The following is a 57,671-nucleotide window of genomic DNA, read 5'->3' as shown; positions in this document are numbered from 1 at the left end:
TTTCGACTTCAAAATCAAACTCCGCTTTTTTAAGACGTTCGGTAAAGAATTTCTCTTTAAAAACATCAAAGTCTCTAACATCTGGATAAACATTAGTTCCTCCATCGTCTATAAGTCTATTGGCCGGAATATTAAAATACGCAAGATTGGCTACAAAAACAGGCTCTATCTTAAAATCGTTTACCTGATCAAAATTCAAATCGCTTGAACAGGAAAATAATAAAAAGGTACAAAATAATAGGCTCGAAATTTTATTTAATGGGCTTGACCTCATGACAATAGTTATAGCTATAATAAATGTAACGCATTATGCAAACAATCATTATCTAAGGTAAGAAAATATAACTATTTTTTAATGAAACTTTCCAAACAATTTTGAAGCTTCATTGTATGCGCTTTCAAAACTAAGAGAATTAAGTCCGGTTATTTTTTTATTGGCAGTAAAATAAGAAACCAGTTTTTCTGTTGGCATATTTCCTGTTAGTTTATCGGTTGCCATTGGGCAGCCTCCGAAACCTTGAATAGCTCCGTCAAAACGAATACAGCCTGCTTTTGCCGCAGCGTCTATTTTTTCGAACCAGCTTTCTGGCGTGGTATGAAGATGGGCTCCAAACTCAATTTCAGGATATTTCGGAATTAAATCTGAAAACAAATATGTAATTACTTCTGGCGTAGAAGTTCCAACAGTATCAGAAAGTGATAAAATTTTCACACCCATTGCTGCCAATTTTTCGGTTGATTCTGCAACAATTTCAACATTCCACGGATCTCCATAAGGATTTCCGAAACCCATGGAAAGATAGGTCACAACTTCTTTATTTTTCTTATCAGCAACTTCCAGAATTTCTTCTAAGGTAACCAAAGATTCTGCAATAGTTTTATGCGTATTACGCATCTGAAAGTTCTCAGAAATAGAAAATGGAAAACCTAGATATTGAATCTGCTCATAATTTGCAGCTGTTATAGCGCCTTGTGTATTGGCAATAATAGAAAGCAATTTACTTGTTGTTTGAGACAAATCTAACTGCTCTAGAACCTCAGCAGTATCTTGCATTTGTGGAATAGCTTTTGGAGAAACAAAACTTCCAAAATCGATTGTATCAAAGCCAACTCTTAACAAAGCTTGTATGTAAGTAACTTTATTTTTTGTCGGAATAAAAGCCTTAATGCCTTGCATGGCATCTCTAGGGCATTCGATAATTTTGATTTCTTTACTCAAAGCGTATTCTTTTGTAAAGGCTAAGTTAGTTTCTTTTTTGATGATATAAAAGAGATTTTTGCTTGAAGTCTATTATTACAAAATAGCATCATATTATAAAATATTACCAAAAAGCGTGATATTACAAATTATTACCCAAAAACGTAATAATAAATCTTATTACGTATATTTGTAATAGAAAATTTATAATTTTTTACTTATATTTGAGTTATGACTAGTGTAATTACAGGCGACATAATTGGTTCAAGACAACAAGAATCTCAGCATTGGGTTGAGGATTTAAAGAAGATCTTGGCTCCATTTGGCAAAACTCCAAATGAGTGGGAAGTATATCGAGGAGACGAATTTCAAATTGAAGTCAGTAATCCCGAAGACGCTTTGTTAACCGCTATTTTGGTAAAAGCGCATTTAAGAGCCATAAAATCTGATGCCCGAATGAGTATTGGTTTTGGAGATAAAACACACAATGCCGAAAGAATATCTGAAAGCAACGGTTCTGCGTTTATTAATTCTGGAGAACTTTTTGAAACCTTAAAAAAACAGAAAGTAAATCTAGCCCTGCGAACAGGAGATTTAGATTTCGATGAAAAACTGAATTTAATGCTGCAACTGGCTTTGACTTTTATGGACAGCTGGCTGGTACAATCGGCAGAATTTGTTGCCGCTGCTATTGAAAACCCAACTTTATCGCAAGAAGAATTAGGACAAAAATTAGGCATCAACCAAGCAGCTGTAAGCCGTAGACAAAAAAGAGCTCAGTTTGATTTGGTTATGAATTTAGATCGCTATTTTAGAAAACAAATAAAACAACTTACAGCCTCATGATTTTATTTATAAAACTGTTTCTTGCTCATTTATTAGGAGATTTTATTTGGCAGCCCAATTCTTGGGTAGCCGACAAAGAACTCAAAAAACATAAAAGTGTTTATTTGTATATTCATATTTTACTGCACGGAGTTTTAGCAGCGGTTTTAGTGGGCGAAATCAGTTTTATACCTTATGCTGTTTTAATAGCTGTTACACATGGCATTATCGATTTAATCAAACTGAATTTTCAGAAAAAGAAAACCAAACGAACTTGGTTTGTGTTTGATCAAATGGCGCATATTCTCATTTTAATTGGTGTTGCTCTTTTGTATGAAAACAAAACGATAATCCATTTTTGGCAAAATAATGAATTCTGGATTCTGCTTACAGGAATTTTATTGCTAACCAAACCTACCTCAATTTTTATAAAAACCATCATTTCAATATGGGCTCCAGAAAGCAGAAACAGCCATCAGGATAATTCTCTGATAGCTGCTGGAAATTATATTGGTATTTTAGAACGCTTATTTGTTTTCGGATTTATCTTAACCGGACATTTTGAAGCGATCGGTTTTCTGCTTGCTGCTAAATCTATTTTTAGATTCGGTGATTTAAAAGAAGCCAAAGACCGAAAACTTACAGAATACGTAATGATCGGAACTTTAATCAGTTTTGGTATTGCAATAATAGCTGGCCTTTTAGTCCAAGCACTACTTTTACAACTGCCTTAAAACCTTTTTATTGATTGCTTTTATCAAAGCTGAACCTTCGTAAATAAAGCCAGTGTACAACTGCACTAAACTTGCACCTGCATTTAGTTTTTCAATTGCATCATCTGCAGAATGAATTCCTCCTACTCCAATAATTGGAAATGCTTTATTGCTTTTTTCCGAAAGAAAACGAATGACTTCTGTTGAACGTTTCGTTAAAGGTTTTCCAGACAAACCTCCTGTTTCCGTTTGATTGGCAGATTGTAATCCTTCTCTTGAAATTGTAGTATTTGTAGCAATTACACCTGCAATCTGAGTTGTTTTTACAATATCAATAATATCCAATAATTGCTCGTCTGTTAAGTCTGGAGCAATTTTTAAAAGAATTGGTTTTATTTTTTGAGTGCTTGTTTTTTGCTTTTCAACATTTCTGTTCTGCAAAGTTTGCAGTAAAGCCGTTAACGGTTCTTTATCTTGTAGAGCTCTCAAATTTGGTGTATTTGGCGAACTTACATTCACTACAAAATAATCTACATGATTAAACAAAGCGTCGAAACAAATGATATAATCTTTTACTGCATCCTCATTATCGGTTACTTTATTTTTTCCGATATTTCCTCCAATCAAAACACCCGAATTCTTTTTCAAACGTTCTACCGCTTCCAGAACACCGCCATTATTAAATCCCATTCGGTTAATAATCGCTTGATCTTCTTTTAAACGGAACAAACGTTTCTTCGGATTTCCTTCTTGTCCAACTGGCGTTACAGTTCCAATTTCGATAAAACCAAAACCAAAATCACCAAGTTCTTTATACAGTTTTGCATCTTTATCAAAACCAGCCGCAAGTCCAACTGGATTTTTAAATTTAATTCCGAAAACCTCTCTTTCTAATCGAACATCTTTCACTTCATAAATTGATCTTATAATTGCCGAAACTCCTGGGATTTTTGAAATGAATTTTACAAAAGAAAAAGTAAAATAATGCACTTTTTCGGGATCAAAACAAAAAAGTATCGGGCGAATTATCAATTTATACATAAGAGTTGTGTTGTTGTTATTTTGGCTGCAAATTTAAATATTATAGTTTAAAAAGGTGTCTTTTTGCGAAAACAAATCATTTTCTTTTTGTTTGATTATTCTACTTATAAATAAAACCATTCTTAAATTTTATGTCATGTACTGTTTAAAAACATGTTTTTTATGTTGCAAATTATAAAATGAAACAAGTTCACTTCTTTTAAAACTTCCTTTTGGGTTAAGAATCTCTAATTTTGAGATATTCATTCCAAATAAAAACCTATACACCAGTAAAATATTCAAATCCGAAAAAAACTTATTTTTTTTCAGATTGTCATTATACCCACGTTCAAAAAATCCTTCACAATAATTATTAATTAATCAAGTTCAATTATGAAAGTCAGTAAACAATTAATTCTAAAAAGTATCTTCGTACTTCTATTTTGTCTTTCTTTCGGTTTATCAAGTAAATTATTTGCGCAAGCAGATCCTCAGCAGGTAACCAAAGAAACTTTTAAAGGAAAAATGGCCTTAGACATTAGAGACTCCAAAAGTGATTGGGCTCCATACTTACCTAAAAAAGCACCAGCAGGAGCTCCAAATATTCTATTTATCTTATATGATGACACTGGTATGGCTGCATGGTCAACATACGGAGGAGCGATTAATATGCCAACGATGCAAAAATTAGCCGATAACGGAATTACTTACTCGCAATGGCATACAACAGCTTTATGTTCTCCAACTCGCTCTACACTTTTAACAGGTCGCAACCATCACCTTAACGGAATGGCTGCAATCACAGAAACAGCAGATGGATATCCTGGAGCAAGCGGAAGAATTCCTAAACAAGCCGCAACAATTGGCCAGATTCTTCAAGATAATGGTTGGAGTACTTTTTGGGTTGGAAAAAATCATAATGTACCCGAACAAGATATTGCCTCTGGCGAGCCTAGAGCGACTTGGCCACTTCAAATGGGATTTGATCGCTTTTATGGTTTTCTTGGCGGAGAAACCAATCAATGGTATCCTGATTTAGTTGAAGACAATCATTTTATTGAACCACCTGCAACTCCAGAAGAAGGATATCATTTATCTAAGGATTTAGCCGATCATGCATTAGAATTTATCAAAGACCAACAGGCAACAAATCCTTCCAAACCATGGTACATGTGGTATTGTCCAGGCGCCAATCATGCTCCACATCAAGCTCCTGAAGAATACATTGCAAAATATAAAGGCAAATTTGACGAAGGTTATGATGCGTATCGTAAATGGGTTCTTCCTAGAATGATTGCAAAAGGAGTTTTACCTCCGGGAACAAACTTTGACAAATTTAACCCTATGCCTCCGGGAGTAGCAAATCCTGCAGATAATGTACTAGATTGGAATAAATTGAAACCAGAAGAAAAGAAATTATTTTCAAGATTGGCCGAAGTATATGCAGGTTTCTCAGAATATACAGATACGCAGGTTGGAAGAATTATTGATTATCTAGAAAAAACAGGACAGCTTGAAAATACACTTGTAATTTATGCTGCTGATAATGGTGCTTCAGGCGAAGGTTCTGAATCAGGTTCTGTTAACGAAAACAAATTCTTTAACGGCTATCCTGACGAATTAAAAGAAAACCTAAAATATATTGATAAATTAGGAAGCCCTGACACTTACGAACACTACCCAACAGGCTGGGCTGCTGCATTTTCTACACCATTTAAAATGTTTAAAAGATATAGCCAATATGCAGGAGGAACTTGTGATCCGTTGGTAATGTCATGGCCTAAAGGAATAAAAGCAAAAGGTGTTGTTCGTGATCAATTCCATCATTCTACAGATATTGTTCCGACAATATTAGATGTATGCGGATTAGAAATGCCTAAAGAATACCGAGGCGTTCCACAATATCCATTATCTGGAGTTTCAATGCGCTATACTTTTGACGCTGCTCCAAATACTAAAACTCAAAAACACATTCAGTATTTTGCCATGTTAGGAAGCCGCGCCTTATGGAAAGACGGATGGAAAGCTGTAGCATTACATTCTCCATTGTCTGGAAAAGGAAATTTTGACAAAGATGTATGGGAATTATACAACACCGATGTAGATAGATCTGAATCTAAAAATTTAGCTGCAAAATATCCAGACAAATTAAAAGAATTGATTAAAGACTGGAACGATGAAGCTGCCAAAAACTTGGTATTGCCACTTGACGACCGCTCTGCAATTGAAATTCTAGGAACCGAAAGACCTTCTTCTGAAGCCCCTCGCGATCTTTACAAATACTACCCTGGAACTTCAGCAGTACCAGAAGGTGTAGCAGTTAATGTACGTGGACGCTCTTATAAAATTGTTGCCGATGTTGATGTGAAAGATGCAAATGCTTCGGGTGTAATTTTTGCACATGGATCACGTTTTGGAGGACATACTTTATTTCTAAAAGACAAAAAATTAAATTATGTATACAACTTCTTAGGGATTGCACCAGAGCAAAGATTTACTTCGAATGTTGCTATAACTCCAGGAAAACACGTTTTTGGAATGGAATTTAATCGTGAAAAAGCAGGTTCCAAATGGTGAATCTATTGGAACAATGAAATTGTACATAGACGGTAAAGAGGTAGCATCTGGAACCTATGAGAACACAATCTGGTAAATTTACACTTTCTGGAGACGGGCTTTGTGTTGGTTTTGACAGCGGTGATGCCGTTAGCCAAGAATACAAAACGCCTGGAACTTTTAAAGGCGGTGAAATTTATGGTGTTGGTGTAAATGTTGGAAAAATCGAATATAGCGACTTAAACAGCGAAGCAAAAAGAGCTATGAAAAGAGATTAATTAAAACATTTAATTCTAAGAGGTATTTGACATTAGCAGGTAACTGTGCAGCAAATACCTCTTTTTCTTCAAAATCACTATCATTCATTTTGAAAATTAAAAAGTTAATAAAATGTTGTACTTAAAACGTTATTTCAAAAAATCATCTTTAATTTCACTCCTTTTTTGTTTAACATGTATTTATTCAAGCCAAATTACAGCTCAAGAAAACGAGGAAAAAAAAACATTTAGTACCCATCATCAAATTGGAATTTCAATTAATCATGTTCATGTTTTTGAAGGTCGTGATGAAGAAGGAAACCGCGAAGTTTTAAGTCTTCCGGCTTGGGGAGTTGATTATACTTTTCAATTCCATGAAAAATGGGCTATTGGACTTCACACTGATTTTATTATTGAGAAATTTAAAGTAGAAAAAGTTTACGGAAGCCAAAAAGATAAAGAAACCATAGAAAGAAGCTACCCTATAGCTCCTGCTTTAATAGGAATTTATAAACCTAATGAGCATTGGAGTTTTCTCTTAGGCTTTGGAGGTGAATTTGCCAAAGAAGAAGATTTTTTCCTGACCCGTGCCGGAGTTGAATATGGATATGAACTTCCTAAGGGATGGGAAATTTTTGGCACTGTGAGTTATGACTTTAAATGGAATGCTTATGACAGCTGGGGAATTGGTTTAGGAATTGCAAAAAACTTTGGAGGAAAATAATCATACAAACCCATTGATCTTATGTATAGCGCAAATAAATTCAATCTTATCTCTAAAAATAGATTCTTAGTTTTCCTTTTAATAATTGGTTTTAAAGGACTTTCGCAACAAGAAAAAGATACCACAAAGCTGATGAATGTTCGGTATGGCAGTAAAGGAATTGAATTGGAAACTCGAGACAAAAAGTTCCTTTTTCAACTACAAAGCCGATTTCAATTTCGTTTCTCCACTCCTTACGATACAGATCCTTTAACTTATGACGATTACAGCCAAGATGCTAAAACGACTTTTAAAATAAATCGTGCCAGATTAAAAATTGGCGGTCATGCTTTTGAACCTTGGCTGAAATATTATTGGGAATATGAATTGAGTCAGTCCAACTTACTTGATTTCAGGATTATGATTGAAAAATGGGATTGGCTGAGCTTTAAAGTAGGGCAATGGAAAACTGAATTTACCCGCGAACGTTTCATAAGCAGTGGCGAGCAGCAAATGGTTGAGCAATCCCTAATTAATCGTCCTTTTACCGTAGACAGACAATTGGGAGTTGAAGTCTACGGACACTTAAAAGGAGCTGGAATCGCCGATTTTAATTATTGGGCCGCAGCTTTGACAGGAACAGGACGTGGAAGCACCTCAAATGACGATAATCATTTAATGTATTTTGGAAGAGCACAATGGAATTTTTTAGGAAGATTTCTTGATTTTGAAGGCTGTGATTTAGAATTTCACGAAAAACTCACTCCGATAATAGCCTTTTCAGCCATAACCAACCGAAGCCCTTATACCCGTTTCTCTCAAGCGGGAGGAGGTTCTCTAGACGGATTTGAAAATGGTTTACCGGGCCAATACAGAGTCAATCAATGGAATTTTGAAACTGCTTTTATGTATCGTGGTTTTTCTTGGCAAAGCGAATTACATACCAAAGAAATTATTGATAAAATAAATAATGATGACACAACCATAATGAAAGGCTATTACGTTCAGGCAGGGTATTTTTTTCATAATGTTTTCGAATGGTGGCCAAAACATTTAGAAATGGCTGGACGACATGCCGCTTATAGACCTGACAATTCTATAAGAGAAAATAGACAAGACGAATCTACATTGGCTTTTAACTGGTTTTTTAAAGGACACAAAAACAAGTTGACCTCAGAGGTGAGTTATTTTACTTTTCAAGACAAAACGCTTTCCCTACAGCAAGGATGGCGATTTAGAATACAATGGGATATCTCATTATAAATCAAACTTTTAATCCATTAATTCAAAACGGACATTTTTTTTTCATAACTTTAAATCACATAAATTACTGAATATGAAAAGTATATCGAAAACAGTAAAAAAACTGGCACTTTTAATGTGTTTGACCGGAGCTTTTTTGTTTATTTCTGTTGACAGTTTAGCACAGCGCCATCGTGGCGGTGGCGGCGGATTCAACAGAGGCGGCGGTGCAGTACAAAGTCGTCCGGCAAGACCTGCTACGCAATCTAGACCAAATGTCACAAGACCTAGCACAACAAGGCCAGCGGCAACAACTAGACCAGCAACGGTTAGACCTGGAGCAAACAATTCTGGAACTAAAATAAACAGACCTACAAACAATTCCAACAGAAACAATACGGTAAATAGAAACAATACTGTAAACATAAATAATGTTGGCAACAGAAACACCAACATAAGTGGCAATACAGTCAATAGAAACAGAAATAATGTCAATATTAATGTTAACAATAGCGTTCATGTTCGCAATAATCGAAATACAGTAGTTCGTCCAGGATATAGACCATATACACGCCCGCCTTATGTGTATGGCGGTTATAGATACAACTGTTATCATCCGTATTATCCGCGTCCCTATGTGCCTTTTTATTGGGGACCTGTTTGGCATCCGTGGGGATTTTTTGTCGCCACTCTAGCAACTACAGCGATTATTGTTAGTGTGGAAAATCAGAAATACCATTACGATCAAGGAGTTTGGTATACCTCAACAAATGGCGGTTATACTGCTGTACCTGCACCAGTCGGCGGTACTGTAAATAACATTCCAAGCGGAGCAGAAACGGTTAATACCGGAACGGTGAATAATTATTATTACGGCGGAACGTATTATGAAAAAGATGGAGAAAAATATACTGTCGTTGCTCCTACAGCAGGAACAATAGTAGAAAAACTGCCCGAAGGTGGAGAAGAAGTCACTATAGGTGATGTAAAATATGTAAAATTTGGAGAAACCTACTATCAACCCGTACAAGTTGATGGTAAAGACAAATACGAAGTCGTTCAAGTTGAAAAAGATAGTTAATTTTATTAATTCTATAAAATTAATATACTATAAAAGTAATTTTACCTAATTTTATGCCCACTATTGATAACCATTATAAGCTCAAAAATAAATAAACCATGAAAAACAAAACCTTTTGGATTTTTGCGTTACTCACATTGTCCATTATTTCAATCGCTTACAGTTATACCAGATTTACAACTAAAGTTGAAACAACAGCAGCAGAATGTCATGAAATTCCAAGTAATGTTGAATCTGAATTTAAACCAACTGTCGAAAATAAATTTAAACCTGCAGAAAAAGCACCAAAAGGTATGGTTTGGATTCCTGGTGGCGAATTTTCTATGGGAACTAATGTTGAAGACGAAAGTCTGTGCAGCATTAAAGGCGTAACGAAAGATGCAGCTCCAATTCATAGAGTGTATCTTGATGGCTATTATATGGATGAAACTGAAGTAACTAATGAAGAATTCGAAAAATTTGTAAAAGCCACAGGATATGTAACTGTTGCCGAACAAAAACCAACAAAAGAAGAATTTCCATCCGCAAGCGAAGAAGATTTAGTGACAGGTTCTGTGGTCTTTACTCCTACACCATCTGCAGTTAATTTGAATAATTTCTTGCAATGGTGGCGTTATGAACCTGGTGCAGATTGGAGACATCCTGAAGGCCCGCAAAGCAACATTATAGGAAAAGAAAAATATCCTGTTGTTCATGTGGTTTATGAAGATGCTCAAGCTTACGCAAAATGGCCGGAAAAAGACTTCCAACAGAGGCTGAATGGGAATTTGCGGCAAGAGGCGGTAAAACTGGAAATTTATATGCGTGGGGAAATGATTTAAAACCTAAAGGAAAATTTCAAGCTAATATTTATCAAGGACATTTTCCAATAAAAGATGGCGATACAGGAGAAGATGGTTTCAAAGGAATTGCTCCAACAAAACAATATGCTCCAAATGCATATGGTTTGTATGATATCGCTGGAAATGTTTGGGAATGGGTACACGATTGGTATAGTGTAGATTATTACAAATCATTAGCCGAAAGCGGGAAAGTAACAAAAAATCCGCAAGGTTCAGACGCTTATTATGATCCAAACGATCCTACTGAAATAAAACGCGTTCACCGTGGCGGTTCGTTCTTATGTACAGATCAATATTGCACGCGATACATGGTTGGAACAAGAGGAAAAGGCGAAATCAGATCTGCTGCAAACCACGTAGGTTTTAGATGCGTAAAAAGTAAATAACAAACTCAAAATACCAAAAAGGGATTCTAAATTGAATCCCTTTTTTATTAATTCAGATATTGAAAGCTAAATTTTCGCGGAGAAAAATTTTTCTATATTTGCTAAAAATTCAAAAAAATGCAACATATCATAGATCGCTTTATCAGTTATGTAACGATTGATACGGAATCGGATCCAAATTCACAAACAACACCAAGTACGCAAAAACAATGGAATCTTGCTAATAAATTAGTTGACGAACTAAAAGCAATCGGCCTTGAAGACGTAACAATTGATGACAAAGCGTATATCATGGCAACGCTTCCAAGTAATGTTGATCATGAAGTACCAACTATTGGTTTTGTTTCTCACTTTGACACTTCCCCAGATTTTAGCGGAGCAAATGTAAAACCTCAGATTGTTGAAAATTACGAGGGAAAAGATATCGTATTGAATGCGGAAAAAAACATTATTTTATCTCCAGACTACTTTAAAGATTTATTATTATATAAAGGACAAACGATCATTACAACTGACGGAACAACTTTATTAGGAGCTGATGATAAAGCTGGAATTACAGAAATTGTTTCGGCAATGGAATATCTTATTCAGCATCCAGAAATCAAACACGGAAAAATCAGAATCGGATTTACTCCTGATGAAGAAATTGGCCGTGGCGCACATCATTTTGATGTAGAAAAATTCGGAGCACAATGGGCTTACACAATGGACGGAAGTCAGATTGGGGAATTAGAATACGAAAATTTCAACGCTGCTGGAGCTAAAATCACTTTTAAAGGAAAAAGCGTTCACCCAGGTTACGCTAAAGGAAAAATGATCAATTCTATGCTTTTAGCAAATGATTTCATTAACGAACTTCCAAAAGGTGAAACGCCGCAGGAAACCAGAGGTTATGAAGGTTTTTTCCATGTTCATCACATCAAAGGAAACATTGAAGAGACAGTTTTAGAATTGATTATTCGTGATCACAACAGAAAGAAATTTGAAAAAAGAAAAGAATTGATTCATAAATTGGCGAAACAATTCAATAAAAAATTCGCGAAGAAATTTGGCGAAGATATTGTAATTGCCGAAGTAAAAGATCAATATTACAATATGAAAGAAAAGGTTCTTCCTGTAAAACATATTGTAGATATTGCTGAAAAGGCAATGAGAGAATTAAACATCAAGCCGATCATTAAACCAATTCGTGGCGGAACAGACGGATCTCAATTGTCTTTTATGGGACTACCTTGTCCGAACATTTTTGCTGGTGGGCATAACTTTCACGGAAAATACGAATATGTTCCTGCAGAAAGCATTCAGAAAGCAACTGATGTAATCGTAAAAATTGCACAGCTGACTGCTATACCAGGAATTTTTGATGCAACAGAAAAATCTAAAAGAAAAAGATAAAGTGGAACCGAATTCTGATAAAAAACACGTTTGGGATAAAGTCAATCAATGGGAAGAAGAACTTCTTTTTCTGAAATCGATTATTGATAAAACTGAGCTGGTTGAAACCATAAAATGGGGAGGACTTATTTATGTTTACAACAAAAAAAATGTTATCGGAATTGGAGGTTTTAAAAATTATTTTGCAATTTGGTTTTTAAATGGCGTATTTCTGAAAGATGAGAAAAAGAGATTAATCAACGCTCAAGAAGACAAAACAAAATCGATGCGCCAATGGCGTTTTACTTCTAAAGATGAAGTAAACGAAAAAGAAGTCTTAGAATACATTCAAGAAGCAATTGAAAACGAAAAGCAAGGAAAAGTAATAAAACCTTCTAAAAAAGAAGCTATAATCTCTGAACTTTTAGAAAACGAAATGACTCAAAATCCAACTTTAAAGGAGGCATTTGCAAAATTTTCTCCATACAAACAGTATGAGTTTTTAGAATATATTGAAACTGCAAAACAGGAAAAAACAAGGCTTTCGAGAATTGAAAAAGTGATTCCGATGATTTTGGCGAATGTTGGATTGAATGATAAATATCGATAAATAAATTTCAATTTACAAAATTCCAAATTCCAAACTATACGAGGCTAAACCTTTGTCAAAGTTTAAAACTTTGACAAAGGTTTTTTCATAATAGAAAACACATCATCTTGCAAACATAGCCCGTGGTTTTAACCACGGGACGCAATCATTATCACAATCCGTTTCCCGTGGTTAAAACCACGGGCTATTTTTGCATACAATGAATTAAAATCTTTGCGGAGCTACTTGCGAAGATTTCTCCCTTCGGTCGAAATGACAAAAATGGGTACAAAAAAATCCCAAACTCCTTATTTGGAATTTGGGATTTTAAATATTGTAATTTTTAAAAAAAATTATGCTTTTTTATTCAAAGCAGCGCTCAATTCAAGAGAAATTGCAGAACGCTCTAATTTTAATTTTCCAGACATAGTTTCGATTACAACAGTAGTTTCTGCTAATTCAGCGATTTTACCGTGGAAACCACTTTTTGTTACTATTTTGTCACCTACTTTTAGGCTGCTTTCAAATTCTTTTTCGTTTTTAGCTCTTTTTTGTTGTGGTCTGATCATGAAGAAATAGATTACCACGAACATCAAAAGGAATGGCGCAAATTGAGTTAATTGTCCCATAATTTAAATTTATTTTTGATTTATATTTAATACTCTTTTTTAACTTCTCCCGAAGCCTCGGGACGCTCAGAGAGACAAAGCAGTTGGAATTTGGTATTTAAAAAATTGAAAATTTAATTTTTACATTAACCCTCTTCCCGCTTTTATCATCTTTTTATTGGCAGTAAGCTCTTTAACAAGATTATCTAAAATTCCGTTGATAAAAATACTACTTTTTGGTGTAGAATACTCTTTCGCAATTTCTAAATATTCGTTAAGAGTTACTTTTACTGGAATTGACGGAAATTTAATAAACTCGCAAATTGCCATTTTCAAGATAATAGTATCGATTTCGGCAATACGATCACTGTCCCAATTTGGTGTTTTATCTTCATATTCTTTTGCAAATGCCGTTTCGTTTAGAATTGTTCTTCTAAATAAATCTTTTGCAAAATCTTTATCCTCAACATCTTTATACAATTTAGGCACTCTAAAATCGTCTGGATCTTCCGTTTTAATTGCTTTCAACTGTTTCACAATATGAGTATTTACAACAGGAATATCATCAACCCAAGTCAATTTATCGTCTTCTAAGTACTCGTATAATTTTTCATTCGGAACAATAACATTTTCAAACAAATCAATAATAAATTGTCTGTCTTCTTCAAACGTATTTACGTTATTGCTCATGTATTTTTGGTAGATATCGCTTGCTTTAACATCATTTAAAAGCAAAATAATATAATCATCGTTTAATGACCAGTTATTGATTTTACGATTTTCTAAAGCGATACTAAGAGAATTGCTTTCAGCAAGAAGTTGAAAAATTTTATTCTTTACAAATTTTTCATTCGGATTACGTTCTGCGGCAGTTGCCAGGTGTTTTTTGCTTGACAGATGCAAATAGACAGCTTCTTTTTTGCAAATTTCTATCAATGAAGAAAGCATTATAAGATATAAGTCCTGAATATTATCAATGCTGTAGAAAAGAAATTTCTCTTCTTTTTCCATGTTATCAGAACCGCTTTGGTGCATTGCATAAATGGATTGCATTACTTTAACGCGTATGTGTCTTCTATTTACCACCTTGTAAGAACATTTAAAAATTAGTCTGCAAAAGTATAACTTTTGATACGTATTTTAAAATTAATTCGTAAAAAAGTAGTTGTTTTAGTGGTCTTTTTTATTTAGTTTTCAGTCGCAGTCGCAGTTTTCAGTATTTAGCAAAAACAAAAAATCTCAGTTTCCAGTAGATCTGAAAACTGAGACTGAGACTGTAAACTTAAAAAATTACTTAGAAGCGTTCTCGATTCTTCTTTGATCGATACGATTTTGAGCAATTGTAAGAGCAGCTTTATGAGTTGTAATATTGTTTTTAGCAGCAAAATCTATAATTTCTAAAGTTGTGTTATAGATATTTTCTGTTTTGCTCATGATTTCAGCTTTACCGTAGTTGGCTAATTCAGCATAAACATTGATGATTCCACCAGCGTTGATCAAGAAATCTGGAGCGTATAAAATTCCTCTTTCTTGTAATCTTGCTCCATGAACATTCTCATCTGCCAATTGGTTGTTTGCTGCACCAGCAATAACTTTAGCTTTAATTTTATCTGCAGTATTATCGTTAATTGTTGCTCCCATTGCACATGGTGCATAGATATCAACATCTGCAGTATATAAATCTTCGCCAGTATAAATTGTTGCATTGTATTTTGAAGCAACTTGGTATAATTTTTCTTCGTTGATATCAGTAATCGTTACTTGTGCTCCTTCCTTAGTTAAATAATCAACCAAAGTTTCTCCCACGTGTCCAATTCCTTGCACCAAAACTTTTTTACCGTCTAAAACATCAGTACCAAACTGACTTTTAGCAGCAGCTTTCATACCTAAATAAACTCCGTAAGCAGTAACTGGCGAAGGGTTTCCAGAACCACCTCTTTCTTCAGAAATTCCAGTAACATAAGGCGTAACATCTCTTACAGTATCCATGTCTTTAGTTTCCATTCCGACATCTTCCGCAGTGATATATCTTCCGCTAAGTGAGTGAACGAATTCACCAAACTTACGCATTAATTCAGGTGTTTTTTGAGTTTTAGCGTCGCCGATAATAACAGCTTTACCTCCACCAATATTAAGTCCAGTAATGGCAGATTTAAACGTCATACCTCTAGAAAGGCGTAAAACATCGTTTAAAGCTTCCCATTCTGTGTTATAATTCCACATTCTGGTTCCTCCCAAAGCTGGCCCCATAACCGAATTATGAATACCAATAATTGCTTTTAAACCTGTATCTTTGTCATTGCAAAATACAATTTGTTCGTGATCGTCAAAAGATAATTGACCAAAAACAGGATCCATTTTTTGAAGTTCCTTTCCAGTTGCGAAAGTTGCATCCATAGCGCTAGTATTAATTAGGTTAAAATTATGAATTTGTCAAAAAGACATCTCAAACATAATTAAAAAATACACATGCGCTAATTTTTTGTCTTTAAAATAACAATTTTACAATATAATTGTTTTGAATAAATCGCAAATTATTATAATTTTATTTAATAATAATTCTTAAATACAAAACAATTCAATATCATATTTCTTAAAAAAATGAAAGAATTAAGCTATTTAAACAAATATTTCATCAAATATAAATATAGTTTCTCGTTAGGAATTTTAATCACCATAATCGCACAAATATTTTCTCTGTTTACCCCAAAGCTCATCAGCAAGTCTTTAAACGCTATTGAAAACTTTGATAAACTTTCTGCTGTAGAGCAAAAATCAGAAATTGTAATCGCTACTTTTCGTCAGGATCTCATTCATAATGTGCTACTTATCATCGGAACTACGATTGTTGCAGGCTTTTTAACCTTTTTAATGCGCCAGACTTTAATTGTAATGTCGCGTCATATCGAGTTTGATTTAAAAAATGAAGTTTTTAGACAATATGAGAATCTTTCGCAGAATTTCTACAAACAAAACAGAACTGGAGATTTAATGAACCGTATTAGCGAAGATGTTTCAAAAGTACGCATGTATGTCGGGCCAGCAGTAATGTATACTATAAATACAGCTATCCGTTTTGCTATCGTTATATTATATATGTATAATGTATCTCCACTTCTTACCTTATATACTATACTGCCTTTGCCAATTCTTTCGTATTGTATTTTTAAGTTAAGCTCAGAAATCAATAAACGAAGTACCACATTCCAGCAATACCTCTCTAAAGTTTCAAGTTTTACTCAAGAAATCTTTTCTGGAATTCGAGTAATAAAAGCTTATTCTTTAGAAAATCAGCATCAAAATAATATGGTTGATCTTGCTGAAGAAAGCAAACGTAAGAGTTTAAGTCTTGCAAGGGTTCAATCTTTATTTGGCAGCTTTAATGATTGCGCTTATCGGAATCAGTAATCTAGTTGTGATTTATTTTGGAGGTGTAATGTACATCAACGGAAGCATTCCAAACATCGGAACAATTGCCGAGTTTATATTATATGTAAACATGCTAACTTGGCCAGTTGCTTCTTTAGGATGGGTTTCTTCTATGGTTCAGGAAGCAGAAGCCTCTCAAAAACGTTTGAATGAATTTTTGAAAATTGAACCAGAAATCAAAAACAACAACGAAAACGAATCAGAAATTCACGGAAATATTACTTTCGAAAATGTTTCTTTTACTTATCAGGACACTAATATTGAAGCATTGAAAAATGTTTCTTTTACAGTAAAAAAAGGAGAAACATTGGCAATCCTCGGAAAAACAGGTTCTGGAAAATCGACTATTCTTTCTTTGATTTCGAGATTGTATGATGTAACTGAAGGTGAAGTTAAAATTGATGAAAACGAAATCAGCACTTTAAACTTAAATGATCTTCGCAACAACATCGGAATCGTGCCTCAAGATGCTTTCTTATTTTCTGATACGATTAAAAACAATATCAAATTCGGAAATCAAAATGCAACTGATAACGAAGTAATCGAAGCTGCTAAAAATGCTGTCGTTCACGACAACATTATCGCCTTTAACAAACAGTACGACACCGTTTTAGGCGAAAGAGGAATCACGCTTTCGGGCGGACAAAAACAGCGTGTTTCTATTGCTAGAGCAATTATTAAAAACCCTGCAATCTTACTTTTTGACGATTGTTTGTCTGCTGTCGATACCGAAACTGAAGAAATGATTTTGAACAATTTATTTGAAATTTCTAAAGATAAAACCACTATAATTGTGAGTCATCGTGTATCATCTGCAAAGAATGCAGACAAAATTATCATATTAGAAAATGGTAGGATAATTCAACAAGGCTCTCATAATCAATTAATAAATCAAGAAGGATATTATTCGGCGTTATATTTAAAACAACTTTCGGAAAAAGAATTACTTTAATTGTTGCGTAATAGATAAATTTTTATGATTTTTGAGTACTATTAATTCCAAAAATGATAGAACGTATTATGAGAGAAAATGACATGTTAGAAAAAGAAGAGATTTTTTCTAAAGTATTACGAGCAGGAAGAAGAACTTATTTCTTTGATGTGAGAGCTACCAAAGCTGATGATTATTACATTACTATTACCGAAAGCAAAAAATTTACTGAGGAAGATGGTTCTTTTCACTTCAAAAAACACAAAATTTACTTATACAAAGAAGATTTTAGTGCTTTTGCCGAAATATTAGAGGAAATGACTTCTTATGTTTTGAACCACAAAGGCGAAGAAGTAATTTCTGAAAGACACCAAAAAGACTTTAAAAAAGAATACAGTTCTGAAAAAACTGAAAGTCAAAGATCTAGTTTTACAGATATCGATTTTGACGATATTTAATCAAAATCATCTACATAAAGTAGAAGTCCAATTTGTTCTGCATTTTGGACTTTTTTTATATATTTAGTTTTCTTATAAAGTTAAAAGTTATTAGGTTAAGAGTTAAACGTCATAACTTACACCTCATAACTTATAACTTATAACATTCAACTTCCATAAAAATGAAAAAATTAATTCTTCTTTTAAGTTTCATCTTCTTCGGAATTTCTCTTTCTGCACAGAATATAGAATATGAAACGAAAAACAACATTCAATATTATAATGCATCGGTAAATAAATCAGACAAATATATCAACGAAAGATGTGTGCTAGATATTTACTATCCAAAAAATAAAACCGGATTTGCTACAATCGTTTGGTTTCACGGGGGCGGATTAACTGGCGGAAACAAAGAAATTCCTGAAGCTTTAAAAAATAAAGGCTTTGCTATTATTGGAGTTAATTATAGGCTTTCGCCAAAAGCAAAAGCTGCAAAAGCCATTGAAGATGCAGCTGCAGCAGTTGCATGGGCTTTTAACAATATTGCTAATTATGGAGGCGACAAAACAAAGATTTTTGTCTCTGGACATTCTGCTGGAGCTTATCTCGGTTTGATGATTGGGTTAGATAAAAAATGGCTTGAAAAGGAAAAAATTGATGCAAATCAAATCGCCGGTCTTATTCCGTTTAGCAGCCAATGCATTACTCATTTCGAAATAAGAAGAGAAAAAGGAATCCCAGAAAAACAACCAACAATTGATGAATTTGCTCCTTTATATCATGTTCGTGCAGATGCGCCGCCAATATTATTAATTACTGGAGATCGTGAATTAGAAATGCTTGGCCGCTATGAAGAAAACGCCTACTTGGCAAGAATGATGAAATTGGTCGGACATACACAAACTAAACTTTACGAATTAGACGGTTACAACCACGGCATGACAGAACCTGCTTTTCCTCTTTTGGTAAATGAAGTAAACCGAATTTTGAAAGAAACTAAAAAATAATCACTAAATAAAATTCCACGGCAATGGAGACACAACTATTAATTATACCAGGACTTGGAGATTCTGGAGAGAAACACTGGCAAACCTTTTGGCACGAAAAATTCCAAAACTCAATTCGCGTTGTACAAGACAATTGGGACGAACCTATTCTAGAAGAATGGCTTGACCGATTAAACGAGAATATCTCTAAACTTAATAAACCAACTATTTTAGTGGCGCATAGTTTAGCCGTATCATTGGTTTTGCATTGGGCAGAAAAATACAATAATCAGAATGTTATCGGTGCTTTTTTAGTTGCTCCTGCAGATGTCGATTCGCTAGAACACACGCCAGAATGCACAAGAAATTTTTCGCCGATTCCGCTTTATAAATTGCCTTTTCCTTCGGTAGTTGTGGCAAGCGAAAATGATCCTTACGCTTCTTTCGAAAGAAAAAAATACTTCGCTGAAAAATGGGGAAGCGATTTTGTAAATATTGGCCAGCAAGGACACATCAACTCCGATTCTGATTTAAAATATTGGGAAGAGGGACAGGAGATTTTAGAAAATCTGATCAAGAATATAATCCGAAAACAAACCTAGAGCACTTTTATGAAAAAATTCTTTTTAATCGCGTTATTAATTACAAATTTTTGTTTCTGCCAAAACAATGAAGACAATTCGTTTGAAACCAATTATAAACTTTTACTAGAGAATCTTACAAAACAAAATTGGGGAAAATCTCAGGATTTAGCAAAAAAACTTCTTGACCTTACTGAATCTGTCGATTCTATGCAGATACAAAAAGAAGTTGTGAGGCATATGTACATTTATTCAACAGCTGGTCTTTTAAATGAAAAAAAATTAACCCAAAAAGAAGCTCTGAAAAAAGTACTTTTTCTAAAATCAAAACAAATGATTATGCCTTCGCATCCATTTAACAGTAACTGTTATGTCAATTGCACAAATTTAAAAGATGATGAACCCGACACATTTTTCACTGGAGTAAATAATACGCAAGGAACTCAAATTTTCTCATTTGAATATGTAAAAATCAAAAATGGCATCAAAGAATCTGTAAATGAATTAGAAGGAAAATATATTCAATTAAGAGGAGAACTAAAAGAAATTACCGTTGAAGGCAATATGCTTCCCCGATTTAAATTAAAATTTATAAATGGAGATTATAAAATAAAAAGCCGGTAAAATTTTATCGGCTTTTTTCAATCTAAAAGCTTATAATATGTAAGCTAACCAATCCTTAGTCCATTTGATATTTTAAAATCCGGAGCTAACAAAATCACGTCTCCCTCTTCACCTACAGCTCCAAGAACCAAACATTCACTCATAAATTTTCCGATTTGTTTTTTCGGGAAATTTACAACCGCTACAATCTGGCGATTAATTAAATCTTCTTTCTGATATCTTTTGGTAATTTGTGCAGATGATTTCCTAATTCCGATTTCCGAGCCAAAATCGATCGTTAATTGATAGGCAGGTTTTCTTGCTTCAGGAAAATCATTGACTTCAATAATAGTTCCTACGCGCATATCTGTGCGCTCAAATTCATTCCAGGTTAAATCCATTTTTAAATTGTATTATTTACAAACCTATAAATTTTGTAATTAATGCGCCTAATTCTATAACCTATTTCTTTTACTTACGAGCTAATTTTACTTGAAGAAAAACGAAAATACTCACGTAAAAAGATATAACATGGAACATACTGAACCAAATGCATGCATGTCAATTAAGGATTTTGAATCTAATTTAAAACAGATTCATACCGATAAATATATAGAAACTGCTCAAAATGTAAGACTTTATGTAAAGGATTACGGTCAAGGAAAACCTGTTATCCTAATTCACGGCTGGCCGCTTTCTAATGAAATGTGGGAATATCAAATTGATCATTTAGTACAAAATAATTATCGTGTAATTGCCTACGACCGACGCGGATTTGGAAAATCTTCTCAACCGTGGGATGGCTACGATTACGATACTTTGACTGATGATCTAAAGGAAATTATTGAGCAATTAGAATTAGAAAACGTAACTCTTGTTGGTTTCTCTATGGGCGGTGGCGAAGTGGTTCGTTATTTCAGCCGTCATGGGGGAAAAGGAGTTATAAAAGCGGCTTTGATTTCTTCAATTATTCCGTTTCTGTTAAAAACGCATGATAATCCAGACGGACATCCAAAAGAAAAAAGTGAAAATACGGCAGCAGCAATAAAAGAAGATCGAATTGCCTTTATTGACAATTTCGGAAAAACATTTTTCGGTGTCAATATTATCAACAAACCTTTAAGCACGCCTTTATTAGAATACTACAGAGCTTTATGTTCAGTGGCTTCTCCACGCGCTACTTTAAAATGCGCTGAATCTTTTTCATTCACTGATTTTAGAGATGAAGTAGACTTCATAAAAGTTCCAACTTTAATCATTCACGGAGACGACGATAAAATTGTGCCGATTGACCTTACCTCCAGAAAAGCAGCAAAATCTATAGCCAACAATACTTATATCGAATATGAAGGTGCACCTCACGGACTTTTTTATACCGATAGAGAAAAGCTAAATGAAGATTTACTGGCTTTTTTGAATTCATAAAAACTTAAAAAAGTATCCAAAGAAGCAAGCTGGATCAGCTAACTGCTTTCTTTGGGTATTTTTTATTATTGTGCTCTTTTATTTACAGATTTTTAAAGCTACTTTTGAAAATCAAATTTCGAATAAAATGGCACGAACTGAATCAACAATGCTTCCAGTAGGAACAGTTGCACCTGATTTTTACTTAAAAGACACCAACTCGAACAATACTTTTTCTTTTGAAGATTTAAAAGGTTCGAAAGGTACTTTGGTAATGTTCATTTGTAACCATTGCCCATTTGTGCATCATGTAATAAGCGAAATTGTAATGATTGCAAATGATTATCGCGTTCAAGGACTTGGAGTAATTGCCATTTCTAGCAATGATGTTGTCAAGTATCCTGAAGACAGTCCAGAATTAATGACGGACTTTGCCATGGAAAATAAAATTGATTTTCCTTATTTGTACGATGAAAGTCAGGAAACAGCAAAAGCTTATCAAGCGGCTTGCACCCCAGACTTCTATTTATTTGATAATCAAGACAAATTATTCTATCGCGGACAACTTGACGATTCAAGACCCGGCAACGGAATTCCTCTTAGCGGAAGTGACCTTAGAGGGGCGATCGATGCATTAATTTACAACAGAAGTTTGAAAGAACCACAGAAACCAAGTTTAGGCTGTGGCATTAAATGGAAGTAAAAACTCACTAAATTCAAAAAGATTAACTATCTTTGCAAATCAATTTAATCCTCCTTATGGGAAATAAAACATCATTTACAGCTTCTATAAAGTCGTTTTGCTTAGCAAAACCGCTACGTGCTGTAATTATTTCACATAATAAGGCCTTTATTTTTTAGGCCTCCGTCTACTTCACTTTTCTTCTTTTTGACGGAGGATTTACATCAGCTTAAACATTTTATTATTTGACAAAAATCAATTTTTGATCAGATATTTTTTTGTTTTTCAAATTAAACATTTCGATTCTGTCTTTTAAAGTCAGAGAAATTTTTACTTGTAGATTATTCTAAGAAGAAAACATTATTTAAAATTTTATAACAATAAATTCAATATAGATATGAAACCAACACCCACTTTCTGTAAATCAGATTATCAATTTTTAAGAGAATTGATTTTAAAAAGTAAAAACTCGACAAATACTAAAGAAGCCAATCAGCTTTCGCAAGAATTAGATCGCGCTGTAATTAGTAAAGAAAGCGAATTGGATAGTTCGGTAATCCGAATCAATTCATTTGTAACGATAGAAGATGTAAAAGCCAAGAAACAAATGAAAATTCAAATCGTTTTACCTTCTGCAGCAGACGTAAAACAATCTAAAATATCAATTCTAGCGCCTTTAAGTGTTGCTATTATTGGTTTTAAAGAAAATGACGAAGTTGATTGGGAATTACCGGCTGGCATCAAAACTTTAAAAGTAATAGCTGTAGATAACTCTGCAGTACATCATTCTTAAATTTAAAAACACCTCATTTTGTGACGGTGTTTTTTTTATATCTATTTGAAAACAAAAAACCGATTCAATAATGAATCGGTTTTTTGTTTTTTATATAACAAGTGCTACAATTGAGAATCTATAAAATTGGTTATCGATGCCATCTTTATATCATCAAGTTTAGCCTTTTTCTGCATTCTTACCAAAATTGGTTTCCACTCCTCTTTGCTAAATTGTTTTGGTTCATACCATTTATGGCATTTCGCACAATTATTATCATACAATTGTTTTCCTTCCGCTAACGCTGGATCACCAAATATAAGATCCTTAGCAGATACGTCTTTTGATGGCGGTGGCGGAGGTATCTCTCCTTTTGATTGTTTAGCACCGCAGGCAGCAAGAATCAAGACTGCTCCCGCTAGAATTATAGTTTTTTTCATTCCTTATGTTTTTAGTAAATATAAAAAAATCCCATACGCTACGGCGCATGGGATTATTATTTAAAACAATACTAAATTGCTTTTAAAGTCTTATTTTACGTCCATTAATTCAACGTCGAAAATCAAAGTTGCGTTTGGCGGAATAACTCCTCCAGCACCAGCTGGTCCGTATCCTAAATCAGATGGAATTACAAAACGAGCTTTGTCTCCAACTTGCAATAGAGCAATACCTTCGTCCCATCCTTCAATAACTTGTCCAATTCCTAATTTGAATTCGATTGGTTTTTTACGTGGGTAAGAAGAATCAAATACTTTTCCATTTTCTAGAGAACCTTCGTAGTGAACAGAAACTGTTTTTCCTGCTTCAGCTCTTTTTCCTTCTCCTTTTTGAATCATTTTATAACGTAAACCGCTTTCTGTTCTATCAAAACCAGCAGCTAATTGTTCCATTTTTGCTTCAGATTCTGCTTTTAAAGCTGCTTCTCTTTTTAGACGAGCACCTTTTAAACCAATGAAAGCTTCAATTGCATTCCATTTTTGAGCTTCTTCTCCAACTCTGATAATCTCAACTGACTCTAAATTGTCTCCTTGAGCAACAGCATCAACAACATCTTGTCCTTCAACAACGTTTCCAAAAACAGTATGTTTATTATCTAACCAAGGAGTTGCAACGTGAGTAATGAAAAATTGAGAACCGTTACTTCCTGGTCCTGAATTTGCCATAGATAAAACTCCTGGACGATCGTGTTTTAAACTTGGGTGAAATTCGTCGTCAAATTTGTAACCTGGATCTCCAGTTCCAGTTCCTTTTGGACAACCGCCTTGAATCATGAAATCTGCAATTACTCTATGAAAAGTTAATCCGTCATAGAATTTTTGTCCTTGAGGCTTCACTTTATTTTCCATATTTCCTTCTGCAAGAGCAACAAAGTTACCTACAGTTCCCGGTGTCAAATCGTGTGTCAATTTTACTAAAATTGAACCTTTGCTAGTATTGAATTTAGCGTATATTCCGTTTTCCATGTTGTTATTTTTAATTTGAACGCAAATTTACAAATTAATTTTTTAATCAATTTGTGCTTTTGCCTTTTTAGATTTTGATTTATAAGTAAGTCCATAAACTGTTAATGACAAGGCAGATAAAACCATACAACCAATGGTTACAGCGTGCCATCCGCCCCATTTCCACAACATTAAACCATAAGCAGATCCTGCAGCAGTACCTAGAAAAGTAAGCGACATAAAGACTGTATTTAATCTGTTTCTAGCTTCTGGCAATAATGAATACACACGTGTTTGGTTTGAAATGTGAACGCCTTGAATTCCGATATCAATAAACACAATTCCGATTGCAATACCGATTACACTTTCAATAGCAAAATAGAAAACCATAAAGCTTATTAAAACTAATAAACAGCCATAACCTACTGCAATTCTAGAGTTTCCTTTATCTCCCAATTTCCCAACCAAAGGCGCAGCCAAAGCTCCAGAAGCTCCAACAATTCCGAACAGACCAATTGTAGCACTATTAAAATTAAAAGGTTCGCCAGAAAGCAATAAAACCATTGTAGTCCAGAATGCTCCAAACTGAGCAAAACTAAAAACATTAATTGCCGTTGCTTCGCGCAAAACGGGCTGTGTTTTAATTAAGGTAAATAAAGATTGAATCAATTGTCCGTAAGTTCCTTGAAACTGTGGTTTATTCTGCGGAAATTTATTTTGAATGACAAAAAAGATCAAAAGACAAATTCCTGCCGCGATATAAAACATCGATCTCCAGCCTAAAACTTGACCGATAAATCCGCTTAAAGTTCGCGAAAGCAAAATCCCAACTAAAAGTCCGCTCATAATAGTTCCAACCACTTTCCCTCGTTCTTCGGGCGCGCTTAAAGAAGCTGCAAGAGGAAGAATAAGCTGTGGTACAATCGACGTGATTCCAATTAGCAATGAAGCAATTTGCAAAACAAGAAAACTTTTGGCTGTTGCTGCAATTAATAAAGCAATTACAGTAGCAAAAGTGGTCATTAAAATTTGCCTTTTTCGTTCTATTTTATCGCCAAGCGGAACCATAAAAAACAGTCCGATCGCGTAACCTGCTTGAGTTAGATAGGTTATCGTTCCGGCGCTGGCTTCAGGAATTTTAAATTCGTTGGCAATTAAAACAATCAAAGGCTGGCAGTAATAAAGATTTGCAACTATAAGACCAGTGCAAACTGCCATAAAAAGTACATTTGTTTTAGATAAATTCATGCTGCAAAAATACCGATCTAATCTTAATTGAATCTTTAAAAAAGTTATAAAATTTTTAAATTTAAGATTAGATCAGGATTTTAAACCTAAAAATCAACTGATTTTAAACCTGTTATGATTTTAAAAAATCTTCTCTCGCAGGGCCAAAAACATCCGTTAGCATTCCTGTTTCCAAACACACAACTCCATGAATTGCATGAGGCGGAATGTAAAAACTATCGCCTTCCTTTAACGTTTCGGTCACACCGTTTATCGTAACATCGAATTTTCCGCTTGCTACATAAGTAACTTGTGTATGATAATGTTCGTGTAAAACACCTATTCCGCCTTTCTCAAAATGCACATTTACCAGCATCACTCTTTCGTCAAAAGCTAAAATTTTGCGTTTTATTCCTTCTCCGACTACTTCCCACTCGATTTCGTCTCCTTTTATAAATTCTTTGCTTGTTCCTAAACTCATGATCTTTTTATTTTTGTTGAATGCTTTTAAGGTCTTTTTCCATCAATTCTAAACCTTCTTTTAATTTATTTTCCTTGAAGTACTTTTCTAACTCAAGTAATCTTTTTTTATTATCGTATTTTAATCCCGAATTTAGTTTTCTTTGACAAAGAGAACACAATCTAAGGGAATGTCTATCTGTTTCTACCATGCTATTTGTTCCGTTCATAACACAATTCGCTTCAATGCAATGATGCAAACCGAACATATGCCCTATTTCGTGTGAACAAATCTTCAATAATCGATCTAAACTCAAATTAAAGTCTGCTTCTTTTTGCATTCTGTACATCGAACTTACCGCAATTTTATCCCTATAAGATGCTAATCCAAACACATAATTCCATTCTGGCTTTGGGTACAAATCTTTTTCTGTTATGGCCATTAAAGCAACACCTTTATTGGGCTTTTCTTTTTTTAACACATCGGTTAAAATATAACCTGCTAAAAATTGCTCCTGCCCAACATCTCCAATTCTTCTAGCATTATTCGGAATAATAGCATTTGAAACATCTTTTAAAACTTTGGTTTCTAGCTGAAAAAATATTTGCAAATATTGACGAACCAATTCAATTTGTTTGACCTGCAACGAATTAAATGTTCCTATAGGCTGCAGATAAATAATATTTTCTTCTTTAGTCGGAACAACATGTTTTGTTTTAATAAACTGCTCAAAAGTCTGCCCTTTTCTTTACGAGAATACAGCCAATCACCAAAAACTGGCTCAGCAAGCTTAACATCATTAGTTTTGATCGCTACAAAATAGGGATCTACCTTTAAATTAAGCTCCTGCTTTGGCTCGTGATTTGATTTTGATTTTTCTTTCTTATTTGATTCACAAGAACAAAGAATAACTAATAACACCAAAAGAAGTTTCTTCATAAATCAATTTACTAGATTAAATTTTTCGAAATAAAATCACAACTCGTTTTAATTGATTCAAAAGAATTGGAAGCAAAATTATTCTCCTGTTCTACAAAAAAATGAACCATTCCCGATTGTTTTACTTCTTTAAAAATAGGTTTAAAATCGATTGTTCCAGAACCAACTTCGGTATTTAGATCATTATTTATTTTGTCTTTATCTTTTACGTGCCACATTTTAAAGCGGCCGGGATTTTCTTTGAATAATTTTAAAGGATCATTTCCAGAATGAATTACCCAATACAAATCCAATTCAAAAAAGACTAAATCTTTGTCGGTTTCCTTTAATAAAATTTCATAACCCGTTACGCCATCGTGCTTTTGAAATTCAAAATCATGATTATGATAGGCCAGTTTCAAACCTGCACTTTTACACATTTTTGCAGCTTCATTTACACGAGTGGCTATCTTTTTATAATCTTCAATATTTCTTCTGAAAGGTTCATCAACCCATGGAACAGTTAGAAATTCGCTTTTTAGAATTTTTGCAGCTTTAATTGACGCAATTAATTCTTCGGTATTGCCATCATACAAAAAGCTTCCTAAATTATAATGTCCGCTAACGGCTTTCAATCCATTATCATCTAAAATCTTTTTAAGTTCTTTTGGCGTTAATCCCCAAAACTGATCTTTTATCGAAAAACCGTATGTTTCGACATTGGTAAAACCTGCTTGGGCAACTTTTTCTAAAGTTCCTTTTACATCTTTCGGAAGTTCTTCACGAAGCGTATACAGCTGTAAGCCTATTTCTTTTTTATTCATAGAAAATGCAAATGATGGTGAAGCCAAAACAGCTGTTGCAGCAAGACCTGTGGTTACGATAAAATTTCTTCTGCTAATCATTTTATGATATAAATTTCAGAAAGTAAATATATCACAAAAATTGATTCTTAAAGTTTTCTGCAAAATTTTGAAGTGCTTCTGCGGTTTGTTCTGATGTGATTTCGCCTTCAGCACTAACTTTTCCGCGAACTCCCTGAATTAAAAGCTGTGTTGCATCATCAAATTTAGCTTCGAGTGTTTTCATTACCAGCAAAAGCTGTTCGTGTCCCATTTCTCCAGAAGCTGAAGCTGTAATTAGTCCTGTTTTCTTGTTTGAAAAAATCGTGGTTGAAACACACCATTCTAAAGCATTTTTTAAACTTCCCGGAAGGCTAAACACATATTCGGGCGTGCAAATAATAACGCCATCAGCATCTCTTATTTTATTTCTAAATGAAGTGATTTCTTGCGGAGGATTATCTGTATCTAAATCGGGATTAAAATGAGGAAGGCTTTCTAAATCTTCGAAAATTTCTATTTCAAAATTAGGTTTTAAATAATTTGAAATGTATTTCAGAATTTTGAAATTACTGGAATTACTTCTCGTACTTCCAGATATGGCAAGGATTTTTATTTTTGGTGAAGTCATTAAATAAACAATTCGTATTTCTAAATGAATCTAAAAATACGAATTGTTCAAAAATATTTGTGATAAACTTATTTAGATGTCAATAAATTTAATCCTTCCATTTTTGCAGAATCAATTGCTTGAGGCGGATAATTCTGTTTCTCTTGTCGTGTTGATGTAACTTTACCTTCTTTACTTATGTACACATAATTGTAGCGCCAGTAGTTTGATCCGGCCAATGAAGTTGTTCCATCTTCAGTAAAAACTTGATCTGCGTAAACAAGAATTTCACCATTTTGATTATTATCTAAAGTTCTTACCGGATTCCCTAAGGTTTTTAGCACTTTCGATTTAGCTTCTCCCACATCGACCGTAGCTGAGCTCGTACTTGCACAAGAGAACACAAAGAGTGCAAGCAGTGGGAACATTAATATTGTTTTTTTCATAATAAGTATTTGAATTTACGTTTGGATTTGGTCGCTATACCATTGATAATTAAGAATGTAATGATAAATAAAGTTACAACATTAACTTTTACACAATTTAATAAGTATGTTATATAATTATTACCAAAAGACTCCATGCAATATTTGTATCTTTGCCGGGAAGAAATTATCGATTAAAGATGCGAATTGACATTATTACACTCTTACCTGAATTATTAAGAAGTCCGTTTGAGGCCTCAATTATGAAACGCGCCATTGATAAAGGTTTGGTCGAAGTTCATTTTCACAATCTTCGTGATTACAGCACAAATAGACAGAAAAGTGTAGATGATTATCCTTTTGGCGGCGGAGCGGGTATGGTAATGACAATTCAGCCTATTGATGATTGCATTACGCATTTGAAAAGTCAGCGAGAATATGACGAAATAATCTATATGTCTCCTGACGGCGAAACTTTAGACCAAAAAATGGCAAATAAAATGTCAATGTATGAAAACATTATCATTTTGTGCGGACATTACAAAGGTGTTGATCAAAGAGTTAGAGATCATTTTATTACAAAAGAAATCTCAATTGGCGATTATGTTTTGTCTGGAGGAGAATTGGGCGCTATAGTTTTATCTGATGCTTTAATTCGATTAATTCCTGGTGTTTTAAGTGACGAAACCTCAGCCTTGACAGATAGTTTTCAGGACAATTTGCTTTCAGGACCAATATATACAAGACCTGCAGATTATAAAGGATGGAAAGTTCCAGAAGTTTTAACCAGCGGACACGCAGCCAAAATCGATAAATGGCGAGAAGACATGGCGTATGAACATACTAAAAATAGACGACCAGATTTGCTTGAGTAAATTCCAAATTTTAAAAATTACAAATCCCAATTAACCAAGCAGTTAAGAAATTGGAATTTGTAATTTAATTTATTGGAATTTAATTTTTTTTATCTACATTTGCACCCGAATTTGACCAACCTCTGGCGAGATCCGTGAATGTTGCTCTAATATAAAAACCATAATTTAAATTATCATGGCAGATTTATTAAAATTCGTTCAAGACGAATTCGTTGCTAAAAAAGATTTCCCAGATTTCGGAGCTGGAGACACAATTACTGTTTTCTACGAAATTAAAGAGGGTGAAAAAACAAGAACTCAGTTTTTTAAAGGAGTTGTAATTCAAAGAAGAGGTTCTGGTAACACAGAAACTTTTACTATCCGTAAAATGTCTGGATCTGTTGGTGTTGAGCGTATCTTCCCAGTAAACTTACCAGCTTTACAAAAAATCGAAGTTAACAAGAAAGGTGCTGTACGTAGAGCTAGAATTTTCTACTTCAGACAACTTACTGGTAAAAAAGCTAAGATTAAAGATAAAAGAAGATAATCATTTATCAAAATGTTATAAAAAACTCGTTTCATATTCTTTGAAACGAGTTTTTTTTATGTTCTATTTCTACCACTAACAAAACCGTAATTTTTTAATACCAAAATCATCGATTTAGCAATTTAACGAGCTCGAAATAACAATCTGTTAATTTCGTCTTTTCTCATCAAAACTCAACCGTTTTCGTTGTGATTTTATTATATTTGCTCCGCTCATTTTGAGCCGAATATATCTTTTACATCGTTAACTCCTGACGATACGATTATAAAAAAAAAGAAAATGAATAAATCAAAAATTTTTTACACCTTAACTGATGAGGCGCCGTTATTGGCAACTTACTCTTTGTTACCAATTGTTCAAGCTTTTACAGCAACAGCTGGAATTGAAATCGAAACCAGAGATATTTCGCTGGCAGGAAGAATTTTATCAAACTTCCCAGATTCTTTGACAGATGCTCAAAAAACTGGAGATGCATTGGCAGAATTAGGTCAATTAGCAACTCAGCCAGAAGCAAACATTATCAAATTACCAAACATTTCAGCATCTGTACCGCAATTAAAAGCGGCTATTGCTGAATTACAATCGCACGGATACAACGTACCAAATTTCCCAGAAGATCCACAAAACGATGCTGAAAAGGAAATTAAAGCTAAATATGCAAAAGTTTTAGGTTCTGCTGTAAACCCAGTTTTACGTGAAGGAAACTCTGATCGTAGAGCTCCAAGAGCAGTTAAAAACTTTGCAAAAGCAAACCCGCACTCTATGGGTGCTTGGTCTGCTGACTCAAAAACTAAAGTGGCTTCTATGTCAGGCGGTGATTTTTACGGAAGTGAAAAATCATTAACTGTAAATGAAGCTAATGATGTAAAAATCGAATTTGTTGCTAAAGACGGAACTGCAACTGTTCTTAAAGCAAGTACTCCATTAAAAGCTGGAGAAATTATTGACAGCTCTGTTTTAAGCGTAAGCAAATTAAAAGCTTTTGCTGCTGATGTTATCGCTGAAGCTAAAGCTGCAGGAGTTTTACTTTCTGTACACTTAAAAGCTACAATGATGAAAGTTTCTGATCCAATTATCTTTGGCGCTATCGTTGAAGTATATTTTGCAGATGTTTTCGAAAAATACGCTTCTTTATTTGCTGAATTAAACGTTGACACTAGAAATGGTTTAGGCGATATCTACGCTAAAATTGCTGGAAGACCTGAGCAAGCAGAAGTTGAAGCTGCTATCGATCAGGCAATTGCAAACCGAACCAGCTTTGGCAATGGTAAATTCTGATAAAGGAATTACAAACTTACACGTTCCATCTGACGTAATTGTTGATGCTTCTATGCCAGCAATGATCCGTACTTCTGGACAAATGTGGAACAAAGAAGGTAAAGCACAAGATACATTTGCTGTTATTCCAGATAGATCTTATGCTGGAGTTTATACTGCAACTATCGATTTCTGTAAAAAACATGGTGCTTTTGACCCGAAAACAATGGGAAGTGTTCCTAACGTTGGATTAATGGCTCAAAAAGCTGAAGAATACGGATCTCACGACAAAACTTTCCAAATTAAAGGTGACGGTGTTGTACGTGTGGTTGACCAAAACGGAAATGTTTTAATGGAGCAAAATGTTGAAGCTAATGACATTTTTAGAATGTGTCAGGCAAAAGACGCTCCTATTCAAGACTGGGTTAAATTGGCTGTAAACAGAGCTCGTTTATCTAGTACTCCTGCTGTTTTCTGGTTAGACGAAAACAGAGCACACGATAGAGAATTGATCGTAAAAGTTCAAAAATACCTTAAAGACTACGATACTACAAACTTAGATATTCGTATTTTAAACCCAATTGCTGCTACAGAATTTACTTTAGACAGAATCATCAAAGGTTTAGATACGATCTCTGTAACTGGAAACGTTTTACGTGACTACTTAACAGATTTATTCCCAATTTTAGAATTAGGAACTTCTGCTAAAATGCTTTCTATCGTTCCGTTAATGAACGGTGGTGGATTGTTTGAAACGGGTGCTGGAGGTTCTGCTCCTAAACACGTTGAGCAATTTACAGAAGAAGGATACTTACGTTGGGATTCATTAGGAGAATTTTTAGCTCTTGGCGCTTCTTTAGAACATTTAGGACAAACTTTAGACAACTCTAAAGCTATTGTTTTATCTGAAACTTTAGATCAAGCTAACGATAAATTCTTAGCAAATGATAAATCTCCAGCTCGTAAAGTGGGTCAGATTGACAACCGTGGTTCTCACTTCTATTTAGCATTCTATTGGGCTCAAGCTTTGGCTGCTCAAACTAAAGATGCTGAATTGCAAGCTATCTTTACTCCAATTGCTGCTGAATTTGAAGCTAACGAAGCTAAAATCGATGCAGAATTAATTGGTGCTCAAGGAAAAGCGCAGAACATTGGAGGTTACTACCAACCAACTCCTGAGTTAATAAGCAAAGCAATGCGTCCTAGTGAAACTTTCAACGCTATTGTTGCTAAAATCAAATAATTCAGAATACATCTGTATTTCGAAATAAACAAAAAGGACAACCCACAAGGTTGTCCTTTTTTTATCTTAACTTATGTTTAACAAAAGTTCCGTAAGAATATTTAGTAAGAATTCATTATCTATGTAAATCAAAATCAATATAATGATTACAAAAAATACCTGCACATTTCTTCTTTTCATTTTAACGATCTTCACCTCATTTGCGCAGGAAAAATTTACTTTAAGCGGAACTATCAGCGACAGTAAAAACAACGAAACTTTAATTGGAGTTAATATCTTTATTCCAGCTTTAAAAATTGGAACCACAACCAACGAATACGGCTTTTATTCTATTTCTATACCAAAAGGCGAATATGAAATCGAAATTAGCTACGTGGGCTATCAAACCATTCAAAAAAATATTGTTTTAGATCAGAATATAAAAAACAATTTCTCGATCAAAGAAGGTGGCGAAGAACTGCAGGAAGTCATCATTACTGAAAACAAAAGCAAAGCCAATATCAAATCGCCAGAAATGAGCGTGAACAAACTCTCCATTTCGACCATAAAAAAAATGCCTGTTGTTTTAGGAGAAGTAGACGTCTTGAAATCTATTTTATTACTTCCAGGCGTTACCAATGCAGGCGAAGGAGCTTCTGGATTTAATGTCCGCGGAGGCGGTGCAGACCAAAACCTTATTCTTTTAGATGAAGCGACTATTTTTAATTCGTCTCACGTTTTCGGATTCTTTTCTGTTTTTAATCCTGATGCGATTAAAGATTTAAAACTGTATAAAGGCGGAATTCCGGCACGATATGGCGGAAGAGCTTCTTCGGTTTTAGAAATTTATCAAAAAGACGGGAGCAGTAAAGATTTTCATATGAATGGCGGAATCGGATTAATTTCGAGCCGTTTACTGGCAGAAGGTCCAATTGTAAAAGACAAAGGTTCTTTCTTAATTGGCGGAAGGGCTTCTTACGCACATCTTTTTCTTAAACTTTCTGAAGACAACAAAGACAATGCAGCTTATTTTTATGATTTAAATACCAAATTAAACTATAAACTCAACGATAATAACAGTTTGTATTTATCTGGATATTTTGGACGAGACGTTTTCAGATTAAATAAAAGTTTTACCAATACTTATGGAAATTCAACTTTAAATCTAAGATGGAATCATCTGTATTCTGATAAATTATTCTCCAATCTATCCTTAATTTATAGTGATTACTATTACGGATTGGATCTTGATTTTGTTGGTTTCAATTGGGATTCAGGAATCAAAAACTATAACATCAAATACGATTTCAAACATTATCTTTCAGACAAATTAAAACTGAATTATGGCGTTAATGGAATTTATTACAACTTTAATCCAGGAACCATAAAGCCAACCGGGGAAGATTCTGGTATTAATCCAGATCAATTGGATAGAAAATATGCTTTTGAACCTTCTATTTATTTAGATGCCGAAAGTCAGATTTCTAAAAGACTTACTGTCGCTTACGGATTGCGATACAGCTTATTTTACAGATTAGGCGCTTCTACTATTAATTACTACGATAACAATGAAGCCGTAGTTTTTAATACCGACATGCAGATTTACGAAAAAGGCACGCCAACTTCAACACAATATTTTGGCAAAAACAAAGTCATTCAGAGTTACAAAAATCTTGAACCCCGTTTTTCTATTTCGTACCAATTAAATGATGAACAAGCTCTAAAAGCGAGTTACAATAGAATGGCGCAATATCTTCAATTAATTTCTAATACCTCATCTCCTACTCCGCTAGATGTTTGGATGCCGAGCGATAATTACATTAAACCTCAACTTGCAGATCAGGTGGCGTTAGGTTATTTTAGAAATATTTATAATGACGCTTATTCGCTAGAAGTAGAAACCTATTACAAAAAAATACAAAACAGACTAGATTATATAGACGGAGCCGATTTAATTGCCAACAATGCCATAGAACAGGTTATTTTAAATGGTCAAATGCGCTCATATGGTTTAGAACTGATGATAAAGAAAAACAAAGGCCGATTTAATGGCTGGATTTCGTACACGCTCTCAAGATCGGAACAGCAGACTCCAGGAAGAACTCCAGAAGAAATTGGTATTAACGATGGCAAATGGTACGCATCTGCTTATGACAAAACACATAATTTAGCGATTACATCTGCATACAATTTAAACGAAAAATGGTCATTTGGTGCTAACTTTGCATTGCAGTCAGGACAGCCAGTAACGTATCCGAACGGACAGTACCAATATTTAGGCATTATAGTTCCAAGTTATGGTTTACGAAACGAAAATCGACTTCCTTCTTATAATCATTTGGATATTTCTGCAACTTTAACGCCGCGCAACAATAAAAATAGAAACTGGAAAGGCGAATGGGTTTTCAGTATTTACAATCTTTATAATCGAATGAATGCCGCTTCAATCAACTTTAGGCAAAATGTTGATACGGGGGCAAATGAAGCCGTGAGATTATCCATTTTCGGAATTGTTCCTGCAGTAAGTTATAATTTCAAATTCTAAAAAAATGAGTTCAAAAACTAAAAATAAGCTTATGAGAAAATTAGTTTTTTTAATCGTATTTTTTACATCATTGTTTTTCACTAGTTGCGAAGAAGTAGTTGATGTTGACTTAGATACCGCTCCTCCAAAACTAGTGATCGAAGCCGCTATAACTTGGGAAAAGGGCACTTCTGGAAAACAACAAGTTATTAGATTAACATCGACAACAGGTTATTTTGAGGATGTTATTCCTGCAGTATCAAATGCGGTGGTTTATGTGACAAACAGCAAAAATCAGAAATTTAATTTTATCGAATTTAATAATACAGGGCATTATATCTGCCCTAATTTCAGACCTGAAATTAATGACGAATATACTCTAACCGTTATTGACAAAGGAAACACTTATACAGCATCTGAAGTTTTAAAATCGGTAGCGCCAATTACTCGAATCGAACAAAAAAATAACAGCGGTTTTACAGGAGAAGATATCGAAATAAAAGCTTATTTTACAGATCCTGCAGATGAAGACAATTTTTATTTATTTAAATATGTTTATTCGAATAAAGTAACTTCAAATTATTATGTTTCTGAAGATAAATTTTATCAAGGAAATGAAATTTTCAGCAGCGCCATTGATGAAGATTTAAAAGCAGGAGATGAAGTCGAGGTAACGCATTACGGGATTTCTAAGCAATATTATAATTACATGAACATCTTGGTAAGTATAGCGGGAAGTAATGTTGGAGGTCCCGTTTCAATCGCCGCCAGCCACCGTAAAAGGAAACATCATCAATACAACAGACAAAAATAATTATCCGCTTGGGTATTTCTCTCTAAGCGAAACCAGTACACAGAAATACAAAATTGAGTAATTATGCTACCCATCATTAAAAACTTAACCGAGAAAAAACTCGTTGGACATTCTATCGAAATGTCATTTATCGAGAATAAAACTTTTCAATTATGGAGTGGTTTTATGCCCAATCGAAAAGAAATAAAAAATGCTATTGATGCCAATTTATATTCTTTAGAAGTGTATGCAAAAAACCATTTTGATAATTTTGATCCTAATGACAGTTTCCAGAAATGGGCCGCAGTAGAAGTTTCAGATTATCAAACTATTCCAGAAGGAATGAAAACTTTAATTGTTCCAGATGGTTTATATGCCGTTTTTCTTCATTAGGCCCTGCAACAGAAGCTCATAAAACATATCATTACATTTTTGCAGAATGGCTCCCAAAGTCTGAATATACAGTAGATGACAGACCGCATTTTGCCGTAATGGATCATAAATACAAAAAAGACGACCCAACTTCTGAAGAAGAAATTTGGATTCCGATAAAAAATAGAAATTAAAATGGTTATAGAATCACTAAAAATTCTTTTCAATAGGGATCTTAACAAACTAAAATTTGAGATCGAATCGTACGAATTCGAAAAACAAATTTGGGTAATAGATAAAAACATTTCCAATTCAGCTGGAAATTTATGCCTGCATTTAATTGGAAATCTAAACACTTACATTGGCGCTGAAATTGGTAAAACTGGTTACGTTCGAAATCGTCCGTTAGAGTTTTCATTAAAAGATATTCCAAAACCAGAATTGATTTCTAAAATCGAAGACACGATTGAAGTGATCAATAAAAGCTTGGATTCCTTAACTGAAAAAGATTTAGAACAGATTTATCCGCAGATTGTTTTTGAAAAAGAGATGACAACAGGCTTTTTCTTAATTCATCTTTCAACCCATTTAGCCTATCATTTAGGACAAATCAATTACCACAGAAGACTTCTTGATTTCTGATTGTAGATTTGAGATTGCAGATTTTAGATTTTTACTAAGATTACCAAAAAATCTAAAATCTAAAATCATAAATCTAAAATTCTAACCCGTACCTTTACACCACATTCAAAAAAACGCTTATGTCATCACACCATATAGTTCGCGACGATCAAGAACCGGCTTTAATAATTGCAAATGGCGCAGCCTGCGATCCCGAATTATTAGGACAATTATTAGAATGGTCGCCACTGGTTATCGTGTTAGATTCGGCTATTGAAAGAGTGATTGAATTAGGCATAAAAGTCGATGTGCTTTTGGGTGATTTTGACCGCGGTTTTGATCCTGAAATTTATAAAACTTCGCAATTTCCAATCGAAATCGTTCATACGCCAGATCAAGATAAAACAGATCTAGAAAAGGCTTTTGATTATCTTATCGAAAGAAAAATTCCTGCCGTAAATGTCGTTTGGGCAACCGGAAAACGCGCCGATCATACGATTACAAACCTTACACAGATTGTTCGTTACAGAAATTCACTCAAAATTGTAATTCTCGACGATCATTCAAAAATATTTTTACTTCCAACAAAATTTGAGAAATGGTATACCGCTAAAACACCAATTTCACTTATTCCAATTGGTGTTGTAAACGGAATTTCTTCAGCCAATTTAAAGTACGAATTAAACAACGATACCCTTACAATGGGCTATAGAACCGGAAGCAGTAATTCTGTCGAAAAAGATGGCATTGTAACCATTACACATCGAGAAGGGGATTTGCTTTTAATGGAGTGTTTTGATTAGAAGCTAATTCCTGCTGTCCGCTATATCTTTTGTGGTGAACCCCACCACAAAAGGATGCCGCTCCCATCAGGGCTAGGCACTCATTTTCAAAACAACTCTTTCTACAAAAAAGGAATACCTATCTTTGCACTCGAAATCAATGAAAATGAAAACAAACGACAATTCCGAAAAAAGCAATTTACACCCAAGAAATCTTCATCGAAACCGATATGATTTTGAAAAACTGATTTCAAATTGCCCAGAATTGAAAGCTTTTATTTCTGTAAACAAATACGGAATCGAAACTATTGATTTCAGCAATCCGTCTGCTGTAAAAGCATTAAACAAGGCTTTACTGAAAACCTATTACGGCATTCAAAACTGGGATATTCCTAAAAATTATCTTTGCCCGCCAATTCCAGGACGCGCGGATTACATTCATTATATTGCCGATCTATTGGCAGAAAGCAACAATAATCAGATTCCAGAAACCTCACATGTTTTAGGATTAGATATCGGTACCGGTTCAAATTTAATCTATCCGATATTAGGGAATTCAATTTATAACTGGAGTTTTGTTGGAACAGATATTGACCAAAAAGCAATCGAAAATTGCAGTAAAATTATCGAAGCCAATCCAGAATTAATCGATTCTATCAGTTTGCAACAACAGACCGAACCCCGATTTATTTTCAAAAATATCATCACGCCCGAAGACCATTTTACATTCACGATGTGTAATCCGCCTTTTCATGCCTCTGCTGAGGAAGCGAATAAAAGTACTTCTCGAAAGGTTTCCAATCTTAATCCGAAAGAAAAAAGAAATACAAATCCCATTTTGAATTTTGGTGGACAAAATGCAGAATTGTGGTGCAATGGCGGCGAAATCGGATTCATCACGCAAATGATTTATGAAAGCGCTAAATATCCTTCGCAAGTTTTATGGTTTACCACTCTGGTTTCTAAAAAAGAAAATCTTTCTTCGATCTACAAAATATTGAAAAAAGTAAACGCCGTTTCTGTCCAAACAATCGAAATGTCGCAAGGACAAAAAAATAGCCGAATTGTGGCTTGGAGCTTCCTAAATGATACTGAGCATAACTCTTGGAAATTTTAAGATTTTCAAAATCAATAGTATCGTTTTGTTTTGTAACTTCGATAAAATTATGCAATCATGAACACTCTCGAGCTTAAAAATATTTTAATTTCTGAAATTGGAAAAATTGATGACGATCAATTTTTATCTGCACTAAAAACAATTTTAGATAGTCGTAAAACTCCTGTCAATTATTCTGAAAGATACAATGAAGATTTAAAAGTTGCCGAAGAAGATATTCAAAGTGGCAATTTCTACTCTCATAATGAAATTAAGGATCAAATTGAGCAATGGAAAAAGAAATAATTTGGTCTAAAGCTGCTAAAAATCAGCTTGAAAAGATATACTTTCATATATTTAAAGAATCTAAAAATAAGAATATCCCAAACAAAGTAATTGATACTATTTACAACTCCGTAACAATCTTAAAAACAAACTGGGAAATTTACGAATTGGATGAAATGAAAATTCCAAACAATAGAGATTATCGCGCATATGAAATCTACAGTTATAGGATATCATACAAAATAACTTTCAATGAAATTCATATTTTAAGAATTCGCCATACAAGTCGTAATCCCAAGAAATTATAATCCTGTTTCTAACTAAAGAACTCATTTCCAAAACAAAACCTTGATTTTATAAATAGCTTTTGCTACATTTATTGTAAACTATTTAAAATCAATATCATGGCAGAATACATTGGTTATCTCGCGTCTGTATTTATTGTTGGAGGTTTTTTGCTAAAAAACCTTAGAGCGATCCGATTTATTAATATGTTTGGCTGTATCTGTTTTGTCATTTACGGCATTTTTTTAAATGATTACAGAGATTTCAACCAATGGCTTTGGCCAGTAATTATTCCGAACGCGATTTTAGCTTTTGTACAGATTTATTATTTAACCTCCAAAAACGATAAATCTTAAAATTATGATATTTTAAAATAAAATTCTGATACCCTTTTCACCTACTCTAATCGTAACTTTAAGCTGAAAATTGAATTTTATTATGATATTAAAAATATATTCCCGCTTAGCAATTGTACTTTTTTTAGTGACAAGTTGTGCTTCAAAAAAAGCAAAATTTGACGATTATGTTTTTAAAACCAAAGCCGAAGAGACAAAATATCAAACTGCCTATGATAAGGCTTTAAAACTTTGGAATATTCCTTATAGCGAAGAAGACGTAAAAACAAGTTTTGGAACGGCGCACATTGTAATCGCAGGGCCAAGAAACGGGAAAAGCTTAGTCTTACTTCACGGAATGGACGCCAGTTCTACTATGTGGTACCCAAACATTAAAGTTCTAGCCAAAAACCATCGCATTTATGCCATCGATTTTATAATGGAACCTAACAAATCCCATCTAACGGCAAAACCGCTTTCATCTGATGATATTGTTGTTTTCTATAACGAAATTTTCGCTCATTATAAATTAAAAAAATTGGATCTAATCGGGGCTTCACGAGGCGGCTGGATTGCTACATTATTAGCAACTCAAAAACAAAATTCTATCGATAAAATTGTTTTATTAAGTCCTGCACAGACTTTTAAATTTCTTGATAAACCTAGAAAAACAACTTCTGCATTGATGCTAAAACTTTTTCCGAGCGAAAAGAAATTTAGTAAAACATTAAACACCTTTTCAGCTCATCCAGAAAACATAAGCCGTATTTACAAAAGACAGTTTTATTTGGCTAATAAATACGCAAAATCCAATTCTAGCATGCTTAAAATGATGCCTTTTTCAGATAAAGAATTAGAATCGATTCAAAATCCTGTTTTGGTTTTAATTGGAGATAAAGACGTTATCAATTCAGAAGAAAGTCTAGAAAGGGCGAAGAAACATTTATCAAAAAGCGAAACTAGAATCATCAAAGATGCAGGGCATTTTCTAACTATTGATCAGCCCAAGATTGTAAATGACGCTGTTATTAGTTTTTTAGATTAAGAGTATTTTTTTTGTCACACATTTTTACAAATAAGCTTTGCATTTACATTGGTTTCATAAACAAAATTAGTGCAAATTAGTACAATTCGGGACAGACTTTAAACTACTTACTTACACAAACTTCGTATCTTTACAAAACCAAATTTTCAGTATACGCAAATGAAATTTCAAGTTTCTTCAGAATATAGTCCAAAAGGAGATCAGCCACAAGCCATACAAAAATTGGCGCAAGGCGTGGTTGACGGAGATAAATACCAAACATTATTAGGAGTTACCGGTTCGGGAAAAACGTTTACTGTTGCCAATGTTATTCAGGAAGTGCAAAGACCCACTTTGGTTTTGGCGCACAACAAAACTTTAGCAGCGCAATTGTATTCGGAGTTCAAACAGTTTTTTCCAAACAATGCGGTGGAGTACTTCGTTTCTTATTACGACTATTATCAGCCAGAAGCATTTATGCCTGTAACGGGAGTTTTCATTGAAAAAGATTTATCTATCAATGAAGAATTGGAGAAAATGCGTTTAAGCACCACTTCTTCCCTACTTTCAGGAAGACGTGACGTTTTGGTTGTAGCTTCTGTTTCTTGTCTATATGGTATCGGAAACCCTGTTGAATTTCAGAAAAACGTAATTGAAATTAAACGTGATCAGGTAATTTCGAGAACTAAATTATTGCATAGTTTAGTTCAGAGTTTATATGCCAGAACTGAAGCCGATTTTAATCCTGGAACTTTCAGAATTAAAGGAGATACAGTAGAAGTTTATCCAAGTTATGCCGATGATGCGTATCGAATTCATTTTTTTGGAGATGAAATTGAGGAAATTGAAGCATTTGATGCCAAAACTTCTCAGGTAATAGAAAAATTTCAGCGTTTAACGATTTATCCTGCCAATATGTTTGTGACTTCTCCAGAAGTTTTACAAGGCGCGATTTGGCAAATCCAGCAGGATTTAGTGAAACAAGTAGATTATTTTAAAGAAATTGGAAAACATCTTGAAGCGAAACGTTTGGAAGAAAGAACCAATTTCGATTTAGAAATGATTCGCGAATTAGGATATTGTTCTGGCATTGAAAATTACTCAAGATATCTTGACGGACGTGAAGCGGGAACGAGACCTTTCTGCTTGTTAGATTATTTTCCAAGTGATTATTTAATGGTTGTGGATGAGAGTCACGTAACCGTTTCGCAAGTTCACGCCATGTATGGAGGTGATCGAAGCCGAAAAGAAAACTTGGTAGAATATGGTTTCCGTCTTCCTGCAGCAATGGACAACCGACCTTTGAAATTTGAAGAATTTGAAGCATTACAAAATCAGGTAATATATGTTTCTGCAACTCCTGCAGATTACGAATTGCAAAAATCGGATGGTATTTATGTCGAGCAAATTATCCGACCGACCGGATTATTAGACCCTGAAATTGAAGTTCGTCCAAGCTTAAATCAGATTGATGACTTGATTGAAGAAATTCAGGTTCGTTGTGAATTAGACGAAAGAGTTCTCGTTACGACTTTAACCAAAAGAATGGCCGAAGAATTGGCCAAATACCTAACAAAAGTAAGCATTCGATGCCGCTACATACATTCTGAAGTTGATACTTTAGAACGTATCGAAATCATGCAAGACTTGCGAAAAGGTATTTTTGATGTTCTTATTGGAGTAAACTTACTTCGTGAAGGTTTAGATTTACCAGAGGTTTCTCTCGTTGCCATTTTAGATGCCGACAAAGAAGGTTTCTTGCGTAATCATAGATCTTTGACGCAAACTATTGGTCGTGCAGCGAGAAACTTAAATGGTAAAGCCATTATGTATGCTGATAAAATTACAGCGAGTATGCAGCGAACAATTGACGAGACCAATTATAGAAGAACCAAACAGATTAATTACAACGTAGAAAATAATATAACTCCTCAAGCTCTAAACAAGAAAATCGAAAGCGCTTTCACCAAAAACCCATTGGTAGAATATGAATTAGGTCATCCAATTCCTGTTGCTGCTGAGCCAGAAACTGCCTATTTATCTAAAGCTGAACTGGAAAAAATGATTCGCGAAAAGCGCAAAACAATGGAGAAAGCCGCAAAAGAACTTGACTTTTTACAAGCTGCTAAACTTCGTGACGAAATTAAAAAATTACAGGAACAACTGCCTTAAAAAAGGCTTTATTCCAAAAAAATAAAGCCATAATAACGAAATTCATTTTTTAAAAATTAACCAATCTAATCTTTTTAAAATTCATTAGATTTATCAAAAATTTTTAAATTCTAGAATGAAATATTATATACTCTTTTTTGTTTTTTTAATTTTTAGCCGCGTATCAACAGCACAATCAAATAAAAGTGATTTTTGGAATGAAGAATTAGAAAATTCATCCGACATTATAAAACCTAATACTCTTTCGACTCATCCATTTGGTATTTATATATCAAGATTAAACCACAATTTCAACGTTCGCTCGACCGATAAATATTCATTCGCATTTGAAGTTTCAAGCGGAAACGTGGTGCTTCCTTATGTAAAATCATATGAATTGACTGATCCTAATGACCGCGAAATTTCCAAAAACCAGCCTTGGCATTCGCGCGAATTTTCATTTGATTTAGATAAAGTGCCATCCAAAATTAAAGAATTTGAGGCCGATGGCGTTATTCGATCGTATCGCTTTAATTTTACGTTACCGCTTACAGTTAATCACGAATTGAGTTTCAGCCTTCGAGCTAACTCGCTTGATCGGGGTAAATATCCGTATTCTATTTTTACTTCAGATGAATCAATCGAATGGTTCCATCGCAATATTGCAGGCGGAAAAGATCCTTTTTCAAGATACCATTATGGTATAAACCAAGCTGGAATAGCTTATAAAGACGAAAACAATAAGGTCTTAACAATGGACAACAATGACTTTCTAATTTCTGGGCTTGATATAAATTATACGTATTACCCTAAACTAGAAATGAATGAAAAACATCATATTTACTTAAATTTTGGCGCTCAGCTGGGTATTAATACTTCAAAATATAATCCTGCTTCAGATTTCGGAATTTCTTCTTCCATCTTAAAAAAAATGATCATTAAGGATAAAAATATTCTAAGTTTCGGATTAAGTTTAGGTGTTTTACGTCAGCATATTTTTGAATATGGAGATGGCGTAAATCTTAGCAATCAAGATTTTTTATGCAGTTTTGAAGGTCTTATTAATTACAAAGTAAAACTTAAAAACAACAATCGAATTTCATACGGTATCAATTATAATTTCCAGAATTCTTACAACAAGAAAAAAGATATGGATTATATTGTTCTAACGGCCAAAGAATAAATACACACTGGCAAAAGACCATATCTCATTTGTATGAAGATTTAGAAGGATGGAGTGCAATTTGTACTTATTCTACGAAGCGATTTTCTTATTTTGTGTATCTTCGGGAAGATTTAAATCTAGATAATGCACCAGATTTACAAACAGGCATTGGTATAAAAATGTCAATCAAAAAGAGTTAGAATTCTATTTTTTAAACAGAAACACAAAACAAGGATTAGCCATGAAACTAATTTTAAGAGAATACAATCTAAAACTTAAACACACTTTTACGATTTCTAGAGAATCTATAGATTTTCAGCCTTCCTTAATTGTAGAATTACAAAGTGATGGTTTTTCTGGTTTTGGAGAAGCTACTTCAAATCCATATTATCATATTACGGTTCCAATGATGATCGCTGATTTGGAGAAAATTAGATCGATTATTGAAAACACAGAAAATGAGACTCCAGAAGTATTTTGGTCAAAAATTCATCCGTATTTAAAAGAGGATATGTTTGCTTTATGCGCTTTAGATTTAGCTTATAATGATTTGTATGCGCGTAAAAAAGGAAAAAAATTATACGAATTATGGAATTACAAAACCGATCATAATCCGTTGACTGATTATACGATTGGAATTGATACAATAGAAAAAATGGTTTTTAAAATGCAAGAACTGCCTTGGCCTATTTATAAAATTAAATTAGGAACAAAAGAAGATATTGCTATTGTAAAAGAACTTAGAAAACATACCAATGCCATTTTTAGAATTGATGCCAATTGTGGATGGACGGTTGACGAAACCATCAATAATGCGGCCGAATTGAAAAAATTGGGAGTTGAATTTCTAGAACAGCCAATGAAGGCAGATAACTGGGAAGGCCACAAAGAAGTCTTCAAACATTCTGTCCTTCCTGTAATTGCTGATGAAAGCTGTATTATTGAAGAAGATGTGGCGAAATGTTTTAACCATTTTCATGGCGTAAATGTAAAACTCGTAAAATGCGGCGGCTTAACTCCAGGAAAACGCATGATCGAAGAAGCCAAAAAACTAGGTTTAAAAACAATGGTGGGCTGTATGACCGAATCTACTGTCGGAATTTCTGCTATTGCACATTTGCTTCCTCAATTGGATTATGTTGATATGGATGGCGCCTTGCTTTTGTCTGAAGACATTGCAACTGGTGTAACAATTGAAGAGGGTGTAGTCCATTATTCAAATCTTAACGGAACAGGAGTTACATTGCTGTAAAATGATAGTCGAAAAATTTCCAGATCGAATCATTGAAATTGACCAAAAACAGTATCTGTATTTTGGAGGAACTGCCTATTTGGGACTTCCAACAAACAAGAAATTTCAGGATTTAGTCGTTCAGAACATTTTAAAATGGGGAACGACTTACGGAAGTTCTAGAACTGCGAATATTCAATTGAGCGCTTATACTGCGGGCGAAAATTTTTTAGTTCAACATATTGGTTCTGAAGATGCTGTAACCGTTTCTTCTGGAATGTTAGCTGGAAAATTGGTTCTAGAAAAATTGAAAAAGCAAACCGATTTTTTTTATCATTTAAACGAAATTCATTCGGCTATTCAAATTGAGAATAGCTTTCCTGTTTTTATAAATGAAAAATTGAATGAGCGCTTATTAGATCCTAAATCAGAAAAAATAACCATTTTGACCGATGGCGTTCCTTCTTTTGAAACCAAACCTGCTGATTTATCTTTCTTAAAACAGATTTCAAACCATAAAGAAATTACCTTGGTTGTTGATGAATCGCATTCGTTGGGAATTATTGGCAAAAATGGTTCTGGAATCTATTCCTCAATTGATTTTCCAATTAAAAGAAAAATCCTGGTTTCGTCTCTAGGAAAAGCTTTCGGATTGACAGGCGGAGTGATTGCTTCAGATTCGGAATTCATCAAAGAAATAAAAGAAATTGAAACTTTTACAAGCGCCGCAGGAATGAATCCCGCTTTTGTACAAACGCTTTCTGATGCTTCTGAAATTTATAAAATACAGCATCAAAAACTGAAAGATAATTTAAGTTATATCGATTCGATTTTAATTAAAAATAAGAACGTTAAGTTTGATGCAGATTATCCTTTAATTTATCTTTTATCGAATGAATTAGTTGAAAAACTAAAAGAAGAAAATATCATTATTGCGAGTTTTAGATACACAAAAGAATCCGAACCCTTAAATCGAATTGTAGTTACAGCAAATCATTTAAAAGAAGATTTGGATAAATTTGTTGCAACTTTAAATGATTTCAATTCTAGATTTTAATCATTTTAAAAACTACCTTTGTAAAATAAATGAAGAGTTTTAGTTCCAGATTGGAAACTTGAAACTTGAAACTTGAAACACAAAAAAACCTGAAACAAGAATTATGACGAATAACGATATACTTAAAAAACTTCGCGTGGCTTTGATGCTCCGTGATGACCAAATAATTGAAATTTTAGAATTAGTAGATTTTAGAATTTCAAAATCAGAATTGGGCGCTTTTTTTAGAGCAGAAGATCATCCAAATTACATGGAATGTGGCGATCAGGTTTTAAGAAACTTCCTAAACGGATTGGTTATTCATTTAAGAGGAACTAAAGAAAATCCTAAAAATCCTAATGATGTTTTAGCAAAACATAAATCTGAAATTCCGAAGAAGGAAACTTCTAAAGAAAGACCAGAATTTAAAGCTGCTCCAAAAGATTCAGAAAAATATAGAGGAGATCAAAGTTCTTCAAAGTCAGGTTCATCAGCTGGAAAACCTAAAAAGAAAGCATTCCCAAAAGGAAATGGAAAACCAGTTGTGGTAGAAAAAGTAGTTTTCAAAAACGGCAATAAGAAAAAATCGTAATTGAGGATTTAACCGCAAAGAACGCTAAGATTTACGCAAAGTTCGCAAAGTTTTATTCACAAAGCTTTGCGAACTTTGCGTTTGAAAAAGATCCTAATTACGGTCTGACTCTCAAATATAGCCAGCGGTTTCAATCGCTGAAACGCCCAGAAATACATTTTGTGATATACGTTGCGTCCCCGTGGTTGAAATCTGAAATAAAACTCGTAAAATTTTATTCACAAAGCTTTGCGAACTTTGCGTTTGTATTCATATTACTTAGCCAAAAATCTTTGCGTGCTTTGCGGTTAAAAAAAATTAAATTTTATTCTCTTCTATTTTATCAAAAAAAGCATCTTTAAAAGTAGCTCCAATTGGCAATTCTTTTCCATTTATAAAAACCGAAAAATTATCTGTCGATTCTATATGCTGCAATGAAACCACATACGATTTATGGATTTGAATAAAATCTTTTTCTGGTAATGATTCAATAACATTTTTTAATGACGAATGTGTAATAATCTGCTGCTTTACAGTATGAATGCAAACATAATTCTGTAAACTTTCTACGTACAAAACTTCATTCAAAAAAACTTTCTGAAATTTATTTTTCCCATCGGTTTTTATAAATAAAAAATCTGGTACAGTGCTGTTACTGGTGCTCGAAACTTCTATTTTCGGTTCAGAGTTTAATTTAGAAACAGCTTGATAAAAACGTTCAAATGCAATTGGTTTTAATAAATAATCGACTGCATTTAATTCAAATCCTTCTAAAGCAAAATCTGGATAAGCCGTTGTAAAAATGACTTTTATATCTTTAGAAATAATTTTAGAAATCTGTAAACCTGTTAATTGAGGCATTTGAATATCTAGAAAAATAACATCTACAGATTGTGAGTTTAGAAATTCTAATGCTTTTAACGAATCATTAAAAACGCCAACCTTCTCCAGAAAATTCACTTTTCCGATGTAATTTTCCAATATTCGCGTTGCAGGCGGTTCGTCGTCGACAATTATGCATTTAAAAGTCATAAATTATTTCTTTAGCGGTATTTTTAAGTAAGTTTTAAAGGTATTATTTTCTTCTGTTTTTTCCAGAATAAATTGGCCTTTATAAGTGTATTCCAGCCTTTTTGTCAAGTTATCAAAACCAATTCCTGTTGAAGAATAATTTTCTCCTTCAATGAAATAATTGAAAGTTGAAATTTCTAGAAAATCGTCCTTTATTCGAATTGAAATAATGGCTTTTTCGTCTTCATTATTAAATTTTCCATGCTTGAAAACATTCTCAACAAAGTGAACCAAAGCCGACGAAATGATTTTTTCGTTTGAATAATTTCCCTCAACCGAAAAATCTAAAAACAACTGATCTTCAAATCTTTTCTTTTGCAAATGAATATAGTTTTGAATGAATTGAATTTCTTTGGAAAGTATCGCTTCATCCTTGTCTGTTTCTGTAATAACATATCGAAGTAAATCAGAAAGAACCAAAATATCATCAGCCATTTCATCTTCTTTTAAAACCAACTGGCTATAAAAAGAATTCAGCGTATTAAACAAAAAATGCGGACTAACCTGTGCTTTCAGCATTTGAAACTCTGCTTTTTTATTCTCCAGAAGCAATTCCTGATTTTGATGTTGCGTAGTATGAAACTGCCAAAATAAAAAAGTCAATGCGCTTAAAAGTACAGCTGGCAATCCGAAGAAAAAATTGTCTTTTATGTAATAACCTATTTCTCTGGCTTCTTCATAGTAGTTGTGCATTCCGGTAATATTAAACATAACCACTTCTTGCAAAAAATAGCGAACAGCCGCAAAAAGCAATAGCGAAACCGGAATTGTCAGAATATAAAAAACTAATTTCTTCCTGTTTAAAAACCATTCACAGAAGTAATAAAAATTGAGAATGTAAATACAAAATATTGCTAACAAATGAGTTGGCGTAATTCCATAACATATTGCTTTTATTACAATTTCTATTTTTTGATCATTAAGTCCAATATCCCAGAAAATATACGTTAGAAATAATAATAAGAAAAAGACAATGTGATAGTAAAAAGGGATTCTTGATTTCATAGTTTTATGATAATTAGCTCAAAAATACAATTAAGCCTTTAATCGAAAATGACATTTATTTAAAACATGCTTTTTTAGGGATGAACTATCAAAAACGTTACACGAAATTATTACTCTGCAAATTTCAGGTGTTTATAAAATGAAATCCTAGGTTCATCAAAAACAAAAAATAAAGGTGAAAAGACGGAATACATTTGTCATGAATTTAAAAACAAAACGTCATGCACAAAATCATTTTATTACTCGCAATTATTACATTAAACTTAACTTCTGCTCAAACTAAGAAAAAACAAATTTTATTAATTGGAACTTTTCATTACGCCAATCCTGGTCATGATGTTGCCAAAATAAAAACTTTTAATGTAATGTCTGAGAAAAGCCAAAAAGAGCTCGAAATTATGAGTGACAAAATCAAGAAATTTGGACCAGATAAAATATTTGTAGAATGGAAATTTAGCAAACAAGCTGAGTTAGACAAGTATTACAGTAAAAACACCGACAGTTTACTTAAAAAAGATCTAAATGAAATTACTCAATTAGCATTACGTACCGCTAAAAAACTGAATCACAAAAAGATGTATGGAATTGATTATCGTACCCGTTTTCCTTATGATAGCTTGATGATGTCAATGGAAAAAGCAAATCAGAAGGATTTAATGAAAAAAAATACGGAGTCAACAGAAAGGTTTGTAAAAGATAATAACGAAAGAATGGCTAAAAGTTCTTTAACAGATCTTATGCTTTACTACAATGAAAAAGCGTCTAATGAAGATAACATCCAATGGTATTTGGAAGTAGCAAACAGAGCTGGAAATCCAGATGATTTTACTGGTGCTTCTTTAGTTTCAAATTGGTACAAAAGAAACTTATACATGTATTCTTTAGTTCAGAAATTAACCGAAAGCTCAGATAATAAAATCATGGTTTTACTTGGAGCCGGACACGCTGCAATGCTAAGAGAATTTCTAGCACATGACCCAGAATTTGAAATCGTAGAATTATCGACTGTTTTGAAATAATACTTTTTTAACCATATCATTAAACTTTGCGTAGACTGCAGTGTGCCTCTACGATATACATTATCCATAAAAACAAAAAATCATGCAAAAAATTATTCTATTACTAGCTCTTATAACATTTAACATGGCATCTGCTCAAACTAAGAAAAAGCAGATATTATTGGTTGGAACATTTCATTACGCCAATCCTGGTCTTGATGTTGCTAAACTAAACAGTTTTGATATCTTGTCTGAGAAAAGCCAAAAAGAACTCGAAATAATGAGTGACAAAATCAAAAAATTTGGTCCTGATAAAATATTTGTAGAATGGGAATTTAACGAACAGGCCGATTTAGACAAATTTTACAATAAAAATACCGACAGTCTTTTTAAAACTAACAAAAACGAAATAACACAACTGGCACTTCGGACGGCTAAAAAACTGAATCATAAAAAATTATACGGAATGAATCTCTATACTTCTTTTCGTTATGACAGTTTAATGATGTCAATGGAAAAAGCAAACCAACAGGATTTATTGAAAAGAAATAATGAGTGGAAAAAAAGAAATGAAAAAGATCATAATGAAAGAATAGCAAAAAGCTCGTTACAAGAACTCATGCTGCATTACAATAAAAAAGAAACCGAAAATAAAAACATCCAATGGTATTTGGAAGTAGCCAATAGAGCTGGAAATCCAGATGATTTTACAGGAGCGCATTTAGTTTCAAATTGGTACAAAAGAAACTTATATATGTATTCTTTAATTCAGAAACTAACTGAAAGCACAGATAACAAAATAATGATTTTAGTTGGAGCTGGTCATGCTGCATTGATAAGAGAATTTATAACACATGATCCAGAATTTGAACTTGTAGAACTATCTACAGTTTTGAAATAAACTTGATGATTTAACCGCAAAGAGCGCAAAGAATTACGCAAAGTTTGCAAAGTTTTTTTTTAGCCACGAATTCACGAATTATTTTCAAAGATTGTAAAAAAATAAAATTCGTGAATTCGTGGCTATTTTCAACATACAGCTTTGCGAACTTTGCGTTTGTATTCATAATCCTTGACAAAAAACCTTGCGAACTTTGCGGTTAAATAGGCTCCAAAAAAAATCCCTCCGAAGCACGGAGGGATTTTCTATATTCAGAAAGATGCACTGCAGTGCATCTCTACAATTTTAATTAAGAAAGAGCAGCTTTAACTTGGTCAGCAGCTTCTTGGAATTGAACTGCAGATAAGATTGGCATACCAGAGTTGTCAATTAATTCTTTTGCAATTTCAGCATTTGTTCCTTGCAAACGAACGATAATTGGCACTTTAATAGCGTCTCCCATGTTTTTGTAAGCATCAACAACACCTTGAGCAACACGGTCACAACGAACGATTCCTCCGAAGATGTTAATTAAGATAGCTTTTACGTTTGGATCTTTCAAGATAATTCTGAAAGCTGTTTCAACACGTTTTGCATCAGCAGTTCCTCCTACGTCAAGGAAGTTAGCAGGCTCAAAACCAGCATATTTAATTAAATCCATAGTTGCCATTGCAAGACCAGCTCCGTTTACCATACATCCTACAGTACCGTCAAGGTCAACATAGTTCAAACCAACTTCTTTAGCTTCAACTTCGATTGGATTCTCCTCACGGATATCTCTCATTTCAGCATATTTAGGTTGTCTGTATAAAGCGTTATCGTCGATGTTAACTTTAGCATCAACAGCTAAGATTTTGTTATCAGAAGTTTTTAAAACTGGGTTGATTTCAAACATAGAAGCATCAGAACCAATGTAAGCATTGTAAAGTGCATCGATGAATTTAACCATTTCTTTGAAAGCATTTCCAGAAAGACCTAAGTTGAAGGCAATTCTTCTAGCTTGGAAACCTTGTAATCCAACAGATGGATCGATTTCTTCAGTAAAGATTAAGTGTGGAGTATGCTCAGCAACTTCTTCGATATCCATTCCACCTTCAGTAGAATACATAATCATGTTGCGTCCTGTACCTCTATTCAATAAAACAGAAACATAGAATTCAGAAGTTTCGCTTTCACCTGGATAGTAAACATCTTCTGCAACTAATACCTTATTTACTTTTTTACCTTCAGGCGGAGTCTGAGGTGTAATCAACTGCATTCCGATGATTTGTTCTGCTAACTCTTCAACTTGTTGTAAGTTTTTTGCCAGCTTAACTCCACCACCTTTTCCACGACCACCTGCGTGAATTTGTGCTTTTATTACATGCCATCCTGTACCAGTTTCGGCAGTTAATTGTTTTGCAGCAGCTACAGCTTCAACCGCATTGTTAGCCACAATTCCGCGTTGTACGCGTACTCCGTAACTCGCTAAAATTTCTTTTCCTTGATATTCGTGTATGTTCATAATATAGAATTTGTCTGGTTCTGAATTTATTTCAGAATAAAAGTGCGACAAAAGTAACAAAATACAACTTAATAGTAAAATCTTTTTCAATTAAATAATTGTTATATATAGGTATTAGACGTTGATAATTCTTCAAAGCAAACAAATCGTTAACGGAACAATTTGTTAATGTTAACACAATTCGCATAAAACGTTTGATATTTAACAAAAAATTCATTGGTTTTATTGGCCTACCGACGATTTTTCCTAATATATTTTAGGAGTAATTATATTTTTAGCAATTCGGGATGCTTTATATCATAATATTAATAATTAAGAATGCTTTTTCTAATATTACAGCAAAAATGAAAGCAAAAGCACTAATTCACTACATTATGTTTAACGAAATCTTTATTTTTGTAAAAAAAATATCAAGAATGAGAGTTAAAGAACAAGGGCTTTATCTGCCTGAATTTGAACACGACAATTGTGGTGCAGGATTTATTTGTAATTTGAATGGTATTAAGTCAAATGATATTATTCACAAAGCATTAGACATCTTAATTAAATTAGAACATCGTGGTGCCGTTAGTTCTGATGGAAGAACTGGTGACGGAGCCGGAATTTTATTCGACATTCCTCATGATTTTTTTAAGAAAGTTTGTGACTTTGAAATCCCAGAAGCGCGTGAGTATGCAGTAGGAATGGTTTTTTTACCAAAAAGCAAAAACCAGGTTTCTTTTTGTATTAATGCATTTGAAGCTACAATCAAAGACCAAAACTTAAAAGTTTTAGGTTGGAGAGATGTACCCGTTGACGTTGAAAATCTAGGTGAAATTGCCGCAGAAAAAGAACCAACTGTTAAACAAGTTTTCGTTTCTAAAAACGGACAAGATTTAACTGAACAAGAATTTAATGCAAAACTTTTTGCAGCTAGAAAAATTGCTGAACACGCCGTAAGAGGATCAAAAACTTCTGAAAGCCACATGTTTTATTTTACTAGTTTATCGACAACTACTATAATATATAAAGGTCTATTGATGCCAGAAGACATCAGCCGTTATTATATAGATTTGAAAGATCCAGACTTGGTGACTCGTTTAGCACTTGTACACCAGCGTTTCTCTACCAATACATTCCCATCTTGGGACTTAGCTCAACCGTTTAGATACATGTGTCACAATGGTGAGATCAATACACTTCGTGGAAACGTAAGCCGTATGCGTGCTCGTGAAGAGCTTATGCAGAGCAAAGTTTTTGGCGAAGACATTAAAAAATTATTTCCAATTATCTTAGAAGGAAAATCAGATTCTGCTTCTATGGATATGGTAATTGAACTTTTATTAATGACAGGTCGTTCATTGCCAGAAGCAATGATGATGGTTGTTCCTGAAGCTTGGGAAAAACACCAGACAATGTCTGCTGAAAAAAGAGCATTCTACGAGTTCAACGCTTGTATCATGGAGCCTTGGGATGGTTCGTGCTTCTATTCCGTTTACAGATGGTAACGTAATTGGTGCTTTACTAGACAGAAACGGATTGCGTCCTTCTCGTTATACTTTAACGAAAAGCGGATTCGTAATTATGTCATCTGAAATTGGTGTATTAGACATTGATCCAGAAGATGTAATTCAGCACGGACGTTTAGAGCCAGGAAAAATGTTCTTAGTTGATATGAATGAAGGACGTATCATCGAAGACGAAGAAGTTAAAAAAGCGATCGTTACAAAACGTCCATACAAACAATGGGTTGATGAAAACTTATTGCCTTTGGCTAGCGTTCCTTACACCAACAACCCTACTCCTGTTGAAAAATTAGATTTCTTAACAAGACAGCGTTTATTTGGTTATACTATTGAAGATTTAAAAACAATCATTAACCCAATGGGTAGCGACGGAGCTGAAGCAATTAGTTCTATGGGTAACGATACGCCTTTGGCAGTTCTTTCAGACCAGCCACAATTGTTGTACAATTACTTCAAACAATTATTCGCTCAGGTTACTAACCCGCCATTGGATGGTATTCGTGAAGAAATCATTACTGATATCAGTTTAGCGATTGGTGGAGATTTCAATATTTTCGAAATCGAATCGAAACAATGTAAAAAACTAAAAATCCAAAATCCAGTCGTTTCGAATGAGGATTTGGATAAAATTAGAAATATCGATCACCCAGATTTCAAATCGGCTACTATTTCTACTTTATACAAAATAGAAAAAGGAGTTAACGGTTTGGAGCGTGCGCTTGAAAAATGTGTTCAAGCAACCTTTAAAGCGGTTGAAGAAGGATGCAACATCATTATCTTATCAGATAGAGGTGTAAGCGAAGAATTAGCTCCAATTCCGATGTTATTGGCTTGTTCTTATATTCACCACTCATTAAACATTTTACAAGTTCGTTCTAAATTCGGAATCATCATCGAATCTGCTGAACCTAGAGAACCTCATCATTTTGCTTTATTGTTCGGATATGGTGCAAGTGCAATCAACCCTTACATGGTAAATGAAATCATTCACGATCAAGTTGAAAAAGGTTTCATCACAAAAGTAAAAGCTGATTATGCTGTTGTAAACTACAACAAAGCGATTGCAAAAGGAATCGTGAAAATCATGAACAAAATTGGTATCTCTACTTTACATTCATACAGAGCTGCTCAGATTTTCGAAATTTTAGGTTTAAACAAAACATTTACTTCGAAATACTTCCCTTACACTCCATCAAGAATTGAAGGTATTGGTTTAATGGAAGTGGAGAAAGAGGTTAAAAAACGTTTCCAAAAAGCTTTCCCAAATTCAAAAGTTGCTAGTTTGCTTTCTCTTGAAATTGGAGGTATTTACAGATGGAGACGTGGTGGAGAAAAACACATGTTTAACCCAACCACTATTTCTAAATTACAACAAGCGGTTCGTTTAAACAGCCCAGAAAGTTATAAAGAATATTCAAATGCCGTTAACGAGCAAAGCTCAAACTTAATGACCATTAGAGGTTTATTCGAATTCAACAATTTAGATCCAATTTCTATTGACGAAGTAGAGCCTTGGACAGAAATTGTAAAGAAATTCAAAACGGGTGCCATGTCTTACGGATTTATTTCTAGAGAAGCACACGAGAATTTAGCGATTGCAATGAACAGAATCGGTGGAAAAAGTAACTCTGGAGAAGGTGGAGAAGATCCTAAACGTTTCCAGAAAGAAATTAACGGAGATTCTAGAAACTCTGCTATCAAACAAGTTGCATCTGGACGTTTTGGTGTTTCAATCAACTATTTGACAAATGCTAAAGAAATCCAGATTAAAATGGCTCAGGGAGCAAAACCTGGTGAAGGTGGACAGTTGCCTGGAGAAAAAGTAGTGCCTTGGATTGCTGAAACTAGAAACTCTACACCTTATGTAGGTTTGATTTCGCCTCCTCCTCACCACGATATTTATTCAATTGAGGATTTATCTCAGTTGATTTACGATTTAAAAAATGCAAACCGTGAAGCTCGTATTAACGTAAAATTAGTTTCTGAAGTTGGAGTTGGAACCATCGCTGCCGGTGTTGCCAAAGCAAAAGCTGACGTTATCTTAATTTCTGGTTATGACGGAGGAACGGGAGCTGCACCTTTAACATCTTTACAGCACACAGGTATTCCATGGGAACTTGGTTTAGCTGAAGCACAGCAAACTTTGATCTTAAACGATTTAAGAAGCCGTGTAGTTTTAGAGTGTGACGGACAGTTAAAAACAGGTCGTGATGTTGCCATCGCAGCTTTATTAGGAGCTGAGGAATTCGGTTTCGCAACTGCTCCACTTGTAGCTTCTGGATGTATCATGATGAGAGCTTGCCACTTAAATACTTGCCCAGTTGGTATTGCAACTCAGGATCCTGAATTGAGAAAAAATTTCAAAGGAACTCCAGAGCACGTAATCAACTTCATGTATTTCATTGCTGAAGAGTTAAGAGAAATCATGGCGCAGTTAGGTTTCAGAACGTTAAAAGAAATGGTAGGTCAATCACAAAAATTAAATGTGAACAAAGCCATCAAACATTATAAAGCAAATGGTTTAGACTTGTCATCAATTCTATACAAACCGGAAAAAGCGAAAACAGAGCCAAATCATAATACAACTACTCAAGATCACCAACTTGAAAATGTATTGGATTTTGATATCATCAAAGAAGCGATTCCGTCTATCTATAGAAAAGAGAAAACAAGAGTAACCTTTAAAATTAAAAATACAGACCGTTCTGTAGGTGCTATTTTGAGTAACGAAATCTCAAAAATCTACGGGGCACAAGGATTACCTGATGACACTATTTTAGTTGATTTTGAAGGTTCTGCTGGACAAAGTTTTGGTGCTTTTGCAACAAACGGATTGTCATTTAAAATTCACGGAAACTGTAATGATTATTTAGGAAAAGGGCTGTCTGGAGGAAAATTAATTGTAAAAGTACCTCCTACTGCGACTTTCAACCCTGAAGACAATATCATTATCGGAAACGTTGCCCTTTACGGAGCTATTACCGGAGAGGCTTATATTAATGGAATGGCCGGAGAGCGTTTCTGTGTTAGAAATTCTGGAGCAACAGCAGTTGTAGAAGGAATTGGAGATCACGGTTGCGAGTACATGACTGGTGGTACAGTAGTAGTTTTAGGAAAAACAGGAAGAAACTTCGCAGCTGGTATGAGCGGTGGTGTAGCTTATGTTTATGATTCAAATAAGAAATTCGATTCTACAGTTTGTAACATGGAAATGGTTGCATTCGACCCAATGGAAGAAGAAGATCTTACGAAACTAAGAAAACTGATCAAAAATCATTCATTGTACACAAGCAGTCCATTAGCAAAAAGAATTTTAGCAGACTGGGAAAATCAACAACAGCACTTCGTAAAAGTAATGCCTACTGATTACAAAAAAGCATTACAAAGAATTGCAGAAGAGAAAAAAATAGAAGA

At 33.9% G+C, this 57,671-nt stretch carries 53 protein-coding genes and 5 pseudogenes (2 of these 58 only partly in view); 39 read left to right on the top strand and 19 right to left on the bottom strand.

Translation table 11 applies throughout. The annotated features are described in order from the left end of the window. Both ACPWTF_RS19640 and ACPWTF_RS19635 read right to left on the bottom strand, forming a co-directional pair. Nucleotides 1-199 carry the 5' portion of a hypothetical protein gene (locus ACPWTF_RS19640; RefSeq protein WP_427872612.1) on the bottom strand. It extends 137 nt beyond the left edge of the window, so 199 of the gene's 336 nt are visible here — the first part of the coding sequence; it begins with the start codon at nt 197-199; the stop codon falls past the left edge of the window. A gap of 153 nt (nt 200-352) precedes the next feature. Further along, nucleotides 353-1,219, bottom strand: coding sequence for a hydroxymethylglutaryl-CoA lyase (locus ACPWTF_RS19635; protein WP_427872611.1), 867 nt, complete (start codon nt 1,217-1,219; stop codon nt 353-355). A gap of 210 nt (nt 1,220-1,429) precedes the next feature. Here ACPWTF_RS19635 and ACPWTF_RS19630 point away from each other — a divergent pair, with 210 nt between their 5' ends. Both ACPWTF_RS19630 and ACPWTF_RS19625 read left to right on the top strand, forming a co-directional pair. Further along, entirely contained in the window at nt 1,430-2,044 is a 615-nt protein-coding gene (locus tag ACPWTF_RS19630) for a hypothetical protein (protein ID WP_427872610.1), read from the top strand. Next, nucleotides 2,041-2,757, top strand: a complete 717-nt coding sequence (locus ACPWTF_RS19625) for a DUF3307 domain-containing protein (protein ID WP_427872609.1) — start codon at nt 2,041-2,043, stop codon at nt 2,755-2,757. Before ACPWTF_RS19630 ends, ACPWTF_RS19625 begins: the two co-directional genes overlap by 4 nt. Here ACPWTF_RS19625 and ACPWTF_RS19620 read toward each other — a convergent pair. Continuing rightward, complete coding sequence (locus ACPWTF_RS19620; protein WP_427872608.1) at nt 2,743-3,777, bottom strand: quinone-dependent dihydroorotate dehydrogenase; 1,035 nt, start codon at nt 3,775-3,777, stop codon at nt 2,743-2,745. The two genes, ACPWTF_RS19625 and ACPWTF_RS19620, sit on opposite strands and share 15 nt — an antisense overlap. Before the next feature lie 372 nt (nt 3,778-4,149). On the opposite strand from ACPWTF_RS19620, the gene ACPWTF_RS19615 reads away from it, so the two are divergent. The 8 genes and pseudogenes from ACPWTF_RS19615 to ACPWTF_RS19580 all read left to right on the top strand — a co-directional run bounded on the left by ACPWTF_RS19615 (nt 4,150) and on the right by ACPWTF_RS19580 (nt 12,807). After that, nucleotides 4,150-6,333: an arylsulfatase gene (locus ACPWTF_RS19615; protein WP_427872607.1), complete on the top strand. Its 2,184-nt coding sequence runs from the start codon at nt 4,150-4,152 to the stop codon at nt 6,331-6,333. 56 nt (nt 6,334-6,389) lie between these two features. Further along, entirely contained in the window at nt 6,390-6,590 is a 201-nt protein-coding gene (locus tag ACPWTF_RS19610; RefSeq protein ID WP_427872606.1) for a hypothetical protein, read from the top strand. Between the two features lie 112 nt (nt 6,591-6,702). Next, nucleotides 6,703-7,293 carry a hypothetical protein gene (locus tag ACPWTF_RS19605; protein WP_427872605.1) on the top strand — a complete coding sequence of 197 codons (591 nt, stop codon included), beginning with the start codon at nt 6,703-6,705 and terminating at the stop codon, nt 7,291-7,293. 21 nt (nt 7,294-7,314) lie between these two features. Next, nucleotides 7,315-8,535: an OprO/OprP family phosphate-selective porin gene (locus ACPWTF_RS19600; protein ID WP_427872604.1), complete on the top strand. Its 1,221-nt coding sequence runs from the start codon at nt 7,315-7,317 to the stop codon at nt 8,533-8,535. A gap of 73 nt (nt 8,536-8,608) precedes the next feature. Further along, nucleotides 8,609-9,595, top strand: a complete 987-nt coding sequence (locus ACPWTF_RS19595; RefSeq protein ID WP_427872603.1) for a DUF6515 family protein — start codon at nt 8,609-8,611, stop codon at nt 9,593-9,595. Between the two features lie 98 nt (nt 9,596-9,693). Continuing rightward, nucleotides 9,694-10,823: pseudogene (locus tag ACPWTF_RS19590) on the top strand (formylglycine-generating enzyme family protein). Between the two features lie 117 nt (nt 10,824-10,940). Then, nucleotides 10,941-12,218, top strand: coding sequence for a peptidase T (pepT, locus tag ACPWTF_RS19585; protein WP_427872602.1), 1,278 nt, complete (start codon nt 10,941-10,943; stop codon nt 12,216-12,218). Nucleotide 12,219: 1 nt separating this feature from the next. After that, complete coding sequence (locus ACPWTF_RS19580) at nt 12,220-12,807, top strand: YdeI/OmpD-associated family protein (RefSeq protein WP_427872601.1); 588 nt, start codon at nt 12,220-12,222, stop codon at nt 12,805-12,807. A gap of 332 nt (nt 12,808-13,139) precedes the next feature. Here the strand turns inward: ACPWTF_RS19580 and yajC are convergent, their stop codons facing one another. From yajC to ACPWTF_RS19565, 3 genes are all read right to left on the bottom strand, one after another. Further along, nucleotides 13,140-13,415 (bottom strand): preprotein translocase subunit YajC, encoded by a 276-nt coding sequence (yajC, locus tag ACPWTF_RS19575; protein ID WP_053471036.1) that lies wholly within the window; start codon nt 13,413-13,415, stop codon nt 13,140-13,142. Nucleotides 13,416-13,535: 120 nt separating this feature from the next. After that, nucleotides 13,536-14,447, bottom strand: a complete 912-nt coding sequence (gene nusB / locus ACPWTF_RS19570; protein WP_250835218.1) for a transcription antitermination factor NusB — start codon at nt 14,445-14,447, stop codon at nt 13,536-13,538. Between the two features lie 237 nt (nt 14,448-14,684). Then, the gene (locus tag ACPWTF_RS19565; RefSeq protein ID WP_427872600.1) at nt 14,685-15,791 is read right to left on the bottom strand and encodes a Glu/Leu/Phe/Val family dehydrogenase; all 1,107 of its coding nucleotides are present in this window, start codon (nt 15,789-15,791) and stop codon (nt 14,685-14,687) included. 204 nt (nt 15,792-15,995) lie between these two features. Here ACPWTF_RS19565 and ACPWTF_RS19560 point away from each other — a divergent pair. The 5 genes and pseudogenes from ACPWTF_RS19560 to ACPWTF_RS19540 all read left to right on the top strand — a co-directional run bounded on the left by ACPWTF_RS19560 (nt 15,996) and on the right by ACPWTF_RS19540 (nt 20,382). Next, nucleotides 15,996-17,775 (top strand): annotated as a pseudogene (locus tag ACPWTF_RS19560) (ABC transporter ATP-binding protein). A 68-nt stretch (nt 17,776-17,843) separates the two neighbouring features. Next, on the top strand, nt 17,844-18,212 hold the full coding sequence (locus ACPWTF_RS19555) for a PUR family DNA/RNA-binding protein (protein WP_095931384.1): 369 nt from the start codon (nt 17,844-17,846) through the stop codon (nt 18,210-18,212). A 161-nt stretch (nt 18,213-18,373) separates the two neighbouring features. After that, on the top strand, nt 18,374-19,198 hold the full coding sequence (locus ACPWTF_RS19550) for an alpha/beta hydrolase (protein WP_427872599.1): 825 nt from the start codon (nt 18,374-18,376) through the stop codon (nt 19,196-19,198). Between the two features lie 23 nt (nt 19,199-19,221). After that, entirely contained in the window at nt 19,222-19,779 is a 558-nt protein-coding gene (locus ACPWTF_RS19545; RefSeq protein ID WP_427872598.1) for an RBBP9/YdeN family alpha/beta hydrolase, read from the top strand. A gap of 9 nt (nt 19,780-19,788) precedes the next feature. Continuing rightward, entirely contained in the window at nt 19,789-20,382 is a 594-nt protein-coding gene (locus ACPWTF_RS19540) for a hypothetical protein (RefSeq protein ID WP_427872597.1), read from the top strand. A 44-nt stretch (nt 20,383-20,426) separates the two neighbouring features. On the opposite strand, the gene ACPWTF_RS19535 is transcribed toward ACPWTF_RS19540, so the two are convergent. Beyond that, the gene (locus ACPWTF_RS19535; protein WP_427872596.1) at nt 20,427-20,762 is read right to left on the bottom strand and encodes a tRNA-binding protein; all 336 of its coding nucleotides are present in this window, start codon (nt 20,760-20,762) and stop codon (nt 20,427-20,429) included. A 130-nt stretch (nt 20,763-20,892) separates the two neighbouring features. Here ACPWTF_RS19535 and ACPWTF_RS19530 point away from each other — a divergent pair, with 130 nt between their 5' ends. The 3 genes from ACPWTF_RS19530 to ACPWTF_RS19520 all read left to right on the top strand — a co-directional run bounded on the left by ACPWTF_RS19530 (nt 20,893) and on the right by ACPWTF_RS19520 (nt 23,240). Next, complete coding sequence (locus ACPWTF_RS19530; protein ID WP_427872595.1) at nt 20,893-21,786, top strand: alpha/beta fold hydrolase; 894 nt, start codon at nt 20,893-20,895, stop codon at nt 21,784-21,786. A gap of 127 nt (nt 21,787-21,913) precedes the next feature. After that, a complete protein-coding gene (locus ACPWTF_RS19525; RefSeq protein ID WP_427872594.1) occupies nt 21,914-22,468 on the top strand; it encodes a thioredoxin family protein in 555 nt (184 codons plus the stop codon). A 376-nt stretch (nt 22,469-22,844) separates the two neighbouring features. Then, on the top strand, nt 22,845-23,240 hold the full coding sequence (locus ACPWTF_RS19520; protein WP_095931379.1) for a GreA/GreB family elongation factor: 396 nt from the start codon (nt 22,845-22,847) through the stop codon (nt 23,238-23,240). Between the two features lie 104 nt (nt 23,241-23,344). Here the strand turns inward: ACPWTF_RS19520 and ACPWTF_RS19515 are convergent, their stop codons facing one another. The 9 genes from ACPWTF_RS19515 to ACPWTF_RS19475 form a co-directional block, all read right to left on the bottom strand. Continuing rightward, nucleotides 23,345-23,659: a c-type cytochrome gene (locus ACPWTF_RS19515; RefSeq protein WP_427872593.1), complete on the bottom strand. Its 315-nt coding sequence runs from the start codon at nt 23,657-23,659 to the stop codon at nt 23,345-23,347. Nucleotides 23,660-23,749: 90 nt separating this feature from the next. Next, on the bottom strand, nt 23,750-24,682 hold the full coding sequence (locus ACPWTF_RS19510; RefSeq protein WP_250835211.1) for a peptidylprolyl isomerase: 933 nt from the start codon (nt 24,680-24,682) through the stop codon (nt 23,750-23,752). 42 nt (nt 24,683-24,724) lie between these two features. After that, nucleotides 24,725-25,879: an MFS transporter gene (locus tag ACPWTF_RS19505; RefSeq protein WP_427872592.1), complete on the bottom strand. Its 1,155-nt coding sequence runs from the start codon at nt 25,877-25,879 to the stop codon at nt 24,725-24,727. Between the two features lie 142 nt (nt 25,880-26,021). Next, a complete protein-coding gene (locus tag ACPWTF_RS19500) occupies nt 26,022-26,372 on the bottom strand; it encodes a cupin domain-containing protein (RefSeq protein ID WP_379797646.1) in 351 nt (116 codons plus the stop codon). Nucleotides 26,373-26,376: 4 nt separating this feature from the next. Further along, nucleotides 26,377-26,994 (bottom strand): reprolysin-like metallopeptidase, encoded by a 618-nt coding sequence (locus tag ACPWTF_RS19495; protein WP_427872591.1) that lies wholly within the window; start codon nt 26,992-26,994, stop codon nt 26,377-26,379. 14 nt (nt 26,995-27,008) lie between these two features. Continuing rightward, nucleotides 27,009-27,287 (bottom strand): hypothetical protein, encoded by a 279-nt coding sequence (locus ACPWTF_RS19490; protein WP_427872590.1) that lies wholly within the window; start codon nt 27,285-27,287, stop codon nt 27,009-27,011. Between the two features lie 11 nt (nt 27,288-27,298). Next, nucleotides 27,299-28,171, bottom strand: a complete 873-nt coding sequence (locus ACPWTF_RS19485; protein ID WP_427872589.1) for a sugar phosphate isomerase/epimerase family protein — start codon at nt 28,169-28,171, stop codon at nt 27,299-27,301. 31 nt (nt 28,172-28,202) lie between these two features. Next, nucleotides 28,203-28,739 carry an NADPH-dependent FMN reductase gene (locus ACPWTF_RS19480; RefSeq protein ID WP_427872588.1) on the bottom strand — a complete coding sequence of 179 codons (537 nt, stop codon included), beginning with the start codon at nt 28,737-28,739 and terminating at the stop codon, nt 28,203-28,205. 68 nt (nt 28,740-28,807) lie between these two features. Then, nucleotides 28,808-29,146 carry a hypothetical protein gene (locus ACPWTF_RS19475; protein ID WP_427872587.1) on the bottom strand — a complete coding sequence of 113 codons (339 nt, stop codon included), beginning with the start codon at nt 29,144-29,146 and terminating at the stop codon, nt 28,808-28,810. 197 nt (nt 29,147-29,343) lie between these two features. On the opposite strand from ACPWTF_RS19475, the gene trmD reads away from it, so the two are divergent. From trmD to ACPWTF_RS19385, 18 genes and pseudogenes are all read left to right on the top strand, one after another. Beyond that, nucleotides 29,344-30,018: a tRNA (guanosine(37)-N1)-methyltransferase TrmD gene (trmD, locus tag ACPWTF_RS19470; RefSeq protein ID WP_427872586.1), complete on the top strand. Its 675-nt coding sequence runs from the start codon at nt 29,344-29,346 to the stop codon at nt 30,016-30,018. 175 nt (nt 30,019-30,193) lie between these two features. Next, entirely contained in the window at nt 30,194-30,544 is a 351-nt protein-coding gene (rplS, locus tag ACPWTF_RS19465) for a 50S ribosomal protein L19 (RefSeq protein WP_144214894.1), read from the top strand. 279 nt (nt 30,545-30,823) lie between these two features. Continuing rightward, nucleotides 30,824-33,044: pseudogene (locus tag ACPWTF_RS19460) on the top strand (NADP-dependent isocitrate dehydrogenase). Between the two features lie 142 nt (nt 33,045-33,186). Then, nucleotides 33,187-35,568 (top strand): TonB-dependent receptor, encoded by a 2,382-nt coding sequence (locus tag ACPWTF_RS19455; RefSeq protein WP_427872585.1) that lies wholly within the window; start codon nt 33,187-33,189, stop codon nt 35,566-35,568. Between the two features lie 31 nt (nt 35,569-35,599). Next, nucleotides 35,600-36,361, top strand: coding sequence for a DUF4249 domain-containing protein (locus tag ACPWTF_RS19450; protein ID WP_427872584.1), 762 nt, complete (start codon nt 35,600-35,602; stop codon nt 36,359-36,361). 63 nt (nt 36,362-36,424) lie between these two features. Further along, a pseudogene (locus ACPWTF_RS19445) lies at nt 36,425-36,906 on the top strand (GyrI-like domain-containing protein). A 1-nt stretch (nt 36,907) separates the two neighbouring features. Further along, nucleotides 36,908-37,354, top strand: coding sequence for a DinB family protein (locus tag ACPWTF_RS19440; RefSeq protein WP_427872583.1), 447 nt, complete (start codon nt 36,908-36,910; stop codon nt 37,352-37,354). Between the two features lie 119 nt (nt 37,355-37,473). Continuing rightward, nucleotides 37,474-38,136, top strand: a complete 663-nt coding sequence (locus tag ACPWTF_RS19435) for a thiamine diphosphokinase (protein WP_427872582.1) — start codon at nt 37,474-37,476, stop codon at nt 38,134-38,136. 145 nt (nt 38,137-38,281) lie between these two features. Continuing rightward, on the top strand, nt 38,282-39,232 hold the full coding sequence (rlmF, locus tag ACPWTF_RS19430; RefSeq protein WP_427872581.1) for a 23S rRNA (adenine(1618)-N(6))-methyltransferase RlmF: 951 nt from the start codon (nt 38,282-38,284) through the stop codon (nt 39,230-39,232). Between the two features lie 57 nt (nt 39,233-39,289). After that, nucleotides 39,290-39,517: a hypothetical protein gene (locus ACPWTF_RS19425; RefSeq protein ID WP_095931362.1), complete on the top strand. Its 228-nt coding sequence runs from the start codon at nt 39,290-39,292 to the stop codon at nt 39,515-39,517. Next, the gene (locus ACPWTF_RS19420; RefSeq protein WP_427872580.1) at nt 39,502-39,804 is read left to right on the top strand and encodes a type II toxin-antitoxin system RelE/ParE family toxin; all 303 of its coding nucleotides are present in this window, start codon (nt 39,502-39,504) and stop codon (nt 39,802-39,804) included. Before ACPWTF_RS19425 ends, ACPWTF_RS19420 begins: the two co-directional genes overlap by 16 nt. Before the next feature lie 96 nt (nt 39,805-39,900). Next, nucleotides 39,901-40,137: a uroporphyrinogen decarboxylase gene (locus tag ACPWTF_RS19415; protein WP_111365373.1), complete on the top strand. Its 237-nt coding sequence runs from the start codon at nt 39,901-39,903 to the stop codon at nt 40,135-40,137. Nucleotides 40,138-40,219: 82 nt separating this feature from the next. Further along, on the top strand, nt 40,220-41,161 hold the full coding sequence (locus ACPWTF_RS19410) for an alpha/beta fold hydrolase (RefSeq protein WP_427872579.1): 942 nt from the start codon (nt 40,220-40,222) through the stop codon (nt 41,159-41,161). 159 nt (nt 41,162-41,320) lie between these two features. Further along, nucleotides 41,321-43,312, top strand: a complete 1,992-nt coding sequence (gene uvrB / locus ACPWTF_RS19405; protein ID WP_250835195.1) for an excinuclease ABC subunit UvrB — start codon at nt 41,321-41,323, stop codon at nt 43,310-43,312. 115 nt (nt 43,313-43,427) lie between these two features. Next, a complete protein-coding gene (locus ACPWTF_RS19400) occupies nt 43,428-44,474 on the top strand; it encodes a hypothetical protein (RefSeq protein ID WP_427872578.1) in 1,047 nt (348 codons plus the stop codon). Nucleotides 44,475-44,697: 223 nt separating this feature from the next. After that, nucleotides 44,698-45,708: a dipeptide epimerase gene (locus ACPWTF_RS19395; RefSeq protein WP_427872577.1), complete on the top strand. Its 1,011-nt coding sequence runs from the start codon at nt 44,698-44,700 to the stop codon at nt 45,706-45,708. 1 nt (nt 45,709) lies between these two features. Beyond that, complete coding sequence (locus ACPWTF_RS19390; RefSeq protein ID WP_427872576.1) at nt 45,710-46,744, top strand: aminotransferase class I/II-fold pyridoxal phosphate-dependent enzyme; 1,035 nt, start codon at nt 45,710-45,712, stop codon at nt 46,742-46,744. Nucleotides 46,745-46,847: 103 nt separating this feature from the next. After that, nucleotides 46,848-47,315, top strand: a complete 468-nt coding sequence (locus ACPWTF_RS19385) for a DUF1456 family protein (RefSeq protein WP_250835191.1) — start codon at nt 46,848-46,850, stop codon at nt 47,313-47,315. Between the two features lie 297 nt (nt 47,316-47,612). On the opposite strand, the gene ACPWTF_RS19380 is transcribed toward ACPWTF_RS19385, so the two are convergent. Beyond that, nucleotides 47,613-48,326 (bottom strand): LytR/AlgR family response regulator transcription factor, encoded by a 714-nt coding sequence (locus tag ACPWTF_RS19380; RefSeq protein WP_095931354.1) that lies wholly within the window; start codon nt 48,324-48,326, stop codon nt 47,613-47,615. Nucleotides 48,327-48,329: 3 nt separating this feature from the next. Next, nucleotides 48,330-49,370: a sensor histidine kinase gene (locus ACPWTF_RS19375; RefSeq protein ID WP_427872575.1), complete on the bottom strand. Its 1,041-nt coding sequence runs from the start codon at nt 49,368-49,370 to the stop codon at nt 48,330-48,332. Between the two features lie 221 nt (nt 49,371-49,591). Here ACPWTF_RS19375 and ACPWTF_RS19370 point away from each other — a divergent pair, with 221 nt between their 5' ends. Next, the gene (locus tag ACPWTF_RS19370; protein ID WP_427872574.1) at nt 49,592-50,389 is read left to right on the top strand and encodes a DUF5694 domain-containing protein; all 798 of its coding nucleotides are present in this window, start codon (nt 49,592-49,594) and stop codon (nt 50,387-50,389) included. Nucleotides 50,390-50,471: 82 nt separating this feature from the next. Beyond that, a complete protein-coding gene (locus ACPWTF_RS19365; protein ID WP_427872573.1) occupies nt 50,472-51,269 on the top strand; it encodes a DUF5694 domain-containing protein in 798 nt (265 codons plus the stop codon). A gap of 289 nt (nt 51,270-51,558) precedes the next feature. Here the strand turns inward: ACPWTF_RS19365 and sucC are convergent, their stop codons facing one another. Further along, nucleotides 51,559-52,752 carry an ADP-forming succinate--CoA ligase subunit beta gene (sucC, locus tag ACPWTF_RS19360; RefSeq protein ID WP_066035083.1) on the bottom strand — a complete coding sequence of 398 codons (1,194 nt, stop codon included), beginning with the start codon at nt 52,750-52,752 and terminating at the stop codon, nt 51,559-51,561. Nucleotides 52,753-53,168: 416 nt separating this feature from the next. Here sucC and gltB point away from each other — a divergent pair. Continuing rightward, a pseudogene (gene gltB / locus ACPWTF_RS19355) lies at nt 53,169-57,671 on the top strand (glutamate synthase large subunit) (it continues 16 nt past the right edge of the window).

Source organism: Flavobacterium sp. MMS24-S5 (assembly GCF_050320125.1).
Lineage (GTDB): Bacteria > Bacteroidota > Bacteroidia > Flavobacteriales > Flavobacteriaceae > Flavobacterium > Flavobacterium tyrosinilyticum.
Note: the sequence above shows the minus strand (reverse complement) of the source record. Positions and strands in the feature narration are given on the sequence as shown.

What these genes read in the sequence shown, in the direction of transcription:
- ACPWTF_RS19630 (WP_427872610.1), top strand. Translation starts at nt 1,430, where the DNA reads ATGACTAGTGTAATTACAGGCGACATAATTGGTTCAAGACAACAAGAA.
- ACPWTF_RS19625 (WP_427872609.1), top strand. Translation starts at nt 2,041, where the DNA reads ATGATTTTATTTATAAAACTGTTTCTTGCTCATTTATTAGGAGATTTT.
- ACPWTF_RS19620 (WP_427872608.1), bottom strand. Translation starts at nt 3,777, where the DNA reads ATGTATAAATTGATAATTCGCCCGATACTTTTTTGTTTTGATCCCGAA.
- ACPWTF_RS19615 (WP_427872607.1), top strand. Translation starts at nt 4,150, where the DNA reads ATGAAAGTCAGTAAACAATTAATTCTAAAAAGTATCTTCGTACTTCTA.
- ACPWTF_RS19610 (WP_427872606.1), top strand. Translation starts at nt 6,390, where the DNA reads ATGAGAACACAATCTGGTAAATTTACACTTTCTGGAGACGGGCTTTGT.
- ACPWTF_RS19605 (WP_427872605.1), top strand. Translation starts at nt 6,703, where the DNA reads ATGTTGTACTTAAAACGTTATTTCAAAAAATCATCTTTAATTTCACTC.
- ACPWTF_RS19600 (WP_427872604.1), top strand. Translation starts at nt 7,315, where the DNA reads ATGTATAGCGCAAATAAATTCAATCTTATCTCTAAAAATAGATTCTTA.
- ACPWTF_RS19595 (WP_427872603.1), top strand. Translation starts at nt 8,609, where the DNA reads ATGAAAAGTATATCGAAAACAGTAAAAAAACTGGCACTTTTAATGTGT.
- pepT (WP_427872602.1), top strand. Translation starts at nt 10,941, where the DNA reads ATGCAACATATCATAGATCGCTTTATCAGTTATGTAACGATTGATACG.
- yajC (WP_053471036.1), bottom strand. Translation starts at nt 13,415, where the DNA reads ATGGGACAATTAACTCAATTTGCGCCATTCCTTTTGATGTTCGTGGTA.
- nusB (WP_250835218.1), bottom strand. Translation starts at nt 14,447, where the DNA reads ATGCAATCCATTTATGCAATGCACCAAAGCGGTTCTGATAACATGGAA.
- ACPWTF_RS19565 (WP_427872600.1), bottom strand. Translation starts at nt 15,791, where the DNA reads ATGGATGCAACTTTCGCAACTGGAAAGGAACTTCAAAAAATGGATCCT.
- ACPWTF_RS19555 (WP_095931384.1), top strand. Translation starts at nt 17,844, where the DNA reads ATGAGAGAAAATGACATGTTAGAAAAAGAAGAGATTTTTTCTAAAGTA.
- ACPWTF_RS19550 (WP_427872599.1), top strand. Translation starts at nt 18,374, where the DNA reads ATGAAAAAATTAATTCTTCTTTTAAGTTTCATCTTCTTCGGAATTTCT.
- ACPWTF_RS19545 (WP_427872598.1), top strand. Translation starts at nt 19,222, where the DNA reads ATGGAGACACAACTATTAATTATACCAGGACTTGGAGATTCTGGAGAG.
- ACPWTF_RS19540 (WP_427872597.1), top strand. Translation starts at nt 19,789, where the DNA reads ATGAAAAAATTCTTTTTAATCGCGTTATTAATTACAAATTTTTGTTTC.
- ACPWTF_RS19535 (WP_427872596.1), bottom strand. Translation starts at nt 20,762, where the DNA reads ATGGATTTAACCTGGAATGAATTTGAGCGCACAGATATGCGCGTAGGA.
- ACPWTF_RS19530 (WP_427872595.1), top strand. Translation starts at nt 20,893, where the DNA reads ATGGAACATACTGAACCAAATGCATGCATGTCAATTAAGGATTTTGAA.
- ACPWTF_RS19525 (WP_427872594.1), top strand. Translation starts at nt 21,914, where the DNA reads ATGGCACGAACTGAATCAACAATGCTTCCAGTAGGAACAGTTGCACCT.
- ACPWTF_RS19520 (WP_095931379.1), top strand. Translation starts at nt 22,845, where the DNA reads ATGAAACCAACACCCACTTTCTGTAAATCAGATTATCAATTTTTAAGA.
- ACPWTF_RS19515 (WP_427872593.1), bottom strand. Translation starts at nt 23,659, where the DNA reads ATGAAAAAAACTATAATTCTAGCGGGAGCAGTCTTGATTCTTGCTGCC.
- ACPWTF_RS19510 (WP_250835211.1), bottom strand. Translation starts at nt 24,682, where the DNA reads ATGGAAAACGGAATATACGCTAAATTCAATACTAGCAAAGGTTCAATT.
- ACPWTF_RS19505 (WP_427872592.1), bottom strand. Translation starts at nt 25,879, where the DNA reads ATGGCAGTTTGCACTGGTCTTATAGTTGCAAATCTTTATTACTGCCAG.
- ACPWTF_RS19490 (WP_427872590.1), bottom strand. Translation starts at nt 27,287, where the DNA reads ATGAAGAAACTTCTTTTGGTGTTATTAGTTATTCTTTGTTCTTGTGAA.
- ACPWTF_RS19485 (WP_427872589.1), bottom strand. Translation starts at nt 28,171, where the DNA reads ATGATTAGCAGAAGAAATTTTATCGTAACCACAGGTCTTGCTGCAACA.
- ACPWTF_RS19480 (WP_427872588.1), bottom strand. Translation starts at nt 28,739, where the DNA reads ATGACTTCACCAAAAATAAAAATCCTTGCCATATCTGGAAGTACGAGA.
- ACPWTF_RS19475 (WP_427872587.1), bottom strand. Translation starts at nt 29,146, where the DNA reads ATGTTCCCACTGCTTGCACTCTTTGTGTTCTCTTGTGCAAGTACGAGC.
- trmD (WP_427872586.1), top strand. Translation starts at nt 29,344, where the DNA reads ATGCGAATTGACATTATTACACTCTTACCTGAATTATTAAGAAGTCCG.
- rplS (WP_144214894.1), top strand. Translation starts at nt 30,194, where the DNA reads ATGGCAGATTTATTAAAATTCGTTCAAGACGAATTCGTTGCTAAAAAA.
- ACPWTF_RS19455 (WP_427872585.1), top strand. Translation starts at nt 33,187, where the DNA reads ATGATTACAAAAAATACCTGCACATTTCTTCTTTTCATTTTAACGATC.
- ACPWTF_RS19450 (WP_427872584.1), top strand. Translation starts at nt 35,600, where the DNA reads ATGAGAAAATTAGTTTTTTTAATCGTATTTTTTACATCATTGTTTTTC.
- ACPWTF_RS19440 (WP_427872583.1), top strand. Translation starts at nt 36,908, where the DNA reads ATGGTTATAGAATCACTAAAAATTCTTTTCAATAGGGATCTTAACAAA.
- ACPWTF_RS19435 (WP_427872582.1), top strand. Translation starts at nt 37,474, where the DNA reads ATGTCATCACACCATATAGTTCGCGACGATCAAGAACCGGCTTTAATA.
- rlmF (WP_427872581.1), top strand. Translation starts at nt 38,282, where the DNA reads ATGAAAACAAACGACAATTCCGAAAAAAGCAATTTACACCCAAGAAAT.
- ACPWTF_RS19425 (WP_095931362.1), top strand. Translation starts at nt 39,290, where the DNA reads ATGAACACTCTCGAGCTTAAAAATATTTTAATTTCTGAAATTGGAAAA.
- ACPWTF_RS19420 (WP_427872580.1), top strand. Translation starts at nt 39,502, where the DNA reads ATGGAAAAAGAAATAATTTGGTCTAAAGCTGCTAAAAATCAGCTTGAA.
- ACPWTF_RS19415 (WP_111365373.1), top strand. Translation starts at nt 39,901, where the DNA reads ATGGCAGAATACATTGGTTATCTCGCGTCTGTATTTATTGTTGGAGGT.
- ACPWTF_RS19410 (WP_427872579.1), top strand. Translation starts at nt 40,220, where the DNA reads ATGATATTAAAAATATATTCCCGCTTAGCAATTGTACTTTTTTTAGTG.
- uvrB (WP_250835195.1), top strand. Translation starts at nt 41,321, where the DNA reads ATGAAATTTCAAGTTTCTTCAGAATATAGTCCAAAAGGAGATCAGCCA.
- ACPWTF_RS19400 (WP_427872578.1), top strand. Translation starts at nt 43,428, where the DNA reads ATGAAATATTATATACTCTTTTTTGTTTTTTTAATTTTTAGCCGCGTA.
- ACPWTF_RS19395 (WP_427872577.1), top strand. Translation starts at nt 44,698, where the DNA reads ATGAAACTAATTTTAAGAGAATACAATCTAAAACTTAAACACACTTTT.
- ACPWTF_RS19390 (WP_427872576.1), top strand. Translation starts at nt 45,710, where the DNA reads ATGATAGTCGAAAAATTTCCAGATCGAATCATTGAAATTGACCAAAAA.
- ACPWTF_RS19385 (WP_250835191.1), top strand. Translation starts at nt 46,848, where the DNA reads ATGACGAATAACGATATACTTAAAAAACTTCGCGTGGCTTTGATGCTC.
- ACPWTF_RS19380 (WP_095931354.1), bottom strand. Translation starts at nt 48,326, where the DNA reads ATGACTTTTAAATGCATAATTGTCGACGACGAACCGCCTGCAACGCGA.
- ACPWTF_RS19375 (WP_427872575.1), bottom strand. Translation starts at nt 49,370, where the DNA reads ATGAAATCAAGAATCCCTTTTTACTATCACATTGTCTTTTTCTTATTA.
- ACPWTF_RS19370 (WP_427872574.1), top strand. Translation starts at nt 49,592, where the DNA reads ATGCACAAAATCATTTTATTACTCGCAATTATTACATTAAACTTAACT.
- ACPWTF_RS19365 (WP_427872573.1), top strand. Translation starts at nt 50,472, where the DNA reads ATGCAAAAAATTATTCTATTACTAGCTCTTATAACATTTAACATGGCA.
- sucC (WP_066035083.1), bottom strand. Translation starts at nt 52,752, where the DNA reads ATGAACATACACGAATATCAAGGAAAAGAAATTTTAGCGAGTTACGGA.